52 protein-coding genes and 1 other annotated feature are annotated in these 48033 nt (G+C 51.5%); of the genes, 42 read left to right on the top strand and 10 right to left on the bottom strand.

Translation table 11 applies throughout. The features are described from left to right. Positions 1-66 precede the first annotated feature (66 nt). The 14 genes from recD2 (at position 67) to KNP85_RS11440 (ending at position 15866) form a co-directional block, all read left to right on the top strand. On the top strand, positions 67-2274 hold the full coding sequence (gene recD2 / locus KNP85_RS11375) for an SF1B family DNA helicase RecD2 (RefSeq protein WP_034797288.1): 2208 nt from the start codon (positions 67-69) through the stop codon (positions 2272-2274). 310 nt (positions 2275-2584) lie between these two features. After that, positions 2585-5224, top strand: coding sequence for an alanine--tRNA ligase (alaS, locus tag KNP85_RS11380; protein ID WP_214803114.1), 2640 nt, complete (start codon positions 2585-2587; stop codon positions 5222-5224). A 37-nt stretch (positions 5225-5261) separates the two neighbouring features. Beyond that, on the top strand, positions 5262-5528 hold the full coding sequence (locus KNP85_RS11385; protein WP_029595797.1) for an IreB family regulatory phosphoprotein: 267 nt from the start codon (positions 5262-5264) through the stop codon (positions 5526-5528). A gap of 1 nt (position 5529) precedes the next feature. Beyond that, complete coding sequence (ruvX, locus tag KNP85_RS11390; RefSeq protein ID WP_029595796.1) at positions 5530-5952, top strand: Holliday junction resolvase RuvX; 423 nt, start codon at positions 5530-5532, stop codon at positions 5950-5952. Between the two features lie 13 nt (positions 5953-5965). Beyond that, a complete protein-coding gene (locus KNP85_RS11395) occupies positions 5966-6265 on the top strand; it encodes a DUF1292 domain-containing protein (RefSeq protein WP_021066932.1) in 300 nt (99 codons plus the stop codon). Positions 6266-6337: 72 nt separating this feature from the next. Beyond that, positions 6338-7480: an endolytic transglycosylase MltG gene (gene mltG, locus KNP85_RS11400; protein ID WP_058763260.1), complete on the top strand. Its 1143-nt coding sequence runs from the start codon at positions 6338-6340 to the stop codon at positions 7478-7480. A gap of 66 nt (positions 7481-7546) precedes the next feature. After that, positions 7547-8188: an O-methyltransferase gene (locus KNP85_RS11405; protein ID WP_201455024.1), complete on the top strand. Its 642-nt coding sequence runs from the start codon at positions 7547-7549 to the stop codon at positions 8186-8188. 16 nt (positions 8189-8204) lie between these two features. Next, positions 8205-8840, top strand: coding sequence for a uridine kinase (udk, locus tag KNP85_RS11410; protein WP_021066935.1), 636 nt, complete (start codon positions 8205-8207; stop codon positions 8838-8840). A 67-nt stretch (positions 8841-8907) separates the two neighbouring features. Further along, complete coding sequence (gene greA / locus KNP85_RS11415; protein WP_021066936.1) at positions 8908-9381, top strand: transcription elongation factor GreA; 474 nt, start codon at positions 8908-8910, stop codon at positions 9379-9381. 55 nt (positions 9382-9436) lie between these two features. Then, positions 9437-10141: a 5'-methylthioadenosine/S-adenosylhomocysteine nucleosidase gene (gene mtnN, locus KNP85_RS11420; RefSeq protein ID WP_021066937.1), complete on the top strand. Its 705-nt coding sequence runs from the start codon at positions 9437-9439 to the stop codon at positions 10139-10141. A gap of 75 nt (positions 10142-10216) precedes the next feature. Further along, positions 10217-11176, top strand: coding sequence for a beta-ketoacyl-ACP synthase III (locus KNP85_RS11425; protein WP_214803116.1), 960 nt, complete (start codon positions 10217-10219; stop codon positions 11174-11176). Continuing rightward, complete coding sequence (fabF, locus tag KNP85_RS11430) at positions 11173-12405, top strand: beta-ketoacyl-ACP synthase II (protein WP_021066939.1); 1233 nt, start codon at positions 11173-11175, stop codon at positions 12403-12405. Before KNP85_RS11425 ends, fabF begins: the two co-directional genes overlap by 4 nt. 66 nt (positions 12406-12471) lie before the next feature. Beyond that, the gene (locus KNP85_RS11435) at positions 12472-14004 is read left to right on the top strand and encodes a peptide ABC transporter substrate-binding protein (protein WP_214803125.1); all 1533 of its coding nucleotides are present in this window, start codon (positions 12472-12474) and stop codon (positions 14002-14004) included. A 203-nt stretch (positions 14005-14207) separates the two neighbouring features. Further along, positions 14208-15866, top strand: a complete 1659-nt coding sequence (locus KNP85_RS11440) for a peptide ABC transporter substrate-binding protein (protein ID WP_214803128.1) — start codon at positions 14208-14210, stop codon at positions 15864-15866. Positions 15867-15983: 117 nt separating this feature from the next. Here KNP85_RS11440 and trpS read toward each other — a convergent pair whose 3' ends face one another. Together trpS and KNP85_RS11450 are read right to left on the bottom strand one after the other, a co-directional pair. After that, positions 15984-16985 carry a tryptophan--tRNA ligase gene (gene trpS / locus KNP85_RS11445; RefSeq protein WP_021066942.1) on the bottom strand — a complete coding sequence of 334 codons (1002 nt, stop codon included), beginning with the start codon at positions 16983-16985 and terminating at the stop codon, positions 15984-15986. A gap of 48 nt (positions 16986-17033) precedes the next feature. Further along, positions 17034-17241, bottom strand: a binding site (T-box leader). A 46-nt stretch (positions 17242-17287) separates the two neighbouring features. Next, positions 17288-17656 carry a DUF3899 domain-containing protein gene (locus KNP85_RS11450; RefSeq protein ID WP_029595787.1) on the bottom strand — a complete coding sequence of 123 codons (369 nt, stop codon included), beginning with the start codon at positions 17654-17656 and terminating at the stop codon, positions 17288-17290. A 272-nt stretch (positions 17657-17928) separates the two neighbouring features. On the opposite strand from KNP85_RS11450, the gene KNP85_RS11455 reads away from it, so the two are divergent. The 5 genes from KNP85_RS11455 (at position 17929) to KNP85_RS11475 (ending at position 23847) form a co-directional block, all read left to right on the top strand. Next, positions 17929-19545: a peptide ABC transporter substrate-binding protein gene (locus KNP85_RS11455; RefSeq protein ID WP_058764496.1), complete on the top strand. Its 1617-nt coding sequence runs from the start codon at positions 17929-17931 to the stop codon at positions 19543-19545. Between the two features lie 302 nt (positions 19546-19847). Continuing rightward, positions 19848-20774, top strand: coding sequence for an oligopeptide ABC transporter permease (gene opp3b, locus KNP85_RS11460; RefSeq protein WP_021066945.1), 927 nt, complete (start codon positions 19848-19850; stop codon positions 20772-20774). Further along, positions 20774-21799: an oligopeptide ABC transporter permease gene (gene opp3C / locus KNP85_RS11465; protein WP_285800463.1), complete on the top strand. Its 1026-nt coding sequence runs from the start codon at positions 20774-20776 to the stop codon at positions 21797-21799. The genes opp3b and opp3C overlap by 1 nt, the downstream gene beginning before the upstream one ends. Before the next feature lie 24 nt (positions 21800-21823). Continuing rightward, positions 21824-22897, top strand: coding sequence for an ABC transporter ATP-binding protein (locus KNP85_RS11470; protein WP_214803131.1), 1074 nt, complete (start codon positions 21824-21826; stop codon positions 22895-22897). Continuing rightward, a complete protein-coding gene (locus tag KNP85_RS11475) occupies positions 22897-23847 on the top strand; it encodes an ABC transporter ATP-binding protein (RefSeq protein WP_021066948.1) in 951 nt (316 codons plus the stop codon). Before KNP85_RS11470 ends, KNP85_RS11475 begins: the two co-directional genes overlap by 1 nt. A 72-nt stretch (positions 23848-23919) precedes the next feature. Here KNP85_RS11475 and KNP85_RS11480 read toward each other — a convergent pair whose 3' ends face one another. Next, positions 23920-24453: an HD domain-containing protein gene (locus KNP85_RS11480; protein WP_021066949.1), complete on the bottom strand. Its 534-nt coding sequence runs from the start codon at positions 24451-24453 to the stop codon at positions 23920-23922. 220 nt (positions 24454-24673) lie between these two features. On the opposite strand from KNP85_RS11480, the gene KNP85_RS11485 reads away from it, so the two are divergent. The 4 genes from KNP85_RS11485 (at position 24674) to KNP85_RS11500 (ending at position 27522) form a co-directional block, all read left to right on the top strand. Further along, entirely contained in the window at positions 24674-24811 is a 138-nt protein-coding gene (locus tag KNP85_RS11485) for a hypothetical protein (protein WP_021066950.1), read from the top strand. 179 nt (positions 24812-24990) lie between these two features. Next, complete coding sequence (spxA, locus tag KNP85_RS11490) at positions 24991-25389, top strand: transcriptional regulator SpxA (RefSeq protein ID WP_015881217.1); 399 nt, start codon at positions 24991-24993, stop codon at positions 25387-25389. Between the two features lie 180 nt (positions 25390-25569). Next, positions 25570-26223, top strand: coding sequence for an adaptor protein MecA (gene mecA, locus KNP85_RS11495; protein WP_021066951.1), 654 nt, complete (start codon positions 25570-25572; stop codon positions 26221-26223). A 66-nt stretch (positions 26224-26289) separates the two neighbouring features. Further along, positions 26290-27522, top strand: coding sequence for a DUF2254 domain-containing protein (locus tag KNP85_RS11500; protein WP_214803135.1), 1233 nt, complete (start codon positions 26290-26292; stop codon positions 27520-27522). Positions 27523-27559: 37 nt separating this feature from the next. On the opposite strand, the gene KNP85_RS11505 is transcribed toward KNP85_RS11500, so the two are convergent. Further along, a complete protein-coding gene (locus KNP85_RS11505) occupies positions 27560-28282 on the bottom strand; it encodes an SDR family NAD(P)-dependent oxidoreductase (protein WP_214803138.1) in 723 nt (240 codons plus the stop codon). A gap of 81 nt (positions 28283-28363) precedes the next feature. Here KNP85_RS11505 and cls point away from each other — a divergent pair, with 81 nt between their 5' ends. The 3 genes from cls to pepF are packed head-to-tail and all read left to right on the top strand — an operon-like array spanning position 28364 to position 32769. Then, positions 28364-29875 carry a cardiolipin synthase gene (gene cls, locus KNP85_RS11510; protein ID WP_029595781.1) on the top strand — a complete coding sequence of 504 codons (1512 nt, stop codon included), beginning with the start codon at positions 28364-28366 and terminating at the stop codon, positions 29873-29875. A 12-nt stretch (positions 29876-29887) separates the two neighbouring features. Continuing rightward, positions 29888-30949: a competence protein CoiA gene (locus KNP85_RS11515; protein WP_214803140.1), complete on the top strand. Its 1062-nt coding sequence runs from the start codon at positions 29888-29890 to the stop codon at positions 30947-30949. Positions 30950-30966: 17 nt separating this feature from the next. Beyond that, positions 30967-32769 carry an oligoendopeptidase F gene (gene pepF, locus KNP85_RS11520; RefSeq protein WP_214803142.1) on the top strand — a complete coding sequence of 601 codons (1803 nt, stop codon included), beginning with the start codon at positions 30967-30969 and terminating at the stop codon, positions 32767-32769. A 221-nt stretch (positions 32770-32990) separates the two neighbouring features. Here the strand turns inward: pepF and KNP85_RS11525 are convergent, their stop codons facing one another. Beyond that, the gene (locus tag KNP85_RS11525; protein ID WP_021066957.1) at positions 32991-33764 is read right to left on the bottom strand and encodes a DsbA family protein; all 774 of its coding nucleotides are present in this window, start codon (positions 33762-33764) and stop codon (positions 32991-32993) included. Positions 33765-33849: 85 nt separating this feature from the next. After that, positions 33850-34431 (bottom strand): CYTH domain-containing protein, encoded by a 582-nt coding sequence (locus tag KNP85_RS11530; RefSeq protein ID WP_214803143.1) that lies wholly within the window; start codon positions 34429-34431, stop codon positions 33850-33852. 107 nt (positions 34432-34538) lie between these two features. Here KNP85_RS11530 and yjbM point away from each other — a divergent pair, with 107 nt between their 5' ends. From yjbM to KNP85_RS11545, 3 genes are read left to right on the top strand one after another with little or no spacing between them, the layout of a single operon-like run. Further along, a complete protein-coding gene (gene yjbM, locus KNP85_RS11535; RefSeq protein ID WP_021066959.1) occupies positions 34539-35183 on the top strand; it encodes a GTP diphosphokinase in 645 nt (214 codons plus the stop codon). 11 nt (positions 35184-35194) lie between these two features. Further along, positions 35195-35992 carry an NAD kinase gene (locus KNP85_RS11540; RefSeq protein ID WP_021066960.1) on the top strand — a complete coding sequence of 266 codons (798 nt, stop codon included), beginning with the start codon at positions 35195-35197 and terminating at the stop codon, positions 35990-35992. 3 nt (positions 35993-35995) lie between these two features. After that, positions 35996-36862, top strand: coding sequence for an RluA family pseudouridine synthase (locus KNP85_RS11545; RefSeq protein WP_214803145.1), 867 nt, complete (start codon positions 35996-35998; stop codon positions 36860-36862). Positions 36863-36902: 40 nt separating this feature from the next. On the opposite strand, the gene KNP85_RS11550 is transcribed toward KNP85_RS11545, so the two are convergent. Further along, entirely contained in the window at positions 36903-38069 is a 1167-nt protein-coding gene (locus tag KNP85_RS11550) for an FtsW/RodA/SpoVE family cell cycle protein (RefSeq protein WP_021066962.1), read from the bottom strand. A 150-nt stretch (positions 38070-38219) separates the two neighbouring features. Here KNP85_RS11550 and fabI point away from each other — a divergent pair, with 150 nt between their 5' ends. Together fabI and KNP85_RS11560 are read left to right on the top strand one after the other, a co-directional pair. Then, positions 38220-38993 carry an enoyl-ACP reductase FabI gene (gene fabI / locus KNP85_RS11555; RefSeq protein ID WP_214803147.1) on the top strand — a complete coding sequence of 258 codons (774 nt, stop codon included), beginning with the start codon at positions 38220-38222 and terminating at the stop codon, positions 38991-38993. An 85-nt stretch (positions 38994-39078) separates the two neighbouring features. After that, positions 39079-39267, top strand: a complete 189-nt coding sequence (locus KNP85_RS11560) for a hypothetical protein (RefSeq protein ID WP_021066964.1) — start codon at positions 39079-39081, stop codon at positions 39265-39267. A 2-nt stretch (positions 39268-39269) separates the two neighbouring features. On the opposite strand, the gene KNP85_RS11565 is transcribed toward KNP85_RS11560, so the two are convergent. Continuing rightward, the gene (locus tag KNP85_RS11565) at positions 39270-39779 is read right to left on the bottom strand and encodes a YjcG family protein (RefSeq protein WP_021066965.1); all 510 of its coding nucleotides are present in this window, start codon (positions 39777-39779) and stop codon (positions 39270-39272) included. A 172-nt stretch (positions 39780-39951) separates the two neighbouring features. On the opposite strand from KNP85_RS11565, the gene KNP85_RS11570 reads away from it, so the two are divergent. Genes KNP85_RS11570 through KNP85_RS11585 form a run of 4 tightly spaced genes read left to right on the top strand, consistent with a single transcriptional unit; the run spans position 39952 to position 41799 of the window. After that, complete coding sequence (locus KNP85_RS11570) at positions 39952-40497, top strand: phosphatidylglycerophosphatase A family protein (protein WP_029595773.1); 546 nt, start codon at positions 39952-39954, stop codon at positions 40495-40497. Beyond that, on the top strand, positions 40497-41081 hold the full coding sequence (locus tag KNP85_RS11575) for a phosphatase PAP2 family protein (protein ID WP_021066967.1): 585 nt from the start codon (positions 40497-40499) through the stop codon (positions 41079-41081). Before KNP85_RS11570 ends, KNP85_RS11575 begins: the two co-directional genes overlap by 1 nt. Continuing rightward, a complete protein-coding gene (locus KNP85_RS11580; RefSeq protein WP_058763285.1) occupies positions 41078-41611 on the top strand; it encodes a hypothetical protein in 534 nt (177 codons plus the stop codon). Before KNP85_RS11575 ends, KNP85_RS11580 begins: the two co-directional genes overlap by 4 nt. Then, positions 41608-41799 carry a hypothetical protein gene (locus KNP85_RS11585; RefSeq protein WP_058763287.1) on the top strand — a complete coding sequence of 64 codons (192 nt, stop codon included), beginning with the start codon at positions 41608-41610 and terminating at the stop codon, positions 41797-41799. Before KNP85_RS11580 ends, KNP85_RS11585 begins: the two co-directional genes overlap by 4 nt. A 20-nt stretch (positions 41800-41819) precedes the next feature. Here the strand turns inward: KNP85_RS11585 and KNP85_RS11590 are convergent, their stop codons facing one another. Further along, on the bottom strand, positions 41820-42107 hold the full coding sequence (locus KNP85_RS11590; RefSeq protein WP_029595769.1) for an FHA domain-containing protein: 288 nt from the start codon (positions 42105-42107) through the stop codon (positions 41820-41822). A 273-nt stretch (positions 42108-42380) separates the two neighbouring features. Then, a complete protein-coding gene (locus tag KNP85_RS11595; protein ID WP_021066974.1) occupies positions 42381-43112 on the bottom strand; it encodes a hypothetical protein in 732 nt (243 codons plus the stop codon). A 151-nt stretch (positions 43113-43263) separates the two neighbouring features. Between KNP85_RS11595 and KNP85_RS11600 the strand changes: the two genes are divergently transcribed. The 7 genes from KNP85_RS11600 to KNP85_RS11630 all read left to right on the top strand — a co-directional run bounded on the left by KNP85_RS11600 (position 43264) and on the right by KNP85_RS11630 (position 47930). Next, the gene (locus KNP85_RS11600) at positions 43264-43830 is read left to right on the top strand and encodes a GNAT family N-acetyltransferase (RefSeq protein ID WP_021066975.1); all 567 of its coding nucleotides are present in this window, start codon (positions 43264-43266) and stop codon (positions 43828-43830) included. 2 nt (positions 43831-43832) lie between these two features. After that, positions 43833-44546 carry an alpha/beta fold hydrolase gene (locus KNP85_RS11605; RefSeq protein ID WP_214803149.1) on the top strand — a complete coding sequence of 238 codons (714 nt, stop codon included), beginning with the start codon at positions 43833-43835 and terminating at the stop codon, positions 44544-44546. Continuing rightward, positions 44539-45099 (top strand): NADPH-dependent FMN reductase, encoded by a 561-nt coding sequence (locus KNP85_RS11610; RefSeq protein ID WP_021066977.1) that lies wholly within the window; start codon positions 44539-44541, stop codon positions 45097-45099. The genes KNP85_RS11605 and KNP85_RS11610 overlap by 8 nt, the downstream gene beginning before the upstream one ends. Positions 45100-45168: 69 nt before the next feature. Then, a complete protein-coding gene (locus KNP85_RS11615) occupies positions 45169-45408 on the top strand; it encodes a hypothetical protein (RefSeq protein WP_214714096.1) in 240 nt (79 codons plus the stop codon). A gap of 72 nt (positions 45409-45480) precedes the next feature. Beyond that, positions 45481-46572 carry a virulence factor gene (locus KNP85_RS11620; protein WP_029595766.1) on the top strand — a complete coding sequence of 364 codons (1092 nt, stop codon included), beginning with the start codon at positions 45481-45483 and terminating at the stop codon, positions 46570-46572. A gap of 244 nt (positions 46573-46816) precedes the next feature. After that, positions 46817-47011: a hypothetical protein gene (locus KNP85_RS11625; RefSeq protein WP_021066980.1), complete on the top strand. Its 195-nt coding sequence runs from the start codon at positions 46817-46819 to the stop codon at positions 47009-47011. Positions 47012-47111: 100 nt separating this feature from the next. Beyond that, on the top strand, positions 47112-47930 hold the full coding sequence (locus KNP85_RS11630) for a BsuPI-related putative proteinase inhibitor (protein ID WP_353048940.1): 819 nt from the start codon (positions 47112-47114) through the stop codon (positions 47928-47930). Positions 47931-48033: the final 103 nt, after the last annotated feature.

Raw genomic sequence — 48033 nt, forward strand, 5'->3', positions numbered from 1 at the left:
TTTGTCCTATCGTTTCAACTCGGGCTATAATGGGGGATGGAAAACTAGCTGGAGGTGGCTCGAATGATGGCAGCACCTTACGAGTTGACAGGAAAAGTCATCCGCGTCCTGTTTCAATCGGAAGAAGAAGCGCACACGATCGCGCTCGTACGTATAAAAGAAAAGAATTTTGAGACAGACGAGACCGAGATGGTCATCGCCGGTGTCGGCGTCGGCATTGAAAAAGGTGAGACATACAAAGCGCACGGGCGTCTCGTCGACCATCCCCGGTTCGGGAAACAGATGAAGGCCGAGTGGATTCGTCGTGTCGTCCCGATGACGAAGCGCGCGGCCGTCCGCTTTTTAACGAACGGTTCGTTCCCTGGAATCGGACAAAAGACGGCCCAGAAGATTGCTGACGCACTCGGAGACGACTGTATCGATCAAATCGTCAAGCATCCGAGCCTTTTGTCAAACGTCGACGGCTTGAAAGAGAAACAAGCCCGCGTCATCACCGAACGGTTGAACATCTTGTATGGGGTCGACCAGTTGCTATTGTTTTTGGCGCCGTTCGACGTGACACCGCGCCTCGCCTCAAAGATTCATAAAGAGTATGAAGGACGGGCGATGGAGACGATTGAAAAAAATCCATACGCCCTCATGTATGATGTCCCTGGTATCGGCTTCAAGACGGCCGATGCCATCGCCGCTCACTTCGGAATTCAAGGGATTCATCCGGAACGGATTGCTGCGGCCGTGTTATACGTGCTCGAGCTCGAGCAAGGAAACGGGCATCTGTTCGTCACGGCCGACCAACTCGCGAACGAGATGCCGCGCATCATCGGCGGCGACCCGGGTGAGGCACTCGTCTCGGCGCTCGAGACGCTCGCGAACGATGAGCGAGTCATCGTCGAAGACGGGGTCGTCTATCATCCGCGCGTGTACCGGGCCGAACAAAAAGCGGCCGAAGAACTCGCGCGCATCATGTCGACCTCGACGACAGAAGACGTCGATATGACGACGATTTTCGATGCGGTCGGACGCGTCGAAGAGATGTTCTCGATTGAGTATGCGAAACAACAACGAGAAGCGATTGAACTCGCTTTGAAGTCGCCGCTCATGGTACTCACCGGTGGACCGGGTACCGGGAAGACGACCGTCGTCCGCGGCATCATCCACGCGCTCAGCGATGTGTTCGATTGGAAGCTCGAACCGGTACAGAATCAACCGTTCCCGTTCGTGCTCGCCGCACCGACCGGACGAGCTGCGAAACGGCTCAGTGAGTCGACGGGCTTACCGGCGTCGACGATTCACCGCCTCTTGAAGTTCGATGGCAGTTCGTTTCAAGTCGATGACACGAATCCGCTCGTCGGAAAAGTGCTCATCGTCGATGAGGCGTCGATGATTGATATCTTCTTGTTCCGAAGTCTGCTCCGGGCCGTGCCGAACGGGATGAAGATTCTCTTCGTCGGGGACCGGGATCAATTGCCTTCGGTCGGACCGGGCCAAGTGCTCGCCGATTTGATGGCGACCGACGGCATCCCGGTCGTCCGCCTTGATGTCGTTCATCGGCAGGCGTCCGAGTCGAGCATCCTGCGCCTAGCGCACGCGCTCAACGCGAAACAGATGCCAGACGATTTGCTCGCGGCGCTGCCGGACCGCCGCTTCTATACGGCTAACCAAGAGACGGCGCTTCAAGCCATCTGCCAAATGGCAGGGGCCGCGCTACGAAAAGGCTATTCACCGTTCGATATCCAAGTGCTCGCGCCGACGTACCGCGGGGTATGCGGCATCGACGGCTTGAACGAGGCACTTCAAAACGTGTTCAATCCGAAATCGGCGGCCCGGGAAGTGAAGCACGGCAACCGGACGTATCGAAACGGGGATAAAGTGCTCCAACTCGTCAATAATGCCGAGGAGAACGTCTACAACGGCGACATCGGCGAAATCACGAATATCTTTTACGCCAAAGAAAACGTCGACAAGGTCGATAAAATCTATATCCGTTTCGATCAAACCGAGGTCGAGTATAACCGGAGCGAATGGGACCAATTCACCCACGCCTACGCCATCACCATCCATAAGTCGCAAGGGTCCGAGTTCCCGATCGTGCTCATGCCCGTCTTCTTTAACGGTGGCTTCCGCTCGTCGCGCAACTTAATTTATACGGCCGTCACGCGGGCGAAGAAGAGCCTGCTCTTGTTCGGGGACGTGCGTGCGCTCGAGGCGGCGACACGGGAAGAGGAACCGGTGCGCCGGACGAAACTCGTCGAGCGGCTAGGCGGCAAGTCTTGACGTCTCCCGATTGACGTGTGATAATGACCAATAGAAAACTGAAACGATTAAAGACGATGAAGGAAATGAGTACGTCGTAACCGCCTCACCAGAGACATCTTCCTAGGCTGTGAGAAGATGGGGGTCCGGTCGACCGAAGCTAGTCTGGAGTCCCCACTCACCCTGGGCGCCTCATCCGCGTTATCGGATGTTCGAGGCACGGCTTTGCCGTGCGAACGAGGGTGGTACCACGAAGCGATGCTTTCGTCCCTTTCCACAGGGATGAGCATCGCTTTTTTTCGTTTCGTTTAAACTGAAGGAGGAATTGTTGATGAAACCGCTCAAACCATTAACTGGCGCACAGATTCGCCAAATGTATTTAGATTTCTTCAAATCAAAAGGACACAGTGTCGAGCCGAGTGCCTCGCTCGTACCGGTCGAGGATCCGACGCTTCTTTGGATCAACTCAGGTGTCGCGACGCTTAAAAAATACTTCGATGGCCGCGTCATTCCTGCCAACCCCCGCATCGTCAATGCGCAGAAGTCGATTCGGACGAACGACATCGAGAACGTCGGGAAGACGGCTCGTCACCATACGTTCTTCGAGATGCTCGGAAACTTCTCGGTCGGGGACTACTTCCGCGAAGATGCGATTAAATGGGGCTGGGAACTCCTCACGAGCGATGAGTGGTACGGACTCGATCCGGACCGCCTGTCGGTGACGATTCACCCGGAAGATGAAGAAGCGAAACAAATCTGGCTCGCACTAGGCGTTCCGGCTGACCGCATCATCCCACTTGAAGAGAACTTCTGGGAAATCGGGGAAGGCCCGTCTGGCCCGAACACGGAAATCTTCTTCGACCGCGGACCGGCGTTCGGCGACGACCCGACGGATCCGGAACTATACCCAGGCGGCGAGAACGAACGCTACCTTGAAATCTGGAACATCGTCTTCAGTCAGTTCAACCATGACGGGCACGGGAACTACACCGAGCTCCCACGGAAAAACATTGATACAGGGATGGGTCTCGAGCGGATGGCGAGCGTCATGCAAGACGTGCCGACGAACTTCGATACCGATCTGTTCATGCCGATTATCCGTGAGACAGAAAAAATCAGCGGCGAGGCGTATCGCGCCGACAGCAGCAAAGATGTGGCGTTCAAAGTCATCGCCGACCATATCCGGACCGTATCGTTCGCGATTGGTGACGGGGCCCTCCCGTCGAATGAAGGCCGTGGCTACGTCCTTCGTCGTCTGCTCCGCCGTGCCGTTCGCTATGCGAAGATGCTAGGGATCGAACGTCCGTTCATGTATGAGCTCGTCGACGTCGTCGGTGACATCATGGTCGACTTCTATCCGGAAGTCCGTGAGAAGAAAGACTTCATCAAGAAGGTCGTCAAGAACGAAGAAGAGCGTTTCCACGAGACGCTTCATGACGGTCTTGCCATTTTGAACGAAGTCGCGAAAGCACAGAAAGCAGCCGGTTCGAACGTCATCAGCGGAGAAGATGCATTCCGTCTTTACGATACGTACGGTTTCCCGCTCGAGTTGACGATTGAGTATGCTGAAGACCATAACCTCTCAGTCGACGAGGACGGCTTCAAACAAGCGATGAACGCCCAGCGCGAACGTGCCCGGACAGCCCGCGCCGACGTCGAGTCGATGCAAATCCAGTCAGGCGTACTCGCAGACATCACGCTCGCGTCATCATTCGTCGGTTACACGAACCTCGGCACGGAAGCAAAAATTATCAGCTTGATTCACGATGGTGAGCTCGTCGACGTCGTCGCAGCAGGCGAAGAAGCGCAAGTCATCCTCGACCAGACGCCATTCTATGCAGAGAGCGGCGGACAAATCGGTGACAAAGGCCAAATCGTCGGGTCGGACTTCGTCCTTCACGTGAAAGACGTCTCGAAAGCACCGAACGGCCAAAACTTGCATACGGTCACGGTCACATCGGGTGTCGCCAAGGCAGAGGTCGCGGTGACGGCGACAGTCGACTTCGACTCACGTCAAGCGATTATCAAAAACCACACGGCGACGCATTTGTTGCATCGCGCGTTGAAAGACACGCTCGGTGAGCACGTCAACCAAGCGGGTTCACTCGTGACACCGGATCGCCTCCGCTTCGACTTCTCGCACTTCGGTCAAGTGACAGCTGAAGAGCTTCAGTCGATCGAGCGTCAAGTGAACGAACGCATCTGGGCGTCAATCGCTGTTGATATCGAAGAGATGAACATCGCCGACGCGAAAGCGAAAGGTGCGATGGCGCTCTTCGGTGAGAAGTATGGGGACGTCGTCCGCGTCGTCGCGGCCGGTGACTCGGTCGAGCTTTGCGGTGGTTGTCACGTCGGCAACACGGCTGAAATCGGACTCTTCAAAATCTTGTCGGAGTCAGGAATCGGGGCCGGTACACGTCGCATCGAGGCAGTCACAGGCGCTGGGGCTTACGAAGTGATGAACCAGCATATTGAGACGCTCGAGACGGCAGCGAAACTGCTCAAGACAAAACCGCTCGAAGTGCCGACACGTGTCCAAGCGCTTCAAGCTGAAATGAAAGAACTCGAACGCGCGAGCGAATCGCTCAAAGCGAAGCTTGCGAACATCGAAGCGTCGTCCCTCACTGACGCCATCGAAACGTTCGGCGATGTCCAATTGATTGCCAAACGCGTCGACGGACAAGACATGGACGCGCTCCGTGGCATGGTCGACGAATTGAAAGGCAAGCTCGGTTCAGCCGTCATCTTGCTCGGTTCGGCGAACGGCGACAAGGTTAACCTCGTCGCAGGGGTGACGAAAGACTTGAACGACCGTGGCTTCCATGCCGGGAAATTGATTAAAGAAGTGGCAACACGTTGCGGCGGTGGCGGTGGAGGCCGTCCTGACATGGCACAAGCCGGAGGCCGTGACGCGACAAAACTGGACGAAGCATTGAAGTTTGCTTCACATTACGTTCAATCACTGGCATAATAGAATGTGAAGTGCAAACGGAAAGAGGTGGATTCTTGTGAGCCAAATGGATCGCACGATGCAATTCAATTTTCCAGAAGATGATAATCGAGCCAACACTCGGGAAACGCTGATCACGGTGTATCAAGCACTCGAGGAGAAAGGCTACCAACCGATCAATCAAATCGTCGGATACTTGTTGTCAGGTGACCCTGCCTACATCCCGCGTCATAACGATGCGCGAAACTTAATTCGCAAAATCGAACGAGATGAGCTGCTCGAAGAGCTGGTCAAATCGTATTTGAACGATCGTAGAGAGGATTAATATGAAGCGAGTCATGGGGCTCGATGTCGGTTCGAAGACGATTGGGGTCGCCGTGAGCGACCTCATGGGATGGACGGCACAAGGTGTGGAGACGGTCTACTGGACCGAGCCGGACTTTGACGAAGCCGTCCGCCTGCTTCAACCGATTATTGAGCAGTACGATGTGAAAGAAGTCGTTGTCGGTCTTCCGAAAAACATGAATGCGACAATCGGACCTCGGGGCGAGGCGTCACAGGCGTTTGCCGCGGCCCTCACCGAGGCGACCGGTTTGCCGACGGTTCTCGTCGACGAGCGTTTGACGACGATGCAAGCGGAGCGGATGCTGATTTCAGCAGACGTCAGCCGAAAAAAGAGAAAGGCCGTCATCGATAAGATGGCAGCCGTCATGATTTTACAAAACTACCTGGATCGCGCAGGCAAATAAGGAGGAATTACGTATGGCAGAACTTAGCCGTAACGAAGAAGAAATGTACCGAATTCCAGATGAAAATGGAGACGAGCATTTATTCGCAGAAATTTTCCGGATGACGAGTGACCGCACGAACAAGACGTTTGTCGTTCTTGAGCCGGTCGGCAACCCGGAGACGGAAGACGAAGATACAATCGAAGTATACGCGTTCGAAATCGAAGAACTTGAAGATGAAGAGTTCGTCTTGAAGATCGTCGAAGACGACGCTGACTTCGAGGAAGTCATGGAAGCGTTCGATATCGTCAATGACGAAGTTGGATTAGACTAATACGTGGGCGGGCGACTAGGGGGAAACCCTCGTCGCCCATCTTCATAACAGAAGAACAGGGGAGAAATGCGCATGAACCATCCATCGATGTTTGATGAGAAGCGTGCACGTAACCGGATCGTTCGGCGAATTACGGTCATCATCCTTGCTGTCTTTCTTCTAGTTATCGCCACAGGTGCCGCGGTGTCGTATGCGTTCGTGAAACGATCGCTCGAACCCGTCGACCCGTCTTCGACCGAATCGGTCGAGGTCGAGGTTCCACTCGGTGCAGGTTCAGGGTACATTGGCGAACTACTCGAAGAGAATGGGCTCGTGAGGAATAGCACGATTTTCCGTTTTTATACACGATTTAAAAATGAATCATCGTTCCAAGCGGGGACGTATACATTGTCTCCGTCACAGTCGCTTGACGAGTTGATCGCCACGCTGAAAACTGGGAAAGTCATCGTTGTCCCGGATATCAAATTGGTGATTCCGGAAGGCTTTACAATCGATCAGGTCATCTCACGTCTCGCTAAAGTTGCAGAAATCCCGAAAGAAGAGATTTCGGCCCAACTGAGCGACGAAGAGTATATCCGCTCGCTCGTCAATGAGCATGAGATGTTGACCGACGAAGTACTCGCTGATGGGATTTACCATCCGCTCGAAGGTTACTTGTTCCCGGCCACGTATGAGTTCGACAAAGGTGTCACACTCACACAGATCATCGATGAGATGTTGAAGCCGACCGAACAGCTCTATCTCGAGTATGGGGATGCGGTTAAAGCGTCGGGACGTACGTTCCATGAGACGCTTGCGCTTGCCTCGGTCGTTGAGAAAGAGGCCGTGTCGACAGAGGACCGGCAAGAGATTGCCGGCGTGTTCGAAAACCGTTTGGCCGATGGCATGAAGTTGCAGTCTGACCCGACAGTCTGGTACGGCACCGGGGAGACGTCAATTTTCACATCGTTCAACGACCTTGAAAACGACTCGCTCTATAACACGTACCGCTACGAGGGCATCCCGATTGGGCCGATTGCTTCGGTCAGTCGTGACGCACTCGTCGCTACACTCAATCCGAACGATACGGATAACGTTTATTTCTACGCTCGACCACCGCGCGAAGGGTTCCCGAACGGGGAAGTCTTGTTCGAAGTGGAATATGAGGCGCACCAACAAAACGTGAACAAGTACCGTCCGGAGTGGGAAGCGTTCGAAGAAGCAAACAACAATTGACGGATATGCGACCGGAAGCCTTGGCTTCCGGTCGTTTGAATGAATAGAGAGGTTGAGGTGTACGACGTGGAACATTCATCCTATGAAGGTTACGTGGAGAACTTGGTCACGCCACGGTCCCCGCTGTTGGCGGAGATGGAGGCGTTCGCGAAAGAACATCACGTTCCAATCATGGACTTGACCGGTTCAGAAGTGCTGCTGTCGCTCCTCGCGATGCAACGTCCGAAGCGCATCCTCGAGGTCGGGACGGCCATCGGCTACAGCGCGATTCGCATGGCCGAACTGTTACCGGACGCTGAAATCGTCACGATCGAGCGGAATGCGCGACGGCACGAAGAGGCGCTCAGTTTTATCGGACGCTCGGACGTATCGGACCGAATCACCGTCATTCATGGGGATGCGGTCGAGTTAATCGGGACGATCGAAGGAGAATTCGATGCGGTCTTTATCGATGCGGCCAAAGGTCAGTATCAAAAATTCTTTGATGGGTATGGCGCTTTAGTACCAATTGGTGGTACGATTTACAGCGATAATTTATTTTTACGAGGGGACGTCCTGCTCGAAGACGTGTCGGTACTTGACCGTCGTCGTCGCCGTCTCGTCCGTCTCGTGAAAGAGTTTACTGAGCAATTGATGGCACGGACCGATTATCATACTGCAATTTTGCCCCTTGGTGATGGCCTAGCAATCAGTCGTAAATTACGATGAGGAGGACTTAACTTTGATGCAACATAAACCCGTCATTATCGGCGTGGCCGGGGGGACCGGATCAGGCAAGACGACCGTGGCCCGCGCACTCGTAGATGCGTTCGAAGGACAATCGGTCGTCATGATCGAGCAAGACGCGTATTATAAAGACCAGTCAGAGATGACGATGGAAGAACGGTACAAGACGAACTATGATCATCCATTCGCGTTCGATAACGATTTATTGATCGAACAGATTAAACAACTGCAAGAACATAAGGCCATCGAGAAGCCCGTCTATGACTATGCGGCACACACGCGTTCGGATCAGACGATTTTGATCGAACCGGTCGATGTCGTCATCGTGGAAGGTATTTTGGCGCTCGAGGACGATCGTCTCCGCGACTTGATGGATATTAAAGTGTTTGTCGACACGGATGCGGACGTCCGCATCTTGCGCCGGATGCAACGTGATTTGAACGAGCGGGGCCGGTCAATCGACTCGGTCGTCGCCCAGTACACGAACGTCGTCCGGCCGATGCATCTTCAATTTTGTGAGCCAACGAAACGCTACGCGGATATCATCGTGCCTGAAGGCGGAGAGAACTTTGTCGCCATCGATTTGCTCGTGACGAAGATTCGCTGGGTACTCACAGAACGTAACCGCGCGTAAGGGAAATAAATCGTTTTCAATTTAACCTAGCTGTAATATACTAGGAGACAATGAAGGAGTGACAGAAATGGCTGAAAAACAACATTACATGACGTTAGACGGAAAAGCGAAAATCGAAAATGAATTGAACGAACTGAAGACGGTGCGCCGTAAAGAAGTCGTTGAGAATATTAAGATTGCCCGCGATTTCGGAGACTTGTCTGAGAACGCTGAATATGATGCAGCGAAAGAAGAGCAGGCAATGGTCGAAGGACGAATCGCTCAACTTGAAGAGATGCTTCGTAATGCAGTCATCATCAAAGATGATGTGGCTGACAACTCGATGGTCGCGATCGGGAAGACCGTGACGTTCTTCATTCAAGAAGATAACGAGAACGAGACGTACACGATTGTCGGTGGCGCCGAGGCTGACCCGTTCACAGGGAAAATCTCGAACGAATCACCAATCGCGAAAGCGCTCCTCGGCCGTACGGTCGGGGACGTTGTCAACGTCCAAACGCCAGGCGGCGACATGGTCGTCGAAATCAAAGAAATCAAGTAACACAAACGAGCGACTTCCGCATGGATGTCGCTCTCTTTCTGAGGAGGCAATTATAATGAAAATCGGAATCATTGGAGCGATGGAAGAAGAAGTGAACTTGCTCCGCAACGAATTGACAGAACGCACGGACACTGAAATCGCCAACTATCACTTCTATGAAGGCTACCTCGGCAACGTCGAAGTCGTCATTTTGAAGTCGGGAATCGGGAAAGTGAACGCGGCCATCGGCACGACACTATTAATCGACAAGTTCAAACCGGATGTCGTCATTAATACGGGTTCAGCTGGCGGCTTTAAAAAAGGGATGAAGGTCGGCGATGTCGTCGTCTCGACCGAAGTCCGGCACCATGACGTTGACGTGACTGCGTTCGGCTACGAGTACGGACAAGTGCCAGGCATGCCGGCAGCGTACACGGCTGACGCTCATTTGATGGATGTCTGTAAAGAAGTGATTGAGAGCCTCCATGATGTGAACGTCCACACGGGGCTTATCGTGACGGGTGACTCGTTCATCAACGACTCGAAGCGTGTCGCCGACATCCTTGGCCATTTCGAAGGCGTCGCGGCCGTCGAGATGGAAGCCGCACCGATCGCACAGACGTGCTATCAGTTCGGGATTCCGTTCGTCGTGACCCGTTCGATCTCGGACAGCGCCGATGAGGAAGCGAACTTGTCGTTCGACGAATTTTTGGAGACGGCATCGATCAACTCGGCGAAAATGGTCATGGCCGTCACGAAACGACTCGGTCAAAGTGAATAATCGAGAGGGATGCGTGGACATCCCTTTTTTATTCCCTTATATTAGTACCAGATACTAAGAATAGGGGTCATCAATATGAACATTGGAATCATTGGGATCGGTTCGTTCCTTCCGGATAACCGGATCACGAACATCGATTTGGAAAAACGAATGGATACGAGCGACGAATGGATTCGGACCCGCACCGGGATCGAGGCACGACATTTGGCCGACGCCGACTTGAGTGTCGCCGATATGGCCACACACGCTGCCGAGCGGGCGCTCCAAAGCGCAGGTGTCTCGATTGAAGACATCGATGCGATTATTTGCGCGACGGCGACGGCGCCATCGTTCCCGGCGACGGCTTGTCTCGTCCAGGCCAACCTTGGAGCCAAGCAAGCGGTCGCTTTCGACGTCAGTGCCGCCTGTAGCGGCTTCATCTTCGCGATGGATACGGCGAAGAGCATGATGCTCGCGAAAGGCTTGAAACGGACGCTCGTCATCGGGGCCGAGAAGATGGGCAACCTCATCGACTGGGACGATCGCTCGACCGCCGTCTTGTTCGGTGACGGGGCAGGTGCCGTCGTCCTCGGTGAAGACGAAGTGGCCGCCATCGAGTCGATCGTGCTCGGCAGTGATGGGACAGGCGGAAAGTTCTTATATGAGAATGAAGAAGGTAAAATCGTCATGAACGGACGTGAAGTATTCAAATTCGCCGTTCGTAAAATGCCAGATATCGTGCTAGAGGCGCTACAAGGTGCCGGGAAATCGATTGATGACCTGGACGTTCTCGTGCCGCACCAAGCCAACCGTCGCATTATCGACGCGGCGATTGAACGGCTAGGGCTTCAAGAAGAAAAAGTCGTCGTCACGATTCAAGACCATGCGAACACGTCAGCCGCTTCGATTCCGCTCGCTTTGGCCGAAGCGGTCAAGCACGGTAAGATTTCAAACGGTCAGACGGTCGTCGTCGCCGGATTCGGCGCCGGGCTCACATGGGGAGCGAGTTGTCTAACATGGAATAACGCTAACATCACGGAGGAGATTAACGCATGAAACGAGTAGTCATCACAGGATTAGGAGTCGTTTCCCCACTCGGGAACGACGTTACGGCAATGTGGGAGCGACTGTTGAACGGGGAAAATGCAGTCGATACGTTAACGAAGATTGATATTAGCCAGTATCCGGCGAAAGTCGGGGCAGAAGTCAAGGAATGGAACATCGATCACTTGGTCGAACCGAAAGAAGCGCGTAAGATGGATTCGTTCATCCAATACTCGATTTTAGCCGCTGACGCCGCACATCGGGATAGCGGTCTAGATGTGAAAGCAATCGCGGACGACGTCGGGATTTGGATTGGAAGTGGCATCGGTGGTGTCGAGACAATCGACAAACAAGCGAGCATCTTGCATGAGCGTGGGCCACGCCGCATCAGCCCGTTCTTCATCCCGATGATGATTCCGAACATGGCGAGCGGTCAAGTCTCGATTTATCTCGGGGCGAAAGGACCAAGCAACTGTTCGGTCACGGCTTGTGCCTCTGGGACGAACTCAATCGGGGAAGCGTTCAAAGTCATTCAACGTGGCGATGCGCTCGCCATGTTCGCGGGCGGAGCCGAGGCACCGATCACACCGCTCTCGTTCTCAGGATTCTGTGCCAACAAGGCGTTGTCGACGAATCCGGACCCGAACACGGCGTGCCGTCCGTTCGATGCGAACCGCGACGGTTTCATCATGGGTGAAGGTGCGGGCGTGCTCGTTCTCGAGGAATATGAGCATGCGAAAGCGCGCGGAGCCAAAATGTATGCGGAAGTCGTCGGGTACGGCATGAGCTCGGACGCCTACCACATCACGGCACCGTCACCGGAAGCGGAAGGCGGATCGAAAGCAATGAACGAGGCGCTTCGGGACGCGGGGATTCGTCCAGAAGACGTTCAATATATCAACGCTCACGGGACGAGCACACCGCTCAACGATATGTTGGAGACGAAAGCCATCCACAACGTCTTCGGGGAGCACGCGCACAACTTGGCTGTCAACTCATCGAAATCGATGATCGGGCACTTGCTCGGTGCTGCCGGCGGAGTCGAGGCCGTCATCACGGCGCTATCGATTCATGAGGGACGGATTCATCCGACCATCAACTGTGAGACACCGGCAGACGATTGCGATTTAGATTATGTCCGTGACGGAAATCGGGAACTTGATATCCAGTACGCACTCAGCAACTCACTTGGCTTCGGAGGCCATAACGCGACGCTCGCGTTCGCGAAAGTAAACGACTAATAGTAGAAAAAAGTGGCAAAAACGGGTAGGGTATAAGGGTTGAGCTAACAGAGAGGAGAATGCCAGATGAAACGATTTTTCATCGGTGCCGCCTTGTTGGGTTCAGTCCTTATCCTTTTTTTCGTTATATGGTATGGACAACGAGAGCAGGCACGAGAATTAGTACCACCTGAAGAACAAATCGTGACGATTCATGGGGAGCCGTTACCGGAGCAACCGAATACGCTGCTCGCCATCGACCCGAGTTCACAAACTGTGTTATCGCATATTTATGAAGGGTTGTATCGCTTCGGTGCGGACGGGGAGATCGAACCTGGACTCGTCGAGACGATGACTCGATCAGAAGACGGGGCGACATACACGTTCAAGTTGAAAGAAAGTCAAACTGTGAATGGGAATGCGGTCACGGCCGAAACGTTCGTCAATCATTTCCGGATGCTCGCCGATGATGATACGAATTCTCCGTTCAGTTTCCTCCTTGAGGACGTATTGAACGGAAAAGCGATCAGCCTCGGGACGAAAGAACCAGAGACGCTCGGCGTGAAGGCAATCGACGAGCAAACACTTGAACTGACGCTCGAACGACCGATGGAAGGGTTCGAGCAGATTTTAGCGATGCCGGCCTTTTTGCCGCAGACGATGGTCGGTGAATGGCAAGAGCTTGATGCGAACGGCCCATTTCAGATTGAGTCGTTAGATGCGGCTCAAGTCACATTGACGAAAAACGAGGCGTATTATGACGCCGATCGTGTCACGCTTGAAAAGATTATGATGTTGGCGGATGAAGGCCTGGATTCAGAACCTAATGGTATCCATCCGATTCCATACGGCACGGACGAGGCGACAATCGACTCGCTCGAAGGGAAGCTCGTCGACGTCTCGCGAAGTGGCGTCTTCTATTTGAAACCGAATGTTGACGAGTATCCGTTCGATGATGCCGATTTCCGGCGCTCGCTCGCCCTCGCCTTGAATCGGGAAACAGTGGAAGATTCGCTCGCACGGGCTGAAGTGACGACCGAACGATTGCTCGTCACCGACGAAGCGGAACTCGACATTTCGATCGATGGGGAAGCAACCGCACTGTTCGAGGAAGTGCTCGAGCGGCTCGAGGAAGACGAGATTGAAATCGAGTTGCTCAGTTTTGTCGATGAGGAAGCGCGTCAAATCGCCCAGACGATTGAAACGGAACTGGAAAAACTTCCGGGTCTTCAAGTGAATGTCGTCGAACTCCCACTTGGGGACAAAGTTAGGAAAGAAGTCGCAGGCGAGTACGCGTTGTCCCTTTCCGGTTGGCAACCGGACTACCCGGCATTCAGCGCCTATTTGACTCAATTCGAGTCAGATAACTATTTGAATTCGAGCGGATTTGCCGATAAACCGTTCGATTGGTTGATGGAACAGGCACGTACGACCGAGGCGGTTACAGACAGGAACGAGACGTATCGACAAGCCGAGAAACGATTGTTGGAACAAGCTGTCGTTATTCCAATCTACCAAGCTGGAAGATCTTACACGGTTGATTCCAAATATGCGGAAATCGGTTTTCCGGTCATCGGTCCTTCGTACGTCCTAACATTTTCTAAAGTTTATGAAAAATGAGCTAAAAGCCCGTCTCCCTAGGCGGGCTTTTAGCCTATAGTAAAAATTTTTTAGAAAAATCAAAATAAACACTTTGCAAAATTATCAGAATATTGTATTATTGCTTCAACGGGATTGTGGTAACAAATTTTGTAAAGTGAACTATCAGAATTTTCTACCATCGTTCATTTCGTTAAAACGAAAAAAATCAGGGGGTCATCGCAATGAATAAGAAAAAAGGTTTTGCTTTAGCAACGTCGGTAACACTTCTATCTAGCGCATTCCTAGCGGCATGTTCGACAGGGGAAGAAGAGGGAGCAACAACTGACAATAACGCATCAGAAAATGCTGATGAAGCGCAAGTCCTCAACTTGCTCGATAGCTCAGACATCCCTTCACTTAACCCAACGCTTGCAACAGACGCAGTTTCATTCAACGTCTTGAACAACGTTAACGAAGGTCTCTATCGTATGGACGACGAAGATAACCCAACACCAGGGATCGCGGAGTCACACGAAGTTTCTGAAGACGGTAAAACGTACACGTTCAAAATCCGTGAAGGCGCAACTTGGTCTAACGGCGAGCCTGTAACTGCAAACGACTTCGAATACGCTTGGAAAGAAGTCCTTAACCCGGACAACGCTTCACAATATGCTTACGTTATGTCAATCATCGAAGGTGCTGAAGCCTATAACACAGGCAAAGGCGAGCGCGACGCTGTTGGCGTCACAGCTACTGATGAGCAGACACTTGAAGTTAAATTGACTGCACCAGCTGAGTACTTCCTCGGTCTCACAAGCTTCGGCGTATTCATGCCTAAACTTGAGTCGTTCGACAAAGAGCAAGGCGAGAACTTCGGTACATCTGCAGAGACAACTCTCTACAACGGACCGTTCAAACTCGAAAGCTGGGAGCGCGAGCAAGGCTGGAAAATGGTCAAAAACGACGACTACTGGGATGCTGAAGCCGTCAAACTTGACGAAATCAACGTTAAAGTCGTTAAAGAAGTTTCAACAGGCGTTAACTTGTACGAAAACGGCGACGTTGACCGTACTGGTTTGACTTCTGAACTCGTTGCTCAATACCAAGACAACGAAGACTTCTCTACTGTCGTTGAGCCAACACTCTTCTACCTCCAGTTCAACACTGCGGTTGAAGCACTCGACAACCAAAACATCCGTAACGCGATTGACGCGGCTTACGATAAAGCAGCGATCTCTGAAACGCTCCTTGCGAACGGTTCAATCCCTGCCAACTACCTCGTACCAAAAGACTTCGTAACTGGACCAGACGGCGCGGACTTCCGTGAAGCTAACGGCGACATCGGCGGCTACGACGTGGACAAAGCGAAAGAACTTTGGGAAAAAGGACTTGAAGAAATCGGTCAAGACTCTGTCGAAATCGAGCTCCTCAACTACGACTCAGAATCTGCGAAGCAAATCGGTGAGTTCATCAAAGGTGAACTTGAGAAGAACCTTCCAGGTATCACACTTACAATCAAGCAACAACCGTTCAACAACAAACTTGACCTTGAGAACAAAGGTGATTTCGAGTTGACATTCGCTGGATGGGGCCCTGACTACCAGGATCCAATGACATTCGTTGACCTCTTCGTCACTGACGGACCATACAACCGTGGTAAGTGGTCGAACGAAGAATTTGACAAACTCATCGAATCTGCGAAATCAAGCACAGATGCTGAACAGCGTTGGGCTGACCTTCAAGCTGCAGAGAAAATCGTTCTTGAAGAGAACGCAATCTCGCCAGTTTACCAACGTGGATCGGCTCGCCTCACGAAGCCATACGTTAAAGGAATCGTTGAACACGCGTTCGGCGCTGACTACTCGTACAAGTGGGCATTCATCGAAGGCAAAGAGCAATAAGAAACAACATGCATACGAAAAGAGACAGGGACGCCTGTCTCTTTTTTTGTGCCTTCAGATGAAGTTAATATACCGTACAAAAAAAGCCGCCCCTTGCATGCAAAGGGCGGCTAAACGCTATTTCTTCACTTTGGCCCGTTTCCGGTTGAGTCCCATCGCTTTCTCGATTTTGGCGAGGTTCTTGTTGGCGACGGCTTCCGCTTTCTCACGGCCCGCATCGAGGATGGCATCGAGCTCAGCTGAGTCGACGAGTTCGTGATAGCGATTCTGGATTGGCTCAAGCATGGCGACGACCGCTTCGGCGACGTCTTGCTTGAACGTTCCATAATTCGAATCCTTGTAGCGCTCGACGAGATCATCGATTGGGGTATCGGTCGAGAGCGAGTAAATCTCAAGCAAGTTCGAGATGCCCGGTTTGTTCTCACGGTCGAAGCTGATGACACCGCTCGAGTCCGTGACCGCGCTCTTGATTTTCTTACGGATGACGTTCGGCTCATCGAGCATCGAGATGAAGCCCTTCGCGTTCGCGTCTGATTTCGACATCTTTTTGACTGGGTTCGTCAAACTCATGATGCGCGCGCCTTCTTTTTGAATGAGCGGCTCAGGAATCGTGAACGTCTCATAGTATCGTTTGTTGAAGCGTTCGGCCAAATCACGCGTCAGTTCGACGTGTTGTTTTTGGTCATCGCCGACCGGGACGAGTTCCGTGCCGTACAAGAGGATATCGGCTGCCATCAAGGTCGGATAGACGAATAGGCCAGCGCCGATATTCTCACTGTTCTGTGATTTGTCTTTATACTGCGTCATGCGGCTCAGTTCACCCATGCCGGCGATGCATGTCAACATCCATCCGAGTTGGGCGTGCGCCTTCACTTCCGATTGGACGAAAATCGTCGATTTCTCAGGGTCGAGACCGCAAGCGAGATAGAGTGCCGCAAGTTTGCGCGTGTTGTCCATCAACTCGACGCGGTCCAATTGAACCGTGATTGAATGGAGATCGACGACACAGTAAAACGCTTCGTGTTCTTCCTGCAGCTCGACGAACTGTTTCATCGCGCCTAAGTAGTTGCCGAGCGTGACGACGCCGGTCGGTTTAATGCCAGAAAAGATTTTTGCCATGATTGCACCTCCAGAGAATATAAAAAAACCGCGGTTCCCCGCCCGATAAATCGGGACGAATAACCGCGGTGCCACCCAAATTTGCATGAAACTCATGCCACTTGATCGCGTTAACGGGCGTGACCGTCTCGCCGTACTATCGTTCAGGCGAGCCACTCCGAAGTCCATTCGCTCGACGCTTTCCATCTACTCGCAGCAACGTAGACTCTCTGGGGGAAAGGGGATTCGAGGTACTTGTCTTCTTCATTGTGTTTCCTATTGTTCTAGGCATAGTGTAGCATATCGACAGTGAAATCGGAAGGTCAAACGAGGGTGATCACGTAAGAAAGAACGACGCTCGTGACACCGACATAGACCCAACGCCACGCCGAACGTTTTTGATTGGCTCGATCTTCTGGTGAGGCTTCTTCGTCTTCTTCGTAGTCAGGGTCGATTTCTTTCAACTTGGCCCGACGATTGCGTTTGAACCCGTACATGAACCCGTCAAATAATCCGGTGGCACCCATATGAGAGAACATCCCGACCGCGAAGACGAATATACCGGCCACGAACAAGCCGCCACTCAAATGGAACCCGATCGTCTCGTCTTGGTAGTATGACAAGTTCGACCAAACGGTGTAGGCAATTGTGACAATTCCCCAAACGATTAATATACTTCTAAAATTTTTCAATGTGACAAACTCCTTTCAGCGTGGATGCGCTCCATCGAGTCATCCGCCTTATGGCTCTATGATACCTGTTGTGCCACATATATGGCGAGAAGTTCGTGTTAAAAATGACAGCGGTTTATTGGGGAGTTGACAGTTTGATTAAAAATTTTTTACAATAGCCCTAACGTTCTTTCGTCGGATACAAAATGAAATATTCAGAAAATTAAAGAAAAAGTAAGATGTTACGGTCCGACGAAACGCCATGCTTCACGATTCAGAAAGGGGACATCGCAATGAAGAAAAAATCGATTCTGCTCATGATGACACTCATCTTGGCACTCGGTTCAGTGCTCGCCGCTTGCTCGACTGGCGGAGACTCTGACGGCGGTTCGTCTTCGAACGGAGAAAAGATTCTCCGCTTGACGGACACGTCTGACATTACAACAGCTGACCCGGCGCTCGCGACGGACGCTGTGGCGTTCAACTTGATCGCCAACACGATGGAAGGTCTCTATCGTCTTGACCAGGAAGGAAATGCCGTTCCAGCCATCGCTGAAGGAGAACCAGAAGTGAGTGAAGACGAAACGGTCTACACGTTCACACTTCGTGACGCGGAATGGTCAAACGGAGAACCTGTCACAGCGAACGACTTCGTCTACGCTTGGCAACGCGCCGTGGATCCTGAAACAGGTTCACAATACGCGTACATCATGAACACAGTTAAAAATGCCGAAGCCATCAACACGGGTAAACTTCCTAAAGAAGATCTCGGTGTGAAGGCAATCGATGAGAAGACACTTGAAGTTACACTCGAGCGTCCAGACCCATCATTCATCTCGCTCACATCGTTCGGTACGTTCACACCGATTAACGAAGCTTTTGCGACTGAAAAAGGCGAAGACTTCTCGACGACTCCAGAAAACCACATCTACAACGGTCCATTCACATGGTCGGAGTGGGATCGCGAGCAAGGATACGTGTTGACGAAAAACGAATCGTACTGGGATGCTGAGAATGTAGCTCTAGAGAAAGTCGACGTTCGCGTCGTCAAAGACACATCGACAGTCGTTAACTTGTATGAAGCAGGAGAAGTCGACTACGCCGGCCTCTCATCTGAACAAGTTGCAGCGTTCCAAGAAAACGACGACTACAGCACAGGTCTTCGTTCAACAGTCGGTTACTTCAAGTTCAACCATGAAGATGAACTCTTTGCTGACGTCAACGCCCGTAAAGCAGTCGCTCGTGCGGTCGACCCAGCCGGGATTATCGATCAGTTGTTGAACAACGGTTCAATCGCCACGACTTCGTTCGTCCCGAAAGAATTCATCAAGTATGAAGACGGAACGGATTATGCAGAAGGCGTAACACACTTTGAGACGAACGCTGACGAAGCGGCATCACTTTGGGAAGAAGCGACTGGCGGCGAAGCTGTCACGATCGAACTTCTCTCATTCGATAGCGAAGTAGCAAAACAAATCTCAGAGTACATGAAAGGCCAACTCGAATCGAACTTGCCGAACGTGACCGTGAACATCTCACAACAACCGTTCAACAACAAGCTCGAACTCGAAGCGAACGGAGAGTATCAGATGTCATTCGCCCTTTGGGGACCTGACTATCAAGATCCGCTCACGAACCTTGGTATTTTCACATCTGACAACGGTCAAAACGACATCAACTACAAGTCGGCAGCATACGATAAGTTGATTGATGAAGCATCAGCTGAAACAGCAATCGATGCGCGTTATGACAAGTTTAAAGAAGCAGAAACGCTCTTGATTGAACAAGACCAAGCCATCATGCCGCTTTACCAAGCGGGTGTCGCTTACTTGCTCCGTCCGAACGTCGAAAACTTCAACCGTCAACTATTCGGTGCTGACTACCAGTACAAATACGTCGATATCAACTAAATGAGAAGGGGGCATGCACCACGCATGTCCCCCCTTTTCTAAAAAAAAATCAGAAATTAGAGAAAAAACTATTCAAAAGTTTTGTTGGTAAAGTATAATGTAGTAACAGTGAAAATTCAGAATACTTTACAAACTAAGGATTCTTCGATTTTCATGTGCTGTGCTAAGAGCCTTGAGATGACGTTTGACCTATTCTTTCAGAAAATTCCTTTCATTTTGTGAATTCATGAAAAGGGAAATATGTCATAGTGACGCTGTTGGTGCAAGCATAGACACATTAGAAAAACAGGGGGTATTTATTTATGGGACGTTATATTCTTCAGCGGCTGACTTACGGCCTCATCACGTTCTTCTTGATTGCGACGTTCACGTTTTTCCTGATGGACCTGCTTCCAGGTTCGCCGTATCAAAACCAGGAGAAATTGACAGAGACACAAATTCAACTCTTGAACGACCGCTACGGACTCAATGATCCGCTTCCAGTTCGTTATGCGACCTACTTAGGAAACCTTGTGCAAGGGGACCTCGGTGTATCGTTCCGTACGGCCAACCGGCCAGTGACGGATTTGATCATGGAACGAATCGGTCCTTCAGCTCAACTAGGTATTCAAGCACTTGTGCTTGGGACGTTTGTTGGATTGTTGCTCGGGATCGTGGCAGCCATTCGTCATAATACGTTCATCGACTATGGTTCGATGTTCATCTCGGTAATCGGGATTTCTGTCCCATCGTTCGTCTTTGCAGCACTTCTCCAGTACTACGTTGGGGTTAAGTTGCAATTGCTCCCTGTTGCGTTCTGGGATTCCCCGGCGCATACGATTTTACCGACCATCTCGCTCTCACTCGGGGTCACGGCGTCTATCGCTCGTTTCGTCCGGACCGAGATGTTAGAAGTTACCGGACAAGATTACGTCACGCTCGCGAAAGCGAAAGGGTTGACCGGGAATGCGATCGTCTGGAAACACATGGTGCGTAACGCGATGATTCCAGCAATCACAATCCTCGGACCAATGACGGCCGGTCTATTGACGGGTACGTTCGTCATCGAAAAAATCTTTGCGGTACCTGGTTTAGGTGAATTGTTCGTCACATCTATTACGTTGAATGATTACTCGGTCATCATGGGCACGACGCTCTTCTTCTCTGGCCTGTTCATTATTATCATTCTACTTGTCGATTTGCTCTACGGAGTCGTTGACCCACGTATTCGTCTTGGGGGGAATAACTGATGATTGAAAACAAAAAGAATTTCGAGCAGTTCGACCAAGACATGTTCCAACGTGTCGAAATGAACGAACAGCTCGCTGAACGAATCGCTGGTAAAAGTCTAAACTTCTGGCAAGATGCTTGGATGCGCCTAAAGAAAAACAAAGCGGCCATCTTGTCGTTATCGATTATCGTCATTCTTGTCTTGCTCGCTCTATTCGGCCCGATGCTGTCTGGTCGTGATGCTTATACGCAAAACATCTCGCAAGCGAAACTTCCACCTAAAGTCACAGGACTTGAGTGGGCAGGGTTCGACGGGATGGCTAACCTCGGTGGCCGTGAAATCGACTTCTATGAACAAAAGAACGTCGAAGAGAACTACTGGTTCGGTACGGACTACCTCGGCCGTGATCTTTGGTCACGTGTTTGGGAAGGTACACGTATCTCACTCTTCATCGGTTTAATGGCCGCAATCGTCGATACGGTTATCGGTGTCGCCTATGGTGGTATCTCGGCGTACTTCGGAGGCCGTACGGATAACATCATGCAACGGATTGTTGAGATTTTGACTGGTGTCCCAAACTTGATTTTGATTATCTTGTTCATCTTGATCTTTGACCCAGGTGTCTTCACCATCATCTTGGCGATGGCCATCACCGGCTGGATCGGGATGAGTCGACTCGTCCGCGGTCAGATTTTGAAATTGAAGAATCAAGAGTTCGTCTTGGCTGCCCGTACACTCGGCGCTTCAAGTACTCGTTTGATTTTCAAACACTTGATTCCGAACACGCTCGGCGCCATCATCATCACACTTATGTTCACGATTCCATCTGCCATCTTCTTCGAGGCATTCCTTAGTTTCATCGGGATCGGACTTCAACCGCCACAAGCATCACTTGGTACGTTGATTAACGACGGATACAAAGAGCTACGGACGTTCCCGTACTTGCTCGTGATCCCGTCAATCATCATCGTCTTGCTCATGGTCAGCTTCAACTTGCTCGCCGATGGCTTGCGTGATGCGTTCGACCCGAAAATGCGTAAATAATTATAGAAACAGGGGGACTCGTGCATGGAAACGATTTTATCTGTCCGAGACTTAGCGGTCTCGTTCCATACGTATGCTGGAACGGTACAAGCCGTTCGCAACGTATCGTTTGATTTGAAAAAAGGCGAGACGCTCGCCATCGTGGGTGAATCGGGTTCTGGTAAATCCGTCACATCGAAAGCGATTATGCGTCTCATTCCGAACCCGCCAGGTGAGATCACGAACGGAGAAATCTTGTTCGAAGGCAAAGACTTGGCGAAGTTGTCGGAAAAAGAAATGCTTAAGATTCGTGGACGCGATATCGCAATGATCTTCCAAGATCCGATGACATCGCTCAACCCGACGATGACAATCTACAAACAGATCGCCGAAGGATTGAAGCAACACCAAGGACTCACGGGTGAGGATGCGAAGAAGCGTACGCTTGAATTGCTCACACTCGTTGGGATTCCAAACCCTGAGGCACGCCTCAAGCAATACCCGCACCAACTTTCAGGCGGGATGCGTCAGCGGATCGTTATTGCGATCGCGCTCGCATGTAACCCAAAAGTATTGATCGCCGATGAGCCGACGACGGCCCTCGACGTAACGATTCAAGCTCAGATTTTAGAGTTATTGAAAGACATCCAGCAAAAAACGGGCACAGCGATCATCTTCATCACGCACGACCTCGGTGTCGTTGCGAACATGGCAGATCGCGTTGCTGTTATGTACGCTGGTAAAATCGTCGAGAAGGGAACGGTCGATGAGATCTTCTATGAGCCGCGTCACCCATATGCATGGGGACTACTCGGATCGATGCCGCGCCCATCCGATGACCCGAACGAGGCGCTTCCGGCCATCCCGGGTACACCGCCGAACTTGCTCAGTCCGCCAAAAGGCGATGCCTTCGCACCACGTAACCCGTATGCGATGAAAATCGACTTTGAAAAAGAACCACCGATGTTCCAAATTAGCGACACACACTATGCGGCGAGCTGGCTATTGCACCCACAAGCCCCGCAAGTGAGCCCGCCGAAAGCGATCCGTGACCTTGCGCTCAAGTATCGTCCGGACAGCGCGTTCGCGAAATCGATTTTGAAAGGTGGTGCTGAATAATGGAACGCGAGAAATTACTCGAAGTAAAAGACCTGAAGCAGCACTTTAAAATCGGCCGAGGCCGCGTCGTCAAAGCGGTCGACGGCATCTCGTTCGATATTTATAAAGGTGAAGTGCTCGGACTCGTAGGGGAGTCTGGATGTGGGAAATCGACGACAGGTCGTACCATCATCGGACTTTACGATGCGACTGACGGGGATGTCATCTTCAAAGGTGAGAACGTCCACGGCAAGAAGAGCACCGCTGAAAAATTGAAGTTCAACCGAGCGATGCAAATGATTTTCCAAGATCCATACGCATCCCTAAACCCGCGTATGACCGTCGCTGATATCATCGCCGAAGGCATCGATATCCACGGTCTTGCCAAGACGAAAGAAGACCGGATGAACCGCGTCTATGACCTTCTCGAGACAGTCGGTCTTACAAAAGAGCACGCGAGCCGTTACCCGCACGAATTCTCGGGCGGTCAGCGTCAGCGGATCGGGATTGCCCGCGCTCTCGCAGTCGAACCGGACTTCATCATCGCTGATGAGCCGATTTCGGCTCTCGACGTATCGATTCAAGCCCAGGTCGTCAACTTGATGAAAGAATTGCAACGCGACCGTGACCTCACGTACTTGTTCATCGCCCACGACTTGTCGATGGTCAAGTATATCTCGGACCGGATCGGTGTTATGTATCAAGGTCACCTCGTCGAGCTCGCTCCTGCAGCGCGCCTGTATGAGAACCCACTCCACGCTTATACGAAGTCACTCCTCTCAGCAATCCCACTTCCGGATCCTGAGCATGAGCGGACACGTAAACGCATTGTGTATGAGTCGAAGTCACTCGGTGCCGTCGGACGTTCGGATGAGGATTCAAGTATCCCGCCACTCCGCGAAGTCGAGCCAGGCCACTTCGTCTCAATGACAGACGAAGAGTACGAAGCTTACAAAGTACAACTCGTATAATAGGAAAGTCCCGAATCCAGATGGATTCGGGACTTTTTTCGTACAAAAAAAACACCGTCCATAATGACGGTGTCAGGCGTTTGAGATGCGTGGCAAATTCGAGAGCCGGTCGACAACCGCGTCAATCAAGCGGACGCGGGCCAGGGCGTCTTCGATATCCATCGTCTCATAGTGGTGCAATCCACCAGGCTGTTCGACGTACGTGTCCGCATCGTGAACGAGCTGTTGGAGCGGCGTCCGTTGAATCCGGTTGGGCGGCAAGTAGGAGTCGGTGTGAAGCAATATCATGACCGAGATCTCTTTCGCGCGGGCCGGGTCTTCGCCGAGACGAATCAACAGCTTATGGGCACGTTCGGCGCCTTTAATGGCATGGATATCGTTTTGACGATACAAATCATAATTCCATTTTCCTTCGGTGTACCATTCATAATGACCGATGTCATGGAGCAGGGCGGCTTTCGTCGCTAAATCCGTATCGAGGCCTCGTCGCGTCGCCAATTCGAGAGCGCGTTCACACACATCGACGGCGTGTTTCAAGCCAGAACGGGTCAAGTATTTCTGGGTGACCGGGTGTTGCATAATCGTCTCTAACGTAATTCTCATCATCGCTCTCCTCCTTGGTGATTTCAAAGGTTATTTCTATTAACTATACGGGAATGAGATAGGAAAAGCAAATTTGGAACGTGTGAAATGATGAAAAACTTGGAGATTGTTCAACTATTTTCATAAGAATGTGCTATAATTTAAATGTAGATTAGTGCAAGTTCAAGATTTTCAGATTCAGTAACGGTCGGTCCGGTCCTTTTGGCGTTGGGGGTGAGAGACCATGAAAGAACGTAATAAAGTTTTGCAACAGAAAAAGAAACTTCTAAAAGAAGTCCTCAAGAAGAAATTGAAAGACTTGCAAGTGAAGCCAGGCAAAGAGACGGTATCACAACCGGTTTCTCGAATGCCGGCGTCCTAGAACGGTCGATCAAGGGTCGCATTCTCGAGAATGCGTCCTCTTTTCTTACCCGAGTGAGAAAAGTTATCATTGAAGTTTCAATTGATAAGAATTATTATAATTAAGTGAACGATTTTTTGGGTATACAAATAGAGTCACTTGAAAAAGATGAACGAACATTTGATCAGGGAGGAACGAAAATGGTCACACTTTACACGTCTCCGAGCTGCACATCGTGTCGAAAAGCACGGGCTTGGCTTGAAGAGCATGATATCCCATTTACGGAACGAAATATATTTTCAGAACCACTCTCACTTAATGAGATCAAACAAATCCTACGTATGACAGAGGACGGGACGGATGAAATCATCTCGACCCGGTCTAAAGTTTTCTCTAAAATCGACGTATCGGTCGATGCGCTCTCGCTTCAACAACTATACGATTTGATTCAAGAGTATCCTGGATTGCTTCGCCGTCCAATCTTGATTGATGAAAAACGTCTTCAAGTCGGGTATAACGAAGATGAGATTCGTCGATTCTTGCCGCGCAAGGTCCGGACGTTCCAACTTCAAGAAGCGCAACGACTCGTCAACGAGTGAGGAAGCATACTGTCTAAGCAGTGTGCTTTTTATTATTCCGTTTTTCCGATAAAATAATAGTAACAACCCCATCATCAATAGATTGACACGTTAAAAAAAGGGTACTATGATAACAAGACAATTTCCCCTCTCCTCCTTAATTGTTGAAGTAGGAGTGAGGTGAGAAGGGAGTGGACAATCGTGAAAATTGAGCGCATCAATGACAATACCGTCAAATTTTTCATTACGTATGTCGATATCGAAAAACGCGGTTTCGCTCGTGATGAAATCTGGTATAACCGAGAACGTGGTGAGCAGCTGTTCTGGCAGATGATGGACGAAGCGCACGAACGAGAAGATATCTCGTTTGATGGTCCACTATGGATACAAGTACAAGCTTTTGAAAAAGGACTCGAAGTGACCGTGACGATCGCGAAAAACGTGATTGGCGCCGAAGACGATTCTGAGCTCGGATCACTCCTACGCTCGGCAATCGATGAGGCACGCGATCAACAATCGGTGCTCGACCAGTTGAGTGAACTCGATGAAGAAACCGAGCAGGAGGCGTGGGCTCCGCTCGCTATGGAAACGGATGACTTTGAGGCGATCATCTCGCTCAGCAAACGGGCGGGAGAGACGTTAAGCAACGTCGACCTCAAACTGTTCCACTACGATCAGAAGTATTACTTGTGGATCGATTTCCCGGAAGAGATGGAACCAGAGGAAGAAGAGAACGTATTGAGTCTCTTGGCCGAGTATTTGACGTTCAGCACGCAGACGTTAGCGATGCTCGAAGAATACGGCAAGCTTATCCTCGATGGGGATGTCTTCGCTAAAGTACGTCACTATTTCTAAACCCCAATCGCCTGTTCATATGGACAGGCGATTTTTTTCTAACTAATACATAAACGAGGTGTCGTGATGTTCAAGCGTTTGCAGTTGATGTTGGCCGATAGTGCCTGGTTTGTCCCGTTTTTATATGGGGTCGGGGGGATTGCCTTGACGTTCCTGACCCAATACTTCGGAAACTTCTTTCGGGAACTGTTGCCCGAAATCGTCTATTTAGATAAGGATTCGGCAGCAACAGTGCTGTCCTCGTCCTTTACGAGTCTGATGACGATGATGACGTTTAGTTTCTCAACGATTCTCGTCGTCTTGACGACGTACTCGTCACAGTTCTCACCACGAACAATCAATAACTTTTTGACGAACTCGGCATCGAAACATACGCTCGGCTTGTTCATCATGACGACGGTGTACGGGATCACGAACTTATTTTTAATTCGGACGTCGGATGAGGATGTCGTACTCGCCTCGGGCGTCAGCGTGTTGCTCGTCGTCAGTTCCATCTGGGCGTTCGTCAAGTTCATACAAACGATAAGCGTCTCAATTCAAGCCGAACGTCTCTTGTCAGCCCTGCATCGCGAGGCGTTGTCCGTCATCGAGACGCAACAGCAAGCGGTGGAGGACGGAAAGATGCACATCGTTCCCGAACGTTCGGTCCACACGTTCGAGGGCCAGGCCATCTATGCGCCGCGCACCGGCTATATCCAATTGTTCGCAAGCGAGAAACAAGAAAGCCATGATGTCGATTTCGAGTCGGTCGTGGCCGTCGGGGATTTCGTGGCGAAAGGAGACTTGCTCGGCTATTGGCTCGGAGAAGAAGCGCTCGATGTCGACGTGTTCCAAATTGGGGAGATTCGCTCCTCGATTCAAGACCCGGCCTTCGTCATCGAGAAATTGAGTGAAATCGCGTTGAAAGGCATCTCGCCCGGGATTAACGATCCGAATACTGCGATTCACGCCATTCATTACATCGGCGACATTTTGCGAGAACTGAGCCGATTACCTGAAGGGGATTTCTTATTTTCCAATGACAAGAGCGACTGGCACGCCAAACGTAAACCGATGGAGACGACGTTGTTCGAGGCGCTCACTCCAATCAAGACGTATGCGAGCCATGACATCTTTGTGATGGCATCCGTGTTCGAGGCGATCCGAATCGCCCGACTGGAAGCACATGCCTCACACGAAGAGACGTTCGAGGGGTTCATCGACTATTTCGAGGAGTCGCTCGATTTTGAAGAGTTGCATCCGAGAGAACGCGCGTTTCTGACGAATCAGATGATGCGTGCCCGAAAAGTACAGACGTAAAAGGGAGGGGTCACTCGAGACCCCTCCCTTTTGGTACTTATGAGAGTGTATAACCACCGTCCACCGTGATGGCTTGACCGTTAATATAGCTTGACGCTTCGCTCAATAGGAACGTGACGACCGGTGCGACTTCCTCCGGTTTGGCGGCATGTCCCCGGAAATGATGGGTCATCGCCTCTTGGAATTTGGCCTCACCGCCATACAGTTTATGACTGAGTGGCGTATCGACCGGACCGAAACAGACCGCATTGAAACGTATTTTGCTTTTCATCCGATGGGCGAACGTCTTCGTCAAGGCGATGACGGCCGCTTTCGAGGCGGCGTATGGACCGAGCATCGGCGGAAATTTGACGTGGCCGACGATTGCAGCGTTATTGACGACGCTCCCTCCCGTCGCCAACAGCGGGATGACGCGTTGGATAAGCCGGTTCACAGCCAACACGTTCAGTTCGAATACGTCGTCAAACGCGGTCGCCGGCAACCGCTCCGGTGTCCCGGGACGACCGAACGTCGCGGCGTTGTTGAATAATCCGTTGAGGACGACCTTGTCCTCGCTCAAGCGGTCCATCAATGCTTCAACTTGCTCGGATTCGGCTAAATCACATGTAAGGAAAGTGATGCGTGGTGAGGCGTCTTCGAGTGCGGCACCTCGTGTCTCGTCGCGGCCGATGCCGATGACGTCATGTCCGTCCTCAGCCAAACGAAGGGCGACGGCCCGTCCAATCCCGCTCGTCGCTCCTGTAACCAAAAATGTGCCCATATTTTGTTCGCTCCCCTCAAAAGATGGTGTTAAGTTGTATAATTATGATAATACAAGACAGAAACGAGGTCAGTTTATAATATGTTGCGACGCATACAAGTACTTTTATCCCTGATTTTGCTCGCAGGTCTCATTGCCGTATTATCGTATTACTGGAGCTCGCAAGTGATCGGGTTGTTCTCGGTGCTCGTCTTTTTGACGACGTTCAGCATCCTGCTCGTCATCCTGCTCGAGAATCGAAATCCGCAGCGGACGCTCATTTGGGCCATCGTCATGCTCGGCTTCCCGGTCGTCGGGCTGTTCGCCTATTTTGTGTTCGGACAGAACTATCGCCGGAAGCGCATGTTCAAAGAGAAGGCCATGTTGGACGAAGAGACGTACCTCGCTTATCGACAGAAGGCGATGACGTTGTCGCCGTCGCTCATGTTCTCCCATGACGATTATGAGAAGTTGCTCCATTTGACGTCGTCTCTGAATCAATTACCCGTTTCGTCAAACACGTATACGCAAGTGCTGACGAACGGACAACAGAAGTTCTCGAAGTTGTTGCCCGCTTTGAAAGGGGCGACCCGCCACATCCATCTCGAATATTATATTTTCCGGGAAGATCGTATTTCTCGGGAAATTCAACGGATTTTGATTCAGAAGGCGAAGGCCGGGGTCGAGGTGCGCTTTCTATATGACGCGGTCGGCTCGATTCATACGAGCGGGACGTTCTTTGACGAGATGCGCCAAGCAGGCGTCCATGTCAAAGCGTTCTTCCCGGTCGTCCTGCCGCTCGTTTCGAGTAAGACGAACTATCGGAACCATCGGAAAATCGTCGTCATCGATGGAACAGAGGCGTTCACAGGCGGGTTGAATGTCGGAGATGAATATTTGGGAGAGCATTCGAAGTTTGGTTTTTGGCGTGACACGCATCTATACGTCAGAGGGGAAGGGGTGTCGGAACTCCAGCTCATCTTCTTGCAGGACTGGTACTACATGACGGGTGAGCGTCTATTCACGCCGTTCTATCTCGAGCCGCTCGAGACGGTGCGAAGTGCGAGCGGCGGCGTACAGATTGTGGCGAGCGGACCGGATGAGCCGTACGAGACGATGAAATCGATTTATTTCGCGCTGATCAATGCGGCGAAGAAGTCGGTATACATCTCGTCCCCGTACTTGATTCCAGACGAGGACATCATGAGCGCGCTCAAGACCGCTTCGTTATCAGGCATCGATGTCCGTATCGTGCTTCCGAGCTATCCGGACCATAAAATCGTCTTTTATGCGAGCCGCTCATATTTTGAGGAGCTACTCAGCGCCGGGGTCAAGATTTACTTGTATGAGGAAGGGTTCATGCACTCGAAAGTCATCGTCGTCGACGATGGGTTGGCGACAATCGGAACGGCGAATATGGACTTCAGAAGTTTCCACCTCAATTTCGAGGTGAACGCGCTCTTGTATAACACGAACTCCGTCCATCAGCTCAAACAAGATTTGTATAAAGACTTTGAAGGGTCACACGAGTTGGAGATTCGGGCGTTCTCGGAACGATCCTACTTCATCAAACTCGTCGAATCATTGGCCCGAATGTTTTCACCACTATTATGAGGGGGAAGCGGAATGCGATTTGCCATCGGTCGAACTGGAGGGTATGTGGATGCCCTTACGCTCAGTCGGGGGCGGATTGAGCCGTTTGCCCCTTTTTCGTGCCCAGAATGCGGGGAACGGGTCATCGTCAAGCAAGGTGTGAAACGGCGTCTCCATTTCGCCCACGTCAATCCTTGCGGATGCGGCGAGTCGACCGGACACCATGAAGACAAATGGGGAGTGCGGCAATGGCTTCAAGGGCAAGGGTATGAAGTCGAGCAAGAAGTCGTCATCGGCGCACGTCGTGCCGATTTGGTGGCAGTACGCGACGATACTCGGCTCGTCGTCGAAATCCAGGCGTCCACGCTCTCAATCGAGTCTTACGTCGACCGGACGAGACATTATCGCAACAATGGACTTGACGTCGTCTGGCTGGCGAGCGGGCTGCAGCCCGGGGGTGTGACGACGTTCAAACCGTGGATGCGGGCCGAACTGGCGCGACGACATAGCCTGGTCGTCCCGACCGGACAGGCGTTATACCGCTTCGTCGGCTTTCCGGTCTCCATCCGAGCGGGCGTCGGGCAATGGCAGGTCGCGACCTCGTTCGATGTCTCGCCGTTCGCGGCATATTATGGCTTCGATGCCCATCGTTGGACCCAAGTCATTCGGCGGAGGCGGATGACGCCACCTTATCCGACGCCACAGTATCGCCGGCGCATCTTGAATCGATTGTATCCGCTCGGGATGTTGCCCTCGTTGTTACCGAGCTACTGTTATTTGCCGTTGCCGTCACTGTGGGGGGTCCATGTCCATCCGTTCATGTTCCAGACGGTGCTCTACTTGAATCGACGGGATTGCCCCGGAGACTCCGTCAATTGGAGCATCGAGAAGACGTGCCGCCAGTTCGACGTGACCCCGACAAGCGACTTTCTGCAAGCGTTTGAAGTACAATGGAGACAGCTGTTGAACGTATTCGACGTGACGGAGGCGGTGCGCGATTGGCACGTGCCTAAGACGTTAGACACGGCGTTGCTTCACGATTTTCGATACTTTCAAGGGTTTCAGCGATTCATGGCGAAATCGTATACAAACTAAGAAAAGGAAGTGGACATATGTCAGAAGTACTTACACGACAACAAGTACCCGTCGAGGAGACGTGGAACTTAGAGACGATTTATGCAGACGATCAAGCTTGGGAACAAGATTTTGAGGCGCTAAAAGCAAGCGTACCGGCCTTGGTCGAGTTCAAAGGGAAACTCGGAGAATCCGCGGCTTCTTTATTCGCAGGTCTGCAACTACGCGACGACATTTCGCGTCAATTGCATAAGCTGTATACATACGCCCATATGCGCTACGACGAGGATACGTCGAACAGCCATTATCAGGCACTGAACGACCGTGCCGGTTCGCTCGCTGCCCAAATCTCGGCTCAGCTCGCGTTCATGACGCCAGAGCTGCTCGCCATCGACGAAAGCCAAATCGAGGCGTTCATGAGTGAGCACGAGTCACTCAACGTCTATCGCCACGCGTTCGACGAGTTGGCACAAGAACGTCCGCACGTGTTGACGGAAGCGGAAGAGGCGATTCTCGCCCAAGCCGGTGACGTCCTCGGGCAGTCGAGCTCGACGTTCGGCATGCTCAACAACGCCGACTTGAAGTTCCCGAAAGTGAAGAACGAGAAAGGCGAAGACGTCGAATTGACGCATGGCCGCTATATCACGTTCCTCGAATCAAGTGACCGCAGTGTCCGCGAAGGCGCATTCAAGGCGATGTACGGGACGTACGAGCAATATTTGAACACGTTCGCCTCGACGTTGTCGGGTAGCGTGAAAAAAGACAACTTCTATGCGACGGTCCGCAAGTTCGAGAGCGCCCGCCAAGCGGCGCTTCACCATAATGCCATCCCAGAATCCGTATACGACGGGCTCGTGGAGGCGGTGAACGAACGTCTCGACTTGTTGCACCGTTATGTCGCGCTCCGGAAACGGGCACTTGGTGTGGACGAGTTGCATATGTACGACTTGTATACGCCGCTCGTCAAAGACGTGGACATGAAAATTCCGTATGACGAAGCGAAAGACTTGATGGTCGAGGGGCTCGCGCCGCTCGGAGACGAGTACGTCCAAATCGTCAAAGACGGACTTGCTTCACGTTGGGTCGACGTTCGTGAGACACGTGGCAAGCGGAGTGGCGCCTATTCATCAGGCGCGTACGACACGCAACCGTTCATCTTGATGAACTGGCAGGACAACGTCAACAACTTGTTCACGCTCGCCCATGAGTTCGGCCATTCGGTCCATAGCCATTATACGCGGGCGACGCAGCCGTATCCGTACGGGGACTACTCGATTTTCGTGGCCGAAGTGGCTTCGACGACGAACGAGGCGCTCTTGAACGATTATTTGTTGAAGACGCGCACGGACCGCCAGGAGCGGCTCTATCTGTTGAACAATCAGCTCGAAACGTTCCGGGGCACACTGTTCCGTCAGACGATGTTCGCCGAGTTCGAGCACATGATTCATAAAGCGGCCCAAGAAGGCGTTTCGCTCACACCTGAGTATTTGAATGAGACGTATCTCGAGCTCAACAAGCGATACTTCGGAGACGAACTCGTTATCGATGGTGAGATTGCGTTTGAATGGGCCCGTATCCCGCACTTCTATTACAATTACTACGTCTATCAGTACGCGACAGGGATCTCAGCATCGGCCGCGTTGTCGCAACAGATCATGGAAGAAGGCGAACCAGCTGTCCGTCGTTACATCGACAAGTTCTTGAAGGCCGGTTCGAGCGACTATCCGATTGAAGTATTGAAGGCGGCCGGCGTCGATATGACGACGAAAGCGCCGGTGCTCGCAGCACTCGATCAGTTCGAGGCCGTCCTCGACGAAATGGAGACGTTATTATTTCAATAAGAAGTATGGCGTGAACATTATGTGACAATATGAACAAAGTGCTTGTCACGGTGCGCCCGTCTCGGTATATTATAAGTGTGAAATCAATCACAAACCCCTTTATTGACCGTAAACTTTCTCCCAACCTGTGATCTGTATAGATACTCGGGTCGTGATGTTTTCCGTCCCCGCGGAGAACATCGCAAAAAACCCACGGCTCCCCGGCCGTGGGTTTTGTTGTGTCATTTATTCGTCGCCCAAGCTTGTCCGCTGCAACCTGGGACAGGTCGGCACCGTTGCTGGAGTGACAGTTTTTTCAGTTCTCTCTCGATGACCGGCTTCTCGAGCTCCAAGATGAAGGCGAGCTCGGTGATGGTCGAGGCATCGTAGCGCCCCAATACTTTCTCGACGTTCCACTCGGACTCCCGGGTTGGGACGTAACCGAGTAGTTCGGCCATGACGGCCTGATAGACGTCGTACGGGTACAATCCTTCGATTTTGAGTGCTTCGTCACGCGTGACGAACGTCAAAGCAGGAAGTGACTCAATTTCCCAATCTTTTAAGATCTCATGGTCAACAGCTAGAGCGCTGAGCAGTTGATTGGATTGGATATCGGCCGCCAACTCCTCGATGTCGAGCCCGTAATCGACGAACGAGCGGGCAATTTCCCACAAGTCGCTGTCGCTAGAGCCATCCTTCAAAAAGATATCGTTTATATGCAGATGGCGTAAGAAGCGCATCGCATGACGTTTCCCTTGTAACTCCATAGCCTTAATCATCGTGAGAAGGCGAACCTCTTCTTGACATCCGCCAACACAACTAGGAACCGTCGAAACCATACGGAAACGAATCAAATGCCCGTATTCAAGTTCGAGCTTTTTAATGAGCGTCATCACATGAAGTCCATCTGGATCAGAAATGTCCATGAAATAGAATAACTCTAATGGTTTATAGGTTGCTTGGATAGGAGATTCTTCAAGTGAACAGGATGACTCATTACATTGTTCTAGTTCCATTGTGTCGCCTCCTCTCGTAAACAAAAATCAAATATATCGTATGCTCATTGTAGCAACGAAAAAAAAAGGTTGGCAACGTATCTGCTCAACCTTGATTTCGACGCACCTTTTCTTCCATGAATCGAACGATTTTATTTTTAGCGGGACGAAGGGGAATGCCATGCTCGCGAAGGAGCTGTTCGAAAGCGATTTTCCCTCTCGCCTCGTCGGTCACTTCAAATTCTATTTCGTAGTCGTGAATCTCCAAATAATGACTTTCATCAAGGACGAGTAGGCCGTCCGGTGTCGCGATTTCGGCCCGTTTCGTCTCGAGACGGCCGAGGTGTTCGAGCGGTCCAGACAAGTTGAATGGAGCGAGCGCGGCCGTCATTTGATCATCGTGGATGATGCCGTATTTGAACAAGTTCTCGGCTTCCTCTTCGTTGATGGCGGCGTGCGTCTCGAGCAAGCCGACTTCATGCGGCTGCTTCAGTGTCAGCACTTGGCCGTTCTTTTTCTCACGGATGCGAAAGGCGGCACCATGGTTCTTCAGTTCGAACGTCGGCGTGTCAAAGTAGTCGTTGGCTTGCCATTTCACTTCGTCTGTCAAATCGTAGGCGGCGAGCAACATTTCGTACTCGTCTTTTGTCAACATCGATTTAAATTCAATTTCCACTTCTTGGGTCATAAATCATCGCTCCATTCTATGAACAATTGTTGGTTTATGATACCATACAATCGGATACATACGGAAAAAGCAGGGCTTTCCGATACGAACGAAAGTGGTGACAGCATATGCAATCCATGGATTGGGATCAATATTTAGTGCCGTATCAAATCGCGGTCGATGAACTGAAAGTGAAATTCAAGGCGATTCGAAAGCAATATAAATCTCAAAATGACCATTCTCCGATCGAGTTTGTCACCGGAAGAGTGAAGCCGGTCGGCAGCATCCTCGAGAAGGCGAAGCGAAAGCAGATTCCTTATGATAAATTGTCGACGGAGATGCAAGATATCGCCGGACTCCGCATCATGTGCCAATTCGTGGACGATATCGTCCACGTCCTCGAACTGCTCCATCATCGGACCGACTTTAAGATCGTCGAGGAACGTAACTATATCACGAACCAAAAGGAATCGGGCTATCGCTCGTACCATTTGATTCTCGAGTACCCGGTGCAAACGATTCATGGCGAGTTCCCGACACTCGTCGAGGTCCAAGTACGGACGCTCGCGATGAACTTCTGGGCAACAATCGAGCATTCGCTTAACTATAAATACGACGGGGATATGCCGCTCGAAGTTCAAGAGCGTCTGCGGCGAGCGGCCGAGGCGGCGTTCTTGCTGGATGCCGAGATGAGCCAGCTTCGCGTCGAGATTCAAGATGCACAGCAAGTGTTCCGGGATAAAGAAATGAACGTCCAGACGGACCAAGACTAGGGGGCCACGGCATGCAGTTTGCGATTGTAGCACGGGGAGACGCGCGGTCGGCTGACATCGCGCAAGAGTTGACGAATAAATTGACCGAAGCGGGGCATTCGGTTTCGAAAGAGCCACGCATTGTCGTCTCAGTCGGAGGCGACGGGACGATGCTGCAGGCGTTCCACGAGTATATCGACCGGCTCGATCAGACGTTGCTCGTCGGCATCCACACAGGCCATCTCGGATTTTACGCCGACTGGCAACCGGATGAACTCGATGAGTTGACGGAGATGATTACAAGCGAGTCGTTCGAACCGGTGTCATACCCGCTTGTCGAGGTACTCATCGATTACGAGGATGGGACGACCGATCGACAGCTCGCCATGAACGAATGTACGATTAAAAACTATAAGCGCACACTCGTCTGTGACTTATCGATTCGCGATGATTACTTCGAGACGTTCCGGGGCGACGGGTTGTGTATCTCGACGCCGTCCGGGTCGACGGCCTATAACAAAGCGCTCGGCGGGGCCATCGTCCATCCGTCCATCGAGGCAATTCAAGTGACGGAGATGGCGTCGATTAACAACTTGGTGTACCGCACGATCGGGTCACCGCTCTTATTGCCGAAACATCATCAAGTGAAGATTGCTCCGCACACGAAAACCGAGTTTGAACTTGCGTTCGATCATCAAGAAGCGTTGTCGTGGTCGAACGTGCGCTCCATCCGCTGTGCGGTCGCGAAAGAAAAAGTGACGTTTGCCCGGTTCCGGCCGTTCCCATTTTGGCGACGGGTCCGCGAATCGTTCATTGAAGAAGGGAAGTAACCGATGTACGGATTTACATTGCGTCGCGTCGCGGAGACAACCGTCCCGTTGCGCGACTTTTTAATGACAGACTGTGGCATCTCACGAAAGATGTTGACCCAAATCAAACAAGGTGGCCTCATCCTCGTCGATGGCAAGCCTCGCACCGTCCGCTATGACATCCGAGCAGGGGAGGCAGTGACCGTCCACTTCCCGGTCGAACAGCCCGCAGAGACGATGGTCCGTTCCAAGCGGCCGCTCACGATCCTATTTGAGGATGACTATTTGCTCGCGGTCGACAAACCGGCAGGCATTGCGACAATCCCGTCCCGGCTCCATCCGGATGATACACTCGCCAACGCCGTGCTCGGCTATTATGAACAGATTGGATTGCAGTCGGCGATTCACGTCATCAACCGGCTCGACCGTGACACAAGCGGGGTCGTCCTGTTCGCAAAATATGCATACGTGCATCATCGCTTTAGCGAGTTGCAACAGACTGGCGGCTTGTCGCGGACGTATCTCGCGTTAGTCGAAGGGCCGCTTGAACCACAGACGATCGATGCCCCAATCGGCCGCGCCCCCGATTCGATTATGGAGCGAATCGTGACAGCGGACGGACAGCATGCTGTCACACATATTCTCGAAGCGGAGGCGCATGGCGCATATACGGCACTATCGATTGCCCTTGAGACCGGTCGGACGCATCAAATCCGGGTCCATCTGCGCCATATCGGCCATCCGTTGCTCGGGGATACGATGTACGGTGGCAAGACTGTTCTCGACCGTCATGCGCTCCATAGCGCTTCGGCGGCGTTTAATCATCCATTGACCGGCGAGAAGCTGTTCATCCAAGCCCCTGACCCGGCTGATTTCCAATTCATCCTGTAACAACAATAGTCCCGCACTCGGATGAGTGCGGGACTATTGTTTAGTCGTCGTCGAACATATACGTTTTTGATTTAGAGGCGACGTTCATGACGAGCCCGATGGCGATCATGTTCATGATGATCCCGGTCCCACCATAACTGATGAACGGTAACGTCAGACCGGTGATCGGGAGGACGCCGATCGTCATCCCGATGTTTTGGAAAATTTGGAACGTGAACATGGCGATGACGGCCGTGACGATGTAACTTCCGAACGGACTGCTCGCTTCGAGGGCGATATGAATCATTCGGTACAAGAACAAGAAGAAAACGATAATCACGATCGCTGCCCCGATAAAGCCATAATGCTCGGCGATGACGGCGAAGATGAAGTCGGTTTGCGACTCAGGAAGATAGACGAGCCCTTGTCCATAGCCGGCCCCGAACATTTGGCCAGACCCAATCGCTTGAAGCGATTTGATTAACTGGAACGCCAGGTCATCGGAATACTCATACGGGTAAATCCAAGCTTGGAATCGATTCAAGGCGTGGCCTGGCACGAAACTTTGTAACAACTCGAAATGCGAGAAGAACAAATACATGAAGCCACCGATCGTTAAGGCAGCGGCGCTGAACAATCCGAGCAACCACTTCCACCCGATACCAGACACGATGATAATCGCTCCGAGCATCGTAATCAACACGAGCCCTGTGCCTAAGTCTGGTTGCGTCACAATCAGCGCGAGAGGCGGAATGGCGAGAAGCACCAATTTCATTAATAGCCATGTGTCCTGTTGGGACGAACCGTAGCGTTTATTATGGTCATAGACGATCGTCGCCATGGAAATAAGTAAGAACAACTTCATGAATTCGGCTGGCTGGAAACTGAAGCCCGGAACGTTATACCAGCCGTACGCCCCATTGATGTTCGGAACGAGAGTCGTATCGCGGAGCGGAATCAAACCGGCTAGTAGCAATAACCCGAAGCCATACAAATACCAGTGGATTTTTCGCAACTGTTCATATTCGATGGTCATGATGGCGAACATGGCGAAGAACCCAATGATGTAGCGGATTCCTTGGTCAAATGCGAAATTAATATGTTGCAATCGCGTCGGCAACATCGGTTGGGCCGTATAGATGGCACCTAAACTGATGATCATCAAGAAAAAGACGATTGTCAAAAGTGTTGTGTCTAAACTTTTAAAATAAGATTGAATGCGGTTCATGATGAAGTCGTCTCACCCTTTCTCTACGTATTTTATCTTACCGTAAGTTAAAAAAATCGCAATACGTTACGCGCTAGTTGACAAAACAGACACCATTCTGTAATCTGATAACAGATATTATCACCAGGTACTAAAAAAGGGGAGTTTACGATGTCAATCTATCCAACGTTAACGAATAAGACGTATGTCGTCATGGGAATCGCCAATAAACGCTCGATCGCTTGGGGAATCGCGAAGACGCTCGACGCAGCAGGCGCGAAGCTCGTGCTCACATATGCGGGCGAACGCTTCAAGTCAGGACTCGAGTCGCTTGCAACCGACTTGAACGGAGAAGCCTTGCTGTTAGAGTGTGACGTCACGAACGACGAAGCCATCGACACGACGTTCCGTACGATTCATGAACAAGCAGGCCCGATTCAAGGGATTGCGCACTCGATCGCATTCGCAGACAAAGAAGCACTCCGCGGTGAATTCTCAGAGATGACACGCGGCCAGTTCGCGCAAGCACTCGATATTTCGGCATACAGCTTGACGGCTGTCGTCAAAGCGGCCAAACCGTACTTCGCAGAAGATGCATCGGTCATCACGCTCACATATCTCGGCGGCGAACGCGTCGTCCCGAACTATAACTTGATGGGTGTCGCCAAGGCGGCGCTCGACTCGAGCGTCAAATATTTGGCAAACGAGTACGGCCCACACGGCGTCCGCGTCAATGCGATCTCGGCTGGCCCGATTCGGACGTTGTCGGCTAAAGGAGTCGGCGACTTTAACAGCATCTTGTCTGAACTCGAGCAAAAAGCGCCATTGCGCCGCAACGTCTCGGTAGAAGAAGTGGCCTCGACCGGCCTGTTCCTCTTGTCGAGCATGGGCAGTGGCGTAACAGGTGAAGTCATCCACGTCGATAGCGGTTATCATATTTTATAAAGATGGGGAAGGGCGTAGCGATACGCTCTTTTTTTGTATTATCGTTGAAGAATTTCGGGTAAGGACTTGTGAAGGAGGTTGGATCATGGGTCCTTATCAGATTGATTTCACAGTCGTCCAATATGGAAATCGCCAAGTTCAACCAACAGAACGGGCGAATATCGAGCCGGTCACACGCATTCAACGTGTCCAACGAATCCGGCCCCGTCAAGAAGAATGGTTAGAAGCCGAACAACAAAACAGCCCCGGTCGTTTCGTCGACCGGAGCGTGTAATCTTATCCGCGGAACCGGAACGTCTCATAGACGTTCCATGTTTCGTTTTCGAGCTCATACATGACGGCCATGCGATTGATCGTCTCCTCGAAATGCACTTGTTCCATTCGCATCCGTTCGAGCACGTCGAACAGTTCGGCATCGGTCAAATCTTGACCGATGGTGATATGCGGCAGAAACTCGTATTTCGGAGGCTGCTTGAGCAGACCGTCGTGCAATTTGTCGTGAAGCGCTGACAGTTCGCGCGTCGGCAATACTTTTAAGTAGAGGACGTTGTTCGTCGGTGCGAACGAGCGGACCCCGTCGATTTTCAATTGAACCGGTTTGGTCGAGTCTGCGACTTGCTGGAGATACTCGAGCACTTTCGGCAAATCGGCCTCGTCGATTTCAGTGCGTTCCTTGATCGTCACGTGAGGTGAGATCAACGCATACTTCGTGTCGTATCGCTTCCGATACGAGTTGGCGAAGTCTTGAACTTGTTTTGATGGAAATAAGACTACCCCAATCTTCATTCCAGTTCCCCCTTTATAAAGTGGTCTACTTTTTTATGATGACCGATTTAATGAATGAAGTCAAAGCGGGCTTAGTCTTTTTTTCGAGTTTTCAGTATAATAGACATTGAGTACTTCGAGAAGCTCTTCTCGAGATGAAAGGATGTGTAGCGGGAATGTTCCCGCATCTATGATGAAACATGTACCACACTCACGCGATGTACGCGACGCGGCACGGGCTCGCTTGATTGAACGGGGCGTATCGATCGAATCGATCGCCGAAATCGTCTATCAAATGCAAGCACCGTATTCGCCACACTTATCATTGAAAGACTGCATGGACTCGGTCGAGGCCGTGTTAGATAAACGTGAGCTCCAACACGCGATTCTCGTCGGGTCGGAACTCGACATGCTCGCCGAGCGCGGGCAATTGTCGGAGCCGCTCTTGTCGATCGTGGCGTCGGATGAAGGGTTGTTCGGTGTCGATGAGACGATTGCGATCGGGGCCGTCAACACATATGGTTCGATTGCCGTGACGACGTTCGGATACTTAGACAAAGCGAAAATCGGGATCATCAAACAGCTCGACACGAAAATGGACGACGGCCAAGTCCATACGTTCATGGATGACCTCGTCGGTGCCATCGCGGCGAACGCCTCAGGTCGGTTGGCGCACCGTCTGCGTGACATGACCGACTTCGGCGAAGACGAGATGCGGGAACGGAAAGGGTTGTATTGATGACTTCTCGCTCACAAGAGCTGGCGATCACCGGGACGATTGGATTCGTTCTCTTCTCGGTGGTCGTCGTTTTAGGTTGGGTCGTACCGGTCGACCGCTTCGTCACGGCTTCGCTTGAACCGCTCGCTGGACCATTGTTCGTTTATGTGACCGAGCTCGGCAGTGTGAAAGTGTTGATTGGTCTATCCTTTATTGGCATGCTCTATTTCTTATGGCGAGGGAACCGCTTTGAGGCGTTCCGTTTGCCGATTGTCGTCATCGCCACGCTTCTCGTGACACAAGTGTTGAAGCTCGTGTTCGGGGTTGACCGACCGTCAATCGATGCCGCGCTCGACGCGACGACTTATAGCTTCCCGAGCGGTCACGCCTCTGGATCACTCGCCTTGTACGGTATGCTGGCGATATTGATGTACCGCCGCAATGAAAACTTGATCGGGTTCGGCTTGCTTGTCGCGATGGTGTTGGCCGTCTCGTTCAGCCGGGTCATCTTGAACGTTCACTATTTCAGTGACGTCATCGGCGGGTGGCTCGTCGCGCTCGTCATCGTGGCAGGGTCAGAAGTAATAAGGAGGAAACGAAATTGATTTTAGTCTCACAAGTCGAAACATGGTTGTTCATGGATCAAACTCGAGCGGACGCGGCCGACGCACCGACGATTTTGGTCGAAAAAGATGCGTCCGGGGCCAAGTCATTCACGGCGATGCGAACGTTGTTCCAACTCAAGAAGTGGACGGGGCAACGCCGCTTCGTGCCGCTCTTATCGTGCGATGAGACGGCGTATCGAGCCTATGAAGTGTTTCATGTAGACGCGGTCCCGCCGTTCGCCATCCTTGACTCGGGCCGAGTCTTATTAAAGGACAACGAAGTGGATGCGGCCTATGCGGTTGCCCTCGACGACGCTGCGCCAAAAACGTACGGTGAACGGCTCGCGTTTGTAGCCGATTATGTGGAACGGGCACTCGGTGAAACGGTCGTGCTCGCCATCGATGAGCCGGTCGCGTCGCATCCTCAGGTGCCGGAAGATGTGTTCGTACCGGAAAATGTGATGCAGACGAGTGAACGATTGTTCGCCTGGGCAAACCGACAACAAACGGAGAGGGATGAAGTGAAATGAACGAGTGGGAACCAAAAATTCAAGAACTTCTCGACGGGACGGTCGACGAACTCATCGTCCCGAAAGACGACTTTTTGACGGTCCGTTCGCTCTTGGTCGACAAGGGCTGGCTGTTTGAAGTCGTCGGTGAAGCGAAACACGGCGGCGTGACGATTTATCGGAAAAACGAACAAAGCGCGTCCTCATAAGAGGAACGCGCTTTGTTCGTTTAGGCGTTAGAAGCCAATTTGATTTTTTGTCGTTTTAACTTGTGTAATAACCAGGCATGTAACACTTCACAAGAATGGTGAGGAAGGGTCAGTTCGACAAGTGGGTGTGACTGACCGAATATAGTGAAGCGCGAATGGTCCTCGTCGAGCATTGAGACTTGAATATCGGTCGCTTCTTGAAGCGAAATCCGTTGCTCGCCGGCTACTGCATCTTTTAGTTTCAGCATTTTTCCATTCGTCGCAAACTTGGTGAACGAAGACATTCCCTGTACTTTCAGTTGTTCCATCTCGTGTATCTATTCATCCGCGTGATGAATAGATTTTCACCTCGCTTTCTCTATATTGCCTTCCATTCCTCCAGAAGGTTATTCCTAGTATACCCTCCTCGCGATAAAAGAAAAGAGTTAATTTAACGAAAAATTAAGACAATTTGTTATCAATTTATAAAAATAGTGTCTCAGGCGCTTGGTGATGGGATTTGAAACGTAATCCGTATGAGCGGGATAACAAAAAAGAACCTGATTGGCTCAGGTTCGATAAAGATTATTGCACGGGTGAACTCAAAATCGTTCAATCTCCCACGTACGACGGCGATACGTCAATTGTCCTTTCAACGCGATCGATTCTTTTTTCGCATCAAAGTCTTCTTCGAGCACCGACATGTCCTCGTAACGCCCGGCGACATAGAAGGCAATCGAGACTTGCCGATTGAACAGGCTCCGCTTCGTATGATCGAAATCGATAATCAACCCTTGCGGTGATAACGCCAAAATCTCATCGATGACCGGGAGCGGGATTGGGACGAAACTGATGTTGCGAATGTCGCGGTCGAGCTTGCTTTGCAGCACGCTCTGCAAGAAGTGCGAGATCGTCGACCAGTCTTTTATGTACAGGCTGCTATGACGATCATTCGATTCGTTGAAGAAGGCAATCTCGTTTTGAATCGAGTTCAGGAAAGGCCCTTTTAAGCCGCGTTCCATATGACTGAGGAACAAGATTTCAGCGATCTCGTGATCCGATAGCGATTCAAGCAGATGATAGTCAGGAAAGTCGATGGCGGTGAAACTCGTTTGGTTATTTAAATACTTGGTCGAGAACGTCGACAGTTCGTGCGCCTCGATATAGCGGAACCGGGTCCGGGACGACTGTCTCATCCCTTTCATGTCCGTCCGACAAATAATCATCGGGCGGGCGAGTGATAACGCCTCGGTGACATCGTTTAAAGTGACGCCATGCAGTGTAAAACGTTGCAGTTCTCGGTCTTGTTTAATATAGAACAACTGTTTTGACATAATTATCCCCTCAGTTCGAAGTCACTATAGTTTGATTTTAGCAAATCCCTTCGTGGCGCGCCATGTTTGAGCGGTTCTAGAGGATTGAGATGATGGTTTTTTTGGGAAAATGGTTATAATTGAGGAAAAGAAGCAGAAAGGCGGATTCCATATGTGGGGGTTGAAAAAAAGCTTTCCCGAGCTCGTGACGAGCCGGTTCATTTTGAGGGAACTCGAACCCCGTGACGCGAGGGCGCTCTATGTGATTCTTTCGACCGAGGAAGTGATGCGTTATTACGGGTCCGATCCTTTGCTGGCCGTCTATGAGGCGAAGAACGTCATCGCTTATTTCAAAGATCAATTTCAGCAAGGAAAAGCGATTCGCTGGGCGATCTGTGACCGCGACACGAACGAACTGATTGGGACGATCGGCTTTCACAACTGGACCCCGCAGTATTTTCGGGCCGAAATTGGCTTCGAGGTCGCGCCGAGCCATTGGCGCCGGGGTGTTGCGTTCGAGGCGGCGTCTGCCGTCATTCGATACGGGTTTGACGAGTTCAAGTTTCATCGGATCTCGGCGCTCGTCGCTCCAGGGAACGAAGGGTCGAACCGGTTGGTGCAAAAGCTCGGCTTTACGGAGGAAGGATTGCTCCATGACTATGCCTATAGTCACGGACGTTTCATGGATTTGACGATGTATCGTCTCTTGAAAGACGAATGGAACGAAAGGGAGGAATGACGTTGAGACAAGTTGTACTGTTACATGGATTGTGTGGATCACTTGACTATTTTGAGGAACTCATCCCATTGATGGACGCGGACGTATACGCGCTGACAATACCGGGACATGCCGGGACGGAGGCCGGACCAGAGACGATGGATCAGTTTGCGGATTGGGTACTTTCTGAGATGAAACTGCGCAATCTCAAGCGTCCAATCGTGCTCGGTCATTCGTTCGGGGGCTACATCACGACCAACCTCGTCCGCCGTCATCCGGACGCGCTATCCGGTTTCGGATTGATTCATTCGACGGCGGCGGCTGATCCAGAGACGGCCAAAGTGAAGCGGAATGAAGCCATCGAACGAGTGATGGAAGAAGGGGTACATCCGTTCATCGACACGATGATTCCGGGTGTGTTTGCCGCTGATTCCGACACCGCGTTGATTGAACGTGCCAAGCAGATCGGCTACGAGATGTCAAAAGAAGGAATCATTTCCGCGCAGATGGCCATTCGCGACCGTGCCGATGAAACGGAGACGGTCCGGTCGACGAACTTGCCCGGTCTCTTCCTCTATGGATCTAGTGATCCGAACATGGATGCGGAACGCGCTTTCCTAGGGGCGGACCGTCATACGAAACAGACGGTACCGGCTAGCCATATGGGGATGATGGAACAGCCAGAACGAGAAGCGCAACTCATCAATGATTGGCTCAAGGAGGTACAGGATGTCTAAATTCAAACTCGTTGCCGTATCAGGAAGTCTTCGTAAGGCGTCATACAACACGGCGCTGCTCCATTCCATCATCGAGCTTGGCCAAGATCGGTTCGACGTCGAGATTGCTTCGATTGAGATGCCGCTCTATAACGACGACTTGATCGACCCGGATGAACCCGAAGTCGTACGCGACTTCAAACGAGCCGTGCGTGAGGCGGACGGTCTGCTCGTCGTCACCCCGGAATATAACCACAGCATCCCGGGTGTGTTGAAGAACGCAATCGATTGGCTGTCGCTCGAACCAGGCACGCCGCTCCGTGAGAAACCGGTCATGATTGCCGGGGCGTCTCCGGGTATGCTTGGGACGGCGCGATGTCAAATTCATCTCCGTCAAGTATTTGCCACAAATCGTGCTAACGTTTTACCAGGAAATGAAATCTTTATCACGCATTGTAAAGAAAAGATTGATGATACTGGATTACACGATGAAAAGTCTCGGCAACAAATCGACCGAGTGTTATCTGAGTATTATAACTGGATTGATTTTTGGAAGCGTCACGCAAAAAATTAACTTGAAGTCGCCCTGATTGTTTGATAGAAATGAATTGTGAAAACAAACACAAAGGGAGCGACGACAAACATGCAAACGTATATTGAACTATATAATGGCGGCGAGTTGGAGGACCGGGCGATCATCAATGACGGGATGACGTTCGGCCGGGTGACGATTGTGGAATTGTTCTATCAAACGAGCCATATCTTCGGATACGTCAAAGTCAATGGGGAGAAGCGCTTCTTCCTTGAGCCTGTGTCAGCAGATGATACGTTCATCGTCGAAGGAGAAGAGTATTCGCTCCAACAGTTCATCGCCCTATTTTGATTGTTCACGACGCAAGCGACTCGCTTGCGTTTTTTTGTCGTTTTCGTCACGATTGAGAGTGAGGTGATGAGAATGAAATTAGTAGCAATCGAACCAACTCCAAGTCCAAATAACTTGAAGATTATCGTCGAACCGGCGTTCACGGGCCGTGGTGTCACGTATGACAAGGCGAGCCGTGATATGCCGCCGATCATTGAAGACATCGTCGGCTTACGCGGGGTCAAGTCGGTCTACGCTGTCTCCGACTTCCTCGCCGTCGAACGCCATCCGAAACATGACTGGCACGACGTCATGAACGAGATTCGCCGCGCGTTCGGGGAAGACGTGCCGGAAGTCGAGGCAAGCCAAATGGCGGCGGACTACGAACCGGTGCACGTCTCGGTCCAGTTCGTCCTCGATGTGCCGATGCAATTGAAACTCGTCAAAGGCGACTCGGAAAAACGGGTCGGCCTGTCAAAACGGTTCGTCGACGCCGCACTTGACGTGCAGGCCCAAGTGAAAAACGTCATCCAAGACCGACGCTGGGTCGAACAAGCCCCGCGTTACGGTGAGCTCGAGGATGTGAGTGTCGTCGCGCAAGAAGAACTCGAGGCGGCGTATCCTGAAGAGCGGGTTGCTCGCATCGTCGCTCGGGCGTTTGGTCGGGAAGCCGACTATGAAGCCAATGCGAACCAATTGCAATCAGACGATTGGAAAGCACGTTTGGCGTTCTTGGACGAGCTCGAGATTACCCCGGACAACATGGTGTACTTCCGCCGCGCCCTCGAGGACAAGGTGATGGCCATCCGTCGACAAGCGGTCGTCATGATTGGCATGTTCGAAGAGAATCGGGAAGAGTATGTCACGTATATCGAACAGGCGCTCGTCGACTCGTCACCGATTGTACGGCGTACGGCCGGCGACACGGTGTCCGATTGGGCGTTGCCGCAGTCGCAACCGTCGATGATTGAGGCGCTCAAGGATAAGAGCAAGCTCGTCCGGTGGCGGGCCGCTCGATTCTTGTTCGACTGCGGAGATGAACAGGCCGTACCCGCCCTCAAAATCGCCGAAGACGATCGTGAGTTCGAGGTGTCGTTGCAGGCACGCCTTGCCAAAGAACGGATCACGAGCGGGGAAACGGCACTCGGGACAGTGTGGCAACAAATTTCAAACCGAACGAAGTAACAAATCATTCGACAATCATGAATTTAATTTATTTACAGTTACAGGAAGAGAGACGAATCGGATTGCGATTCGTCTCTCTTTTTGCACGAATAATTTGATAATTCATCCAAATGACTAACAATCGATACCAGCAATTCGACAGTTGGGTAAACGGGTCTTTTGGCCTGTCGAACGATGGGACGTTATTCTCAATATAATCGTTGATACACTATACATATCTTATAACCGAAAAGGAGCCACACTCATGATGCTTTTTGCAGAAACACCAGAACTCGTAGCCTATAAGGAAGTCGTCGATGGTATGATCACGGTCATCTTTGAGTCGATTCACAGCGAGACGTTCTCGATCTCTGCACAAGTTCGGTCCGATATCGACGTCGCTGACGCGTTGTTCATGACAGGATGGCAGCAATACGTGGAAAACGTCCAAGTTTCATAATAAAGGTGAATAATATCCGTAAACCCATTACAAACGTCTGCACGAACGTTTACACTAGTGCTATAGACGTTTTTTTATTTTTCAGAGGAGAGTGGGATACGTGAAGAAAACTTGGTTATTGGCAATCGTTACGGCGATGATGTTGGTCGTCGCGGCTTGCAGCAAAGAAGAAGCGAACCCGAGCGATGTGGACGGTAACGCGTCGACACCGCCTGCCTTATTGACACTCGAGACGGACGTGAGCTACGATGCCGAGTCCAAACAGTTGTCGGCGACGGTATCGATGACGAATCCGAACGAGGAGCCCGTCAACGTGACGTTCAATTCGTCGCAACGCTTTCAGATGACGGTGATGAACGGGGATACGACCATCTTCGACTATGGCAGTGAATATATGTTCACAGAATCGATTATCGAAGAGACGTGGGCACCAGGTGAGAAGAAAGTGTTCGATGAAGTATTCCCACTCACGCTCGAAGCGGGTGAGTACACGGTGGACTTCGTCGGTCTGGCCCAAGTCGAAGGTGCACCTGAGATGGCGGTCACCGATCAACAGTCGCTGACCGTTGAAGCTTCCGAGGTGCCGACTGAAGAAACACCGGAAGAGCCGGCCGAAGAAACGACAGAAGAACCCGTTGAAGAGCCGAGCGACCAACCCGCGCAAACGGACGGTTCGTTCCGCGATGTGGCCATCAAATTGAACGGTAACGCGATTGATGTTTCTGGATACACGGACGTCGAAGAGTTCGAATGGAGCGTGTCGGACGGTCATAATCTATATGCCCAAGGTGCGGCCGAAGTGACAAGTGGCAGCTTCACATTTGGTGTCTTAATGGATGAAGAACCACCGGCAGGAAAAGCATTATTCTTGGAGATGACACCGATCGGCGGCGACGTCGCATCGTTCCGCATTCAATAACCGGACGAGGCTGGGACATAACTAGCCAGTTCTAAAGTATTTCAATCAAAAAGAGGGGTCCGGTCACCGATTTTCGGTGACCGGACCCCTTCTTTGTACTTCG

Source organism: Exiguobacterium sp. s194, assembly GCF_018618275.1.
Classification (GTDB): domain Bacteria; phylum Bacillota; class Bacilli; order Exiguobacteriales; family Exiguobacteriaceae; genus Exiguobacterium; species Exiguobacterium chiriqhucha.

What these genes read in the sequence shown, in the direction of transcription:
- recD2 (WP_034797288.1), top strand. Translation starts at nt 67, where the DNA reads ATGGCAGCACCTTACGAGTTGACAGGAAAAGTCATCCGCGTCCTGTTT.
- alaS (WP_214803114.1), top strand. Translation starts at nt 2,585, where the DNA reads ATGAAACCGCTCAAACCATTAACTGGCGCACAGATTCGCCAAATGTAT.
- ruvX (WP_029595796.1), top strand. Translation starts at nt 5,530, where the DNA reads ATGAAGCGAGTCATGGGGCTCGATGTCGGTTCGAAGACGATTGGGGTC.
- KNP85_RS11395 (WP_021066932.1), top strand. Translation starts at nt 5,966, where the DNA reads ATGGCAGAACTTAGCCGTAACGAAGAAGAAATGTACCGAATTCCAGAT.
- mltG (WP_058763260.1), top strand. Translation starts at nt 6,338, where the DNA reads ATGAACCATCCATCGATGTTTGATGAGAAGCGTGCACGTAACCGGATC.
- udk (WP_021066935.1), top strand. Translation starts at nt 8,205, where the DNA reads ATGCAACATAAACCCGTCATTATCGGCGTGGCCGGGGGGACCGGATCA.
- greA (WP_021066936.1), top strand. Translation starts at nt 8,908, where the DNA reads ATGGCTGAAAAACAACATTACATGACGTTAGACGGAAAAGCGAAAATC.
- mtnN (WP_021066937.1), top strand. Translation starts at nt 9,437, where the DNA reads ATGAAAATCGGAATCATTGGAGCGATGGAAGAAGAAGTGAACTTGCTC.
- KNP85_RS11425 (WP_214803116.1), top strand. Translation starts at nt 10,217, where the DNA reads ATGAACATTGGAATCATTGGGATCGGTTCGTTCCTTCCGGATAACCGG.
- fabF (WP_021066939.1), top strand. Translation starts at nt 11,173, where the DNA reads ATGAAACGAGTAGTCATCACAGGATTAGGAGTCGTTTCCCCACTCGGG.
- KNP85_RS11435 (WP_214803125.1), top strand. Translation starts at nt 12,472, where the DNA reads ATGAAACGATTTTTCATCGGTGCCGCCTTGTTGGGTTCAGTCCTTATC.
- KNP85_RS11440 (WP_214803128.1), top strand. Translation starts at nt 14,208, where the DNA reads ATGAATAAGAAAAAAGGTTTTGCTTTAGCAACGTCGGTAACACTTCTA.
- trpS (WP_021066942.1), bottom strand. Translation starts at nt 16,985, where the DNA reads ATGGCAAAAATCTTTTCTGGCATTAAACCGACCGGCGTCGTCACGCTC.
- KNP85_RS11455 (WP_058764496.1), top strand. Translation starts at nt 17,929, where the DNA reads ATGAAGAAAAAATCGATTCTGCTCATGATGACACTCATCTTGGCACTC.
- opp3b (WP_021066945.1), top strand. Translation starts at nt 19,848, where the DNA reads ATGGGACGTTATATTCTTCAGCGGCTGACTTACGGCCTCATCACGTTC.
- opp3C (WP_285800463.1), top strand. Translation starts at nt 20,774, where the DNA reads ATGATTGAAAACAAAAAGAATTTCGAGCAGTTCGACCAAGACATGTTC.
- KNP85_RS11470 (WP_214803131.1), top strand. Translation starts at nt 21,824, where the DNA reads ATGGAAACGATTTTATCTGTCCGAGACTTAGCGGTCTCGTTCCATACG.
- KNP85_RS11475 (WP_021066948.1), top strand. Translation starts at nt 22,897, where the DNA reads ATGGAACGCGAGAAATTACTCGAAGTAAAAGACCTGAAGCAGCACTTT.
- KNP85_RS11480 (WP_021066949.1), bottom strand. Translation starts at nt 24,453, where the DNA reads ATGATGAGAATTACGTTAGAGACGATTATGCAACACCCGGTCACCCAG.
- KNP85_RS11485 (WP_021066950.1), top strand. Translation starts at nt 24,674, where the DNA reads ATGAAAGAACGTAATAAAGTTTTGCAACAGAAAAAGAAACTTCTAAAA.
- spxA (WP_015881217.1), top strand. Translation starts at nt 24,991, where the DNA reads ATGGTCACACTTTACACGTCTCCGAGCTGCACATCGTGTCGAAAAGCA.
- KNP85_RS11500 (WP_214803135.1), top strand. Translation starts at nt 26,290, where the DNA reads ATGTTCAAGCGTTTGCAGTTGATGTTGGCCGATAGTGCCTGGTTTGTC.
- KNP85_RS11505 (WP_214803138.1), bottom strand. Translation starts at nt 28,282, where the DNA reads ATGGGCACATTTTTGGTTACAGGAGCGACGAGCGGGATTGGACGGGCC.
- cls (WP_029595781.1), top strand. Translation starts at nt 28,364, where the DNA reads ATGTTGCGACGCATACAAGTACTTTTATCCCTGATTTTGCTCGCAGGT.
- KNP85_RS11515 (WP_214803140.1), top strand. Translation starts at nt 29,888, where the DNA reads ATGCGATTTGCCATCGGTCGAACTGGAGGGTATGTGGATGCCCTTACG.
- pepF (WP_214803142.1), top strand. Translation starts at nt 30,967, where the DNA reads ATGTCAGAAGTACTTACACGACAACAAGTACCCGTCGAGGAGACGTGG.
- KNP85_RS11525 (WP_021066957.1), bottom strand. Translation starts at nt 33,764, where the DNA reads ATGGAACTAGAACAATGTAATGAGTCATCCTGTTCACTTGAAGAATCT.
- KNP85_RS11530 (WP_214803143.1), bottom strand. Translation starts at nt 34,431, where the DNA reads ATGACCCAAGAAGTGGAAATTGAATTTAAATCGATGTTGACAAAAGAC.
- yjbM (WP_021066959.1), top strand. Translation starts at nt 34,539, where the DNA reads ATGCAATCCATGGATTGGGATCAATATTTAGTGCCGTATCAAATCGCG.
- KNP85_RS11540 (WP_021066960.1), top strand. Translation starts at nt 35,195, where the DNA reads ATGCAGTTTGCGATTGTAGCACGGGGAGACGCGCGGTCGGCTGACATC.
- KNP85_RS11545 (WP_214803145.1), top strand. Translation starts at nt 35,996, where the DNA reads ATGTACGGATTTACATTGCGTCGCGTCGCGGAGACAACCGTCCCGTTG.
- KNP85_RS11550 (WP_021066962.1), bottom strand. Translation starts at nt 38,069, where the DNA reads ATGAACCGCATTCAATCTTATTTTAAAAGTTTAGACACAACACTTTTG.
- fabI (WP_214803147.1), top strand. Translation starts at nt 38,220, where the DNA reads ATGTCAATCTATCCAACGTTAACGAATAAGACGTATGTCGTCATGGGA.
- KNP85_RS11560 (WP_021066964.1), top strand. Translation starts at nt 39,079, where the DNA reads ATGGGTCCTTATCAGATTGATTTCACAGTCGTCCAATATGGAAATCGC.
- KNP85_RS11565 (WP_021066965.1), bottom strand. Translation starts at nt 39,779, where the DNA reads ATGAAGATTGGGGTAGTCTTATTTCCATCAAAACAAGTTCAAGACTTC.
- KNP85_RS11570 (WP_029595773.1), top strand. Translation starts at nt 39,952, where the DNA reads ATGAAACATGTACCACACTCACGCGATGTACGCGACGCGGCACGGGCT.
- KNP85_RS11575 (WP_021066967.1), top strand. Translation starts at nt 40,497, where the DNA reads ATGACTTCTCGCTCACAAGAGCTGGCGATCACCGGGACGATTGGATTC.
- KNP85_RS11585 (WP_058763287.1), top strand. Translation starts at nt 41,608, where the DNA reads ATGAACGAGTGGGAACCAAAAATTCAAGAACTTCTCGACGGGACGGTC.
- KNP85_RS11590 (WP_029595769.1), bottom strand. Translation starts at nt 42,107, where the DNA reads ATGGAACAACTGAAAGTACAGGGAATGTCTTCGTTCACCAAGTTTGCG.
- KNP85_RS11595 (WP_021066974.1), bottom strand. Translation starts at nt 43,112, where the DNA reads ATGTCAAAACAGTTGTTCTATATTAAACAAGACCGAGAACTGCAACGT.
- KNP85_RS11600 (WP_021066975.1), top strand. Translation starts at nt 43,264, where the DNA reads ATGTGGGGGTTGAAAAAAAGCTTTCCCGAGCTCGTGACGAGCCGGTTC.
- KNP85_RS11610 (WP_021066977.1), top strand. Translation starts at nt 44,539, where the DNA reads ATGTCTAAATTCAAACTCGTTGCCGTATCAGGAAGTCTTCGTAAGGCG.
- KNP85_RS11615 (WP_214714096.1), top strand. Translation starts at nt 45,169, where the DNA reads ATGCAAACGTATATTGAACTATATAATGGCGGCGAGTTGGAGGACCGG.
- KNP85_RS11620 (WP_029595766.1), top strand. Translation starts at nt 45,481, where the DNA reads ATGAAATTAGTAGCAATCGAACCAACTCCAAGTCCAAATAACTTGAAG.
- KNP85_RS11625 (WP_021066980.1), top strand. Translation starts at nt 46,817, where the DNA reads ATGATGCTTTTTGCAGAAACACCAGAACTCGTAGCCTATAAGGAAGTC.